Source organism: Pseudomonas serbica (assembly GCF_028823535.1).
Classification (GTDB): domain Bacteria; phylum Pseudomonadota; class Gammaproteobacteria; order Pseudomonadales; family Pseudomonadaceae; genus Aquipseudomonas; species Aquipseudomonas serbica.
Genome location: NZ_JAQIYM010000026.1, coordinates 1 through 43698 on the forward strand (window position 1 = coordinate 1; position 43698 = coordinate 43698).

37 protein-coding genes, 4 tRNA genes, 1 pseudogene and 1 riboswitch are annotated in these 43698 nt (G+C 59.0%); of the genes and pseudogenes, 28 read left to right on the forward strand and 14 right to left on the reverse strand.

Annotated elements, in window-relative coordinates:
- The 8 genes from NQL71_RS36915 to arcD (NQL71_RS28725) all read right to left on the reverse strand — a co-directional run.
- Positions 1–120, reverse strand: a 120-nt coding sequence (locus tag NQL71_RS36915) for a hypothetical protein (protein ID WP_425520694.1), incomplete at its 3' end; no start/stop codon positions are given.
- A 10-nt stretch (positions 121–130) separates the two neighbouring features.
- On the reverse strand, positions 131–514 hold the full coding sequence (gene gcvH, locus NQL71_RS28695; protein ID WP_274643724.1) for a glycine cleavage system protein GcvH: 384 nt from the start codon (positions 512–514) through the stop codon (positions 131–133).
- Between the two features lie 441 nt (positions 515–955).
- A complete protein-coding gene (gene gcsR / locus NQL71_RS28700; RefSeq protein WP_274643725.1) occupies positions 956–2464 on the reverse strand; it encodes a transcriptional regulator GcsR in 1509 nt (502 codons plus the stop codon).
- A 140-nt stretch (positions 2465–2604) separates the two neighbouring features.
- Positions 2605–2967 carry a DUF5064 family protein gene (locus tag NQL71_RS28705; RefSeq protein ID WP_046819592.1) on the reverse strand — a complete coding sequence of 121 codons (363 nt, stop codon included), beginning with the start codon at positions 2965–2967 and terminating at the stop codon, positions 2605–2607.
- Positions 2968–2979: 12 nt separating this feature from the next.
- Positions 2980–3909, reverse strand: a complete 930-nt coding sequence (gene arcC, locus NQL71_RS28710) for a carbamate kinase (RefSeq protein ID WP_046819593.1) — start codon at positions 3907–3909, stop codon at positions 2980–2982.
- 190 nt (positions 3910–4099) lie between these two features.
- Positions 4100–5110: an ornithine carbamoyltransferase gene (locus NQL71_RS28715; RefSeq protein WP_046819594.1), complete on the reverse strand. Its 1011-nt coding sequence runs from the start codon at positions 5108–5110 to the stop codon at positions 4100–4102.
- A 68-nt stretch (positions 5111–5178) separates the two neighbouring features.
- On the reverse strand, positions 5179–6435 hold the full coding sequence (arcA, locus tag NQL71_RS28720) for an arginine deiminase (RefSeq protein WP_046819595.1): 1257 nt from the start codon (positions 6433–6435) through the stop codon (positions 5179–5181).
- A gap of 33 nt (positions 6436–6468) precedes the next feature.
- Positions 6469–7896, reverse strand: a complete 1428-nt coding sequence (gene arcD, locus NQL71_RS28725; RefSeq protein ID WP_077185293.1) for an arginine-ornithine antiporter — start codon at positions 7894–7896, stop codon at positions 6469–6471.
- Between the two features lie 439 nt (positions 7897–8335).
- Here arcD (NQL71_RS28725) and arcD (NQL71_RS28730) point away from each other — a divergent pair, with 439 nt between their 5' ends.
- From arcD (NQL71_RS28730) to NQL71_RS28750, 5 genes are all read left to right on the forward strand, one after another.
- Entirely contained in the window at positions 8336–9763 is a 1428-nt protein-coding gene (arcD, locus tag NQL71_RS28730; protein ID WP_046819597.1) for an arginine-ornithine antiporter, read from the forward strand.
- On the forward strand, positions 9760–10623 hold the full coding sequence (locus NQL71_RS28735; RefSeq protein ID WP_274643726.1) for a DNA-3-methyladenine glycosylase family protein: 864 nt from the start codon (positions 9760–9762) through the stop codon (positions 10621–10623). The genes arcD (NQL71_RS28730) and NQL71_RS28735 overlap by 4 nt, the downstream gene beginning before the upstream one ends.
- A gap of 213 nt (positions 10624–10836) precedes the next feature.
- Entirely contained in the window at positions 10837–12249 is a 1413-nt protein-coding gene (locus NQL71_RS28740) for a PAAR domain-containing protein (protein ID WP_274643727.1), read from the forward strand.
- The gene (locus NQL71_RS28745) at positions 12246–12629 is read left to right on the forward strand and encodes a hypothetical protein (protein WP_274643728.1); all 384 of its coding nucleotides are present in this window, start codon (positions 12246–12248) and stop codon (positions 12627–12629) included. Before NQL71_RS28740 ends, NQL71_RS28745 begins: the two co-directional genes overlap by 4 nt.
- 191 nt (positions 12630–12820) lie before the next feature.
- Complete coding sequence (locus NQL71_RS28750; RefSeq protein ID WP_274643729.1) at positions 12821–13042, forward strand: hypothetical protein; 222 nt, start codon at positions 12821–12823, stop codon at positions 13040–13042.
- A gap of 271 nt (positions 13043–13313) precedes the next feature.
- Here the strand turns inward: NQL71_RS28750 and NQL71_RS28755 are convergent.
- The 4 genes and pseudogenes from NQL71_RS28755 to NQL71_RS28770 form a co-directional block, all read right to left on the reverse strand.
- Positions 13314–13520 (reverse strand): annotated as a pseudogene (locus NQL71_RS28755) (HNH endonuclease); the annotation flags it as partial.
- A 101-nt stretch (positions 13521–13621) separates the two neighbouring features.
- On the reverse strand, positions 13622–14161 hold the full coding sequence (locus tag NQL71_RS28760) for a BRO-N domain-containing protein (protein WP_046819604.1): 540 nt from the start codon (positions 14159–14161) through the stop codon (positions 13622–13624).
- Between the two features lie 354 nt (positions 14162–14515).
- Complete coding sequence (locus tag NQL71_RS28765) at positions 14516–15763, reverse strand: ribonucleotide-diphosphate reductase subunit beta (protein WP_007978181.1); 1248 nt, start codon at positions 15761–15763, stop codon at positions 14516–14518.
- A 540-nt stretch (positions 15764–16303) separates the two neighbouring features.
- Entirely contained in the window at positions 16304–16567 is a 264-nt protein-coding gene (locus NQL71_RS28770; protein WP_046819605.1) for a DUF2790 domain-containing protein, read from the reverse strand.
- Between the two features lie 477 nt (positions 16568–17044).
- On the opposite strand from NQL71_RS28770, the gene acs reads away from it, so the two are divergent.
- From acs to astE, 14 genes are all read left to right on the forward strand, one after another.
- Positions 17045–19000 carry an acetate--CoA ligase gene (acs, locus tag NQL71_RS28775; RefSeq protein ID WP_046819606.1) on the forward strand — a complete coding sequence of 652 codons (1956 nt, stop codon included), beginning with the start codon at positions 17045–17047 and terminating at the stop codon, positions 18998–19000.
- Between the two features lie 691 nt (positions 19001–19691).
- Positions 19692–20468 carry an L-arginine-binding protein AotJ gene (aotJ, locus tag NQL71_RS28780; protein WP_046819607.1) on the forward strand — a complete coding sequence of 259 codons (777 nt, stop codon included), beginning with the start codon at positions 19692–19694 and terminating at the stop codon, positions 20466–20468.
- An 83-nt stretch (positions 20469–20551) separates the two neighbouring features.
- Entirely contained in the window at positions 20552–21241 is a 690-nt protein-coding gene (locus NQL71_RS28785; RefSeq protein WP_047532379.1) for an ABC transporter permease, read from the forward strand.
- A complete protein-coding gene (locus tag NQL71_RS28790; protein ID WP_248687859.1) occupies positions 21238–21936 on the forward strand; it encodes an ABC transporter permease in 699 nt (232 codons plus the stop codon). Before NQL71_RS28785 ends, NQL71_RS28790 begins: the two co-directional genes overlap by 4 nt.
- A 1-nt stretch (position 21937) precedes the next feature.
- Positions 21938–23050, forward strand: coding sequence for a M14 family metallopeptidase (locus tag NQL71_RS28795; RefSeq protein ID WP_046819610.1), 1113 nt, complete (start codon positions 21938–21940; stop codon positions 23048–23050).
- 27 nt (positions 23051–23077) lie between these two features.
- Positions 23078–23842 (forward strand): ABC transporter ATP-binding protein, encoded by a 765-nt coding sequence (locus tag NQL71_RS28800; RefSeq protein ID WP_046819611.1) that lies wholly within the window; start codon positions 23078–23080, stop codon positions 23840–23842.
- A 241-nt stretch (positions 23843–24083) separates the two neighbouring features.
- Positions 24084–25064, forward strand: coding sequence for a transcriptional regulator ArgR (gene argR, locus NQL71_RS28805; protein WP_046819612.1), 981 nt, complete (start codon positions 24084–24086; stop codon positions 25062–25064).
- Positions 25065–25366: 302 nt separating this feature from the next.
- A complete protein-coding gene (locus NQL71_RS28810; protein WP_046819613.1) occupies positions 25367–26587 on the forward strand; it encodes an aspartate aminotransferase family protein in 1221 nt (406 codons plus the stop codon).
- A gap of 182 nt (positions 26588–26769) precedes the next feature.
- Positions 26770–27789: an arginine/ornithine succinyltransferase subunit alpha gene (aruF, locus tag NQL71_RS28815; protein ID WP_046819614.1), complete on the forward strand. Its 1020-nt coding sequence runs from the start codon at positions 26770–26772 to the stop codon at positions 27787–27789.
- Between the two features lie 73 nt (positions 27790–27862).
- Entirely contained in the window at positions 27863–28888 is a 1026-nt protein-coding gene (gene aruG / locus NQL71_RS28820) for an arginine N-succinyltransferase (RefSeq protein ID WP_046819615.1), read from the forward strand.
- Positions 28885–30354: a succinylglutamate-semialdehyde dehydrogenase gene (astD, locus tag NQL71_RS28825; protein ID WP_162837846.1), complete on the forward strand. Its 1470-nt coding sequence runs from the start codon at positions 28885–28887 to the stop codon at positions 30352–30354. The genes aruG and astD overlap by 4 nt, the downstream gene beginning before the upstream one ends.
- 139 nt (positions 30355–30493) lie before the next feature.
- On the forward strand, positions 30494–31840 hold the full coding sequence (gene astB / locus NQL71_RS28830) for an N-succinylarginine dihydrolase (RefSeq protein WP_046819617.1): 1347 nt from the start codon (positions 30494–30496) through the stop codon (positions 31838–31840).
- A gap of 25 nt (positions 31841–31865) precedes the next feature.
- Entirely contained in the window at positions 31866–32156 is a 291-nt protein-coding gene (locus tag NQL71_RS28835) for a hypothetical protein (protein ID WP_045057447.1), read from the forward strand.
- Between the two features lie 11 nt (positions 32157–32167).
- Entirely contained in the window at positions 32168–33178 is a 1011-nt protein-coding gene (astE, locus tag NQL71_RS28840) for a succinylglutamate desuccinylase (RefSeq protein WP_046819618.1), read from the forward strand.
- 110 nt (positions 33179–33288) lie between these two features.
- On the opposite strand, the gene NQL71_RS28845 is transcribed toward astE, so the two are convergent.
- Positions 33289–33801, reverse strand: a complete 513-nt coding sequence (locus NQL71_RS28845) for a 6,7-dimethyl-8-ribityllumazine synthase (RefSeq protein ID WP_274643730.1) — start codon at positions 33799–33801, stop codon at positions 33289–33291.
- Between the two features lie 113 nt (positions 33802–33914).
- Positions 33915–34087: riboswitch (FMN riboswitch) on the reverse strand.
- Between the two features lie 174 nt (positions 34088–34261).
- Between NQL71_RS28845 and ltaE the strand changes: the two genes are divergently transcribed.
- The 8 genes from ltaE to mgtE all read left to right on the forward strand — a co-directional run bounded on the left by ltaE (position 34262) and on the right by mgtE (position 42081).
- Entirely contained in the window at positions 34262–35266 is a 1005-nt protein-coding gene (ltaE, locus tag NQL71_RS28850) for a low-specificity L-threonine aldolase (RefSeq protein WP_274643731.1), read from the forward strand.
- A gap of 146 nt (positions 35267–35412) precedes the next feature.
- Positions 35413–38034: an alanine--tRNA ligase gene (gene alaS, locus NQL71_RS28855; protein WP_274643732.1), complete on the forward strand. Its 2622-nt coding sequence runs from the start codon at positions 35413–35415 to the stop codon at positions 38032–38034.
- Between the two features lie 91 nt (positions 38035–38125).
- Positions 38126–39367 (forward strand): aspartate kinase, encoded by a 1242-nt coding sequence (locus NQL71_RS28860; protein ID WP_046819622.1) that lies wholly within the window; start codon positions 38126–38128, stop codon positions 39365–39367.
- Positions 39368–39555: 188 nt separating this feature from the next.
- The gene (csrA, locus tag NQL71_RS28865) at positions 39556–39744 is read left to right on the forward strand and encodes a carbon storage regulator CsrA (RefSeq protein ID WP_002554426.1); all 189 of its coding nucleotides are present in this window, start codon (positions 39556–39558) and stop codon (positions 39742–39744) included.
- A gap of 62 nt (positions 39745–39806) precedes the next feature.
- Positions 39807–39897, forward strand: a tRNA-Ser gene (locus tag NQL71_RS28870).
- Between the two features lie 107 nt (positions 39898–40004).
- Positions 40005–40081 (forward strand) — tRNA-Arg (locus tag NQL71_RS28875).
- Positions 40082–40153: 72 nt separating this feature from the next.
- Positions 40154–40230: transfer RNA gene (locus tag NQL71_RS28880), tRNA-Arg, on the forward strand.
- A 408-nt stretch (positions 40231–40638) separates the two neighbouring features.
- Complete coding sequence (gene mgtE, locus NQL71_RS28885; protein WP_046819623.1) at positions 40639–42081, forward strand: magnesium transporter; 1443 nt, start codon at positions 40639–40641, stop codon at positions 42079–42081.
- A gap of 102 nt (positions 42082–42183) precedes the next feature.
- Here mgtE and NQL71_RS28890 read toward each other — a convergent pair whose 3' ends face one another.
- Positions 42184–42510 (reverse strand): Arc family DNA-binding protein, encoded by a 327-nt coding sequence (locus NQL71_RS28890; RefSeq protein WP_003178899.1) that lies wholly within the window; start codon positions 42508–42510, stop codon positions 42184–42186.
- A 576-nt stretch (positions 42511–43086) separates the two neighbouring features.
- On the opposite strand from NQL71_RS28890, the gene NQL71_RS28895 reads away from it, so the two are divergent.
- A tRNA-Arg gene (locus NQL71_RS28895) sits at positions 43087–43163 on the forward strand.
- The last annotated feature ends 535 nt before the right edge of the window (positions 43164–43698 follow it).

Here is a 43698-nt window from a genome sequence, read left to right on the forward strand (position 1 = left end):
GGCGCTCAGATCCTGGAGGGAGTCGAAACCGAGGGTGTTGAGCATGGCCTGCTCGTCACCGGCGCGGGGGCCGATGTGGCGGGCGATGAATTCGTTGGCGGTGCTGAGATTAATCGTCATGGCGGGTTCCTCAGGCTTCGGCTTGGGCTTTGATCAGGCGGTCGTAGGCGTCCTGATCCAACAGTTGGCCGACAGCGGCAGCGTCAGTGGGCTTGAAGCGGAAGAACCAGCCTTCGCCCAGCGGATCTTCGTTGACCAGTTCAGGGCTGCTGTCCAGCGCCGGGTTCACTTCCAGCACTTCGCCGTCGAGTGGCATGTACACGCCGCTGGCGGCTTTTACCGATTCCACGGTGGCGGCTTCAGCGCCTTTGTCGTAGGACTGCAGCTCCGGCAGTTGTACGAAAACCACGTCGCCCAGGGCGTTCTGCGCGAAAGCGGTGATGCCGACTGTGACGCTGCCGTCAGCTTCGGTGCGCAGCCATTCGTGATCTTCAGTAAAACGCAACTCGCTCATGGAAACTCCTAAGGGGGCCAGACTCGTCTGGTGGACGCGATTGAATGCTTGGGCAATGCCCTGGTTTATGCAGGGTTACTAAGCAAGAACGCGGCCAATGTTGTTTTATTGTTTTAAATCAACAAGTTGCGATAATTCATGGCGCAACTGAATTTGCAGGCTGTAGCGATATCGCTACAGAGGCGGCAGAAGAAAAAAGCTGAAGTGGATCAAAGCCTTGCGCTGGGCCGTTAGAAGAGGGGTGTAGCGATATCGTTCCGCTGTAGCGCTTTCAGTACAGGTGGAGGTCGTTTTTGGAGTGAAATTTCCGGGCCGGACTCAAACCTGTGGGAGCGGGCTTGCTCGCGAAGGCGGCAGACCAGTCAATTCATCTGTGAATGACACACTGCCTTCGTCGGAACGCCGCCCGGACCAAGCCCGCTCCCACATTTGACCGAGCGGTCAGGGCTTATTAGGAATGCCGTACTTGCGCAGTCGATGGGCGATGGCGGTGTGAGAGGTTTGCAGGCGGTTGGCCAGTTGACGGGTCGAGGGGTAGCTGACGTAGAGCTTTTCCAGCAGGGTTTTCTCGAACTCATCCATGGCCTGCTCCAGGCTGTCGACCTCCTGGTCGCTCTGGCGCGCCACCGAGGTACCGGCGATGTCGAGGTCGCCGATGTCTACCAGGCTGCTTTCGCAAATGGCTGCCGCACGGAAGATCACGTTTTGCAGTTGCCGCACGTTGCCCGGCCAGCGGTTACCCAGCAACGCCGGATAAGTGCCCGGCGCCAGGCGGCAGACCGGGCGCTGGATCTGTGCGCAGGCCTGCTGCATGAAGTAGCGGGCCAGCAGCAGAATGTCCTGGCCCCGTTCACGCAGGGGCGGGACTTCGACATTGAGCACGTTGAGGCGGTAGAACAGGTCTTCGCGGAACAAGCCTTCGCTGACCATTTTTTCCAGGTCGCGGTGGGTGGCGCTGAGGATTCGCACATTGACCTTGACCTCACGATCGCCGCCGACCCGACGGAAGCTGCCATCGTTGAGGAAGCGCAGCAACTTGGCCTGCAAGTAGGGTGACATTTCGCCGATCTCATCGAGAAACACCGTACCCTGGTTGGCCAGTTCCATCAGCCCCGGCTTGCCGCCCCGTTGCGCGCCGGTGAAGGCACCAGGGGCGTAGCCGAACAGTTCGCTTTCGGCGAGGTTCTCCGGCAATGCCGCGCAATTCAAGGCCAAAAATGGTGAGCTGTGCCGTGCACTGATGGCGTGGCAAGCCCGCGCCACCAGTTCCTTGCCGGTGCCGGTTTCGCCCTGGATCAACAGGGGCGCATCGAGTGCCGCCACCCGTTGCGCGCGGACCTTGAGCGTGCGAATCACGGGTGATTCACCGAGCAGCGCATCAAATCCTTCGGCGTGATCGTGGTGCAGGGCCGACAGGCGTTCACCGATGCGGTTGGGTTGATACAGGGTGAGCAGGGCGCCAGCATCGGTGATCGGCGTGGCGTCCAGCAACAACGTCTGGCCGTTGACGGTAATTTCCCGCAGCGGCAGGCGAAAACCCTGTTCGAGCAAGGCATCGAGCAGCGCCGGGTCGGCAAACAGGTCGGCGACACTTTCACCGGCCGGTTCGCGACCATACAGGGCGATCAATGCCGGGTTGGCCAGCAGTATCTTGCCGGCGCTGTCCAGCGCCAGCACCGGGTCGGTCATCGCCGCGAGCAGCGCATCGAGCTGCAGGTGCCGGCGCTGGCCGGGAAGAATATCGACCACGGTCATCGCCTGCACGCCACGCACGCTCAGCAGCGCATCGCGCAGTTCCTCGAGCACTTGCGGACTCAGGGTTGGCGCATCGATGTAGACGTTGGGCGGGACCATTTCCACCGCATCCAGGTTGAGGTTGCGTCCACCGAGCAGGGCCAGGACTTCCTGGGTGATGCCGACTCGATCGATGAAGCTGACGTGGATACGCATGGGGCGGTTTTGGGTTCTGGCGTGCGGAGGGTGGCAAGTATGCCTTGGAGCAGGGGGTAAGGTGAAATCCAACGCAGGACTTCAGGTCAACGGTCATCCCTTGTGGGAGCGAGCAAGCCCGCTCCCACAAAATCAGTGGGTTATTCGAAGTGCTCGGGATTCACCGCGTCGCCGGACTTCATATTCAACTGCTGCCGGATGTCTTCGAACATCAAGTCGTAATGCTTGTGCACCGAGCCGATCTGGCTGTGGGTTTTCGGGATTCCGTACTTCTCGGCAATTCTCGTCACATCCCTGGCAAAGTTGTAGGCCTCTTCCTTGGGCAGGAAGAAGGGCTCTGACATGTCCTTGCCCTGAATGCTGCCATGCATGGTGAACTGGATGCCTTTTTCACCTTTGTCATTCTTGCTGACTTCATAGTCGAGGTGCACGTTGTAGCTGACATCGTCCGGTGTCAGCGCATGACGCTCAATGTGCAAGTGACCTGGCTCAAACTGTGCCATGGGCGTCTCTCCTTACAAGTAGGTAATGCCAGGTGTCGCCGTGCTGATGCGCGTGCCGGCCGTGCCCTGGACGATCGCTTCGATATCCGCGAGTGAGCCGATCACCGCGACCTTTCCAGTATGGCGCGCGAATTCGCAGGCTGCCTGCACTTTCGGTCCCATGGAGCCGGCGGCAAAGCCGAGCTTTTCCATTTCGTCCGGGTGCGCCTGGGAGATGCTCTTCTGGGTCGGTTTGCCGAAGTCGATGAACGCAGCGCTGACGTCGGTGGCGATCACCAGCAGGTCAGCTTCAAGCTGTTCGGCCAGCAGCGCCGAGCACAGGTCCTTGTCGATCACCGCTTCGACGCCTTCAAGCTTGCCGGGTGCGGTGTACATGGTGGGGATGCCGCCACCGCCGGCACAGATCACGATGCTGCCTTTTTCCAGCAGCCACTTGATCGGGCGGATTTCGAAGATGCGCTTGGGTTTGGGGCTGGCGACCACGCGGCGATATTTGTCGCCATCGGGGGCAATCGCCCAGCCTTTTTCAGCGGCGAGTTTTTCGGCTTCGGCCTTGGAGTAGACCGGGCCGATGGGTTTGGTCGGGTTCTGGAAGGCCGGGTCGTTGGCATCGACTTCGACCTGGGTCAGGAGGGTGGCGAAGGGCACTTCGAAGTCCAGCAGATTGCCCAACTCCTGTTCGATAATGTAGCCGATCATGCCTTCGGTTTCGGCGCCGAGCACGTCCAGCGGGTAAGGTGACACCGAGGTGTAGGCCGCCGCTTGCAGCGACAGCAGGCCGACTTGCGGGCCATTGCCATGGGCGATGACCAGTTGGTTGCCGGCATGAATCTTGGCGATCTGCTCGGTGGCGATCCGGATATTGGCGCGCTGGTTGTCCGCGGTCATGGGTTCACCCCGGCGGAGCAGGGCGTTACCGCCCAGAGCAACGACGATACGCATGGTGCATGTCCTTCTAAACAAAGAGTTTGCAAGCAACGCGGTCTCCCGGTTGGAATCGGGCCAGTGTGGGAGCGGGCTTGCTCGCGAATGCGGTTTATCAGGAAACAATGATGTCGACTGACACACCGCTTTCGCGAGCAAGCCCGCTCCCACATTGACCCTGTTCCTTCAGTGGGAGCCGGGTCGGTCTTTAGAGGTCAGCCAAGGTCGACACCAGAATCGCCTTGATCGTGTGCATGCGATTCTCCGCTTGCTCGAAGGCGATGCAGGCCGGCGACTCGAACACGTCATCGGTCACTTCAATGCCGTTCTTCAAGTTTGGGTACTGCTCGGCAATCTGCTTGCCGACCTTGGTGTCGCTGTTGTGGAACGCCGGCAGGCAGTGCATGAACTTGGTGCGCGGGTTGCCGGTGGCTTTCATCAGTTCGGCGTTCACCTGGTACGGCAGCAGTTGCTGGATGCGCTCGGCCCAGGCTTCGACCGGTTCGCCCATGGAGACCCAGACGTCGGTGTGGATGAAGTCCACGCCCTTGACCGCCGCTTTCGGGTCTTCGGTGAGGGTGATGCGCGCACCGCTTTCTTCGCCGTACTTCTTGCAGCGGGCCACCAGGTCGTCCAGCGGCCACAGGGCTTTCGGCGCGCAGATGCGCACGTCCATCCCGAGTTTGGCGCCGATCAGCAGCAGCGAATTACCCATGTTGTTACGCGCATCCCCAAGGTAGGCGTAGCTGATTTCGTGGATCGGTTTGTCGGCGTTTTCACGCATGGTCAGCACGTCGGCGATCATTTGCGTCGGGTGATATTCATCGGTCAGGCCGTTGAACACCGGTACGCCGGCAAACTTGGCCAGCTCCTCGACGATTTCCTGCTTGAAGCCACGGTACTCGATGGCGTCGTACATGCGCCCCAGCACCCGGGCGGTGTCCTTCATGCTTTCCTTGTGGCCGATCTGCGAGGAGTTCGGGTCGATGTAGGTAACGTTGGCACCCTGGTCATAGGCCGCGACTTCGAACGCACAGCGGGTGCGGGTCGAGGTTTTTTCGAAGATCAGCGCGATGTTGTTGCCCTTGAGGTGTTGCTGTTCGGTGCCGGTGTATTTGGCGCGCTTGAGATCGCGTGACAGGTCGAGCAGGTAGCGCAATTCGCGAGGGGTGTGGTGTTCCAGGCTCAGCAGATTGCGGTTATGGATATTGAACGCCATTTTGGATCTCCTAAGGTGTCGGGTATCCCGTTGGCCCGCACGGGTTCGCGCGGGCCAACGCTGATGGGTTAGTAGTCGATCGGATCGCGGATGATCGGGCAGGTCATGCAGTGGCCGCCGCCGCGACCGCGACCGAGTTCGCCGGCGCTGATAGTGATGACCTCCACCCCGGCCTTGCGCAGCAGGGTGTTGGTGTAGGTATTGCGGTCGTAGCCGATGACCACGCCGGGCTCTACGGCGACCACGTTGTTGCCGTCGTCCCATTGCTCGCGTTCGGCGGCGAAGCTGTTACCGCCGGTTTCGACGACGCGCAGGGCCTTGAGGTTGAGGGCCTGGGCCACGGTGTCGAGGAAGTTGGTTTCTTCGCGGCGGATGTCGATGCCACCGGGTTTGCTTTCATCGGGGCGCAGGGTGAAGGCGACGATCTGGTTCACCACTTCCGGGAAGATGGTCACCACATCGCGGTCGCAGAAACTGAACACGGTGTCCAGGTGCATCGCCGCTCGGGATTTCGGCAGGCCGGCGACGATGACTTTCTCCACGGCTTTGTTCTTGAACAGGCTGACTGCCAGTTGGCCGATGGCCTGGCGCGAGGAGCGTTCGCCCATGCCAATCAACACCACGCCGTTGCCAATCGGCATCACGTCGCCGCCTTCAAGGGTTGAGCTGCCGTGGTCCTTGTCCGGGTCGCCGTACCAGATTTCGAATTCGGCGTTGGTGAACTGCGGGTGGAACTTGTAGATGGCGGTGGTCAGCAGGGTTTCCTGGCGACGCGCCGGCCAGTACATCGGGTTGAGCGTGACGCCACCATAGATCCAGCAGGTGGTGTCGCGGGTGAACTGAGTGTTGGGCAGTGGCGGCAGGATGAAGCTGGAATGGCCGAGGAATTCTCGGAACATCTGGATGGTCTTGCCGCCGAAACTGTCCGGCAGGTCATCGGCAGAGACACCGCCAATCAAGAACTCGGCGATGTGTCGCGGCTCCAGGCTGCGCAGCCACGAACTGGTTTCATTGATCAGGCCCAGGCCCACCGAATCGGCGGTGATCTTGCGTTCGAGAATCCAGTCCAGGGCTTCGGGGATGGCGACGATGTCGGTCAACAGGTTGTGCATTTCCAGCACATCGACACCGCGTTCGCGCATTTTGGTGACGAAATCGAAATGGTCGCGCTTGGCCTGGGCCACCCACAACACATCATCGAACAGCAATTCGTCGCAGTTGTTCGGGGTCAGCCGCTGATGGGCCAGGCCGGGGGAGCAAACCATGACTTTGCGTAGTTTGCCGGCTTCGGAATGGACGCCGTACTTAACTTTTTCCGTGGTCATTTCAGTGAACCTCCAGAGGGCAAGACAGTCGTGTTACAGGGTCAGGAAGCCGTCGTAGAGACCGTAGGCCGCCACCAGGGCGCCGACGATCACCAGGGCGAAAATCAGCTTCTCGACGTTGGTGAAAACCGGTTTCTTGAGTTCCAGCTTGGCCTTGGCGAACAGGATCACGCCGGGCGCGTAGAGCAGGGCCGAGAGCAGCAGGTATTTGACGCCCCCGGCGTACAGCAGCCAGACCGCGTAGATCAGCGCCACCGCGCCAATGATCAGATCCTTCTGGCGCTCGCTCGCCGCGCCTTCGTAGGTTTCGCCGCGCACGGCCAACAACAGGGCGTACGCCGCCGACCACAGGTACGGCACCAGGATCATCGAGGTGGCGAGATAGATCAGCGACAGGTAGGTGCTGGCCGAGAAGAGTGTAATGATCAGGAATATCTGCACCATGGCATTGGTCAGCCACAGGGCGTTGACCGGTACCTGGTTGGCGTTTTCCTTGCGCAGGAACGCCGGCATGGTGTGGTCCTTGGCGGCGGCGAACATGATCTCCGCGCACAGCAGCACCCAGGACAGCAGCGCACCGAGCAACGAGATGATCAGGCCGACGCTGATCAGCACCGCCCCCCACTTGCCCACCACGTGTTCCAGCACGGCGGCCATCGAAGGGTTCTGCAGCTTGGCCAGTTCCGGCTGGGTCAGGATGCCCAGCGACAGCACGTTCACCAGCACCAGAATCAGCAGCACGGTGATAAAGCCGATCACCGTGGCCTTACCCACATCGCTGCGTTTTTCCGCACGTGCCGAGAAAATGCTCGCGCCTTCGATGCCGATGAACACCCACACGGTGACCAGCATCATGTTGCGCACCTGGTTCATCACGCTGCCCAGGTCCGGGTTCTTCAGGCCCCAGATGTCGGCGGTGAAGATCTCCAGCTTGAAGGCGAAAATCGCGATCAGCACAAACAGGATCAACGGTACGATCTTGGCGACCGTGGTCACCAGGTTGATGAACGCCGCTTCCTTGATCCCCCGCAGCACGAGCATATGCACGGCCCACAGCAACACGGACGCGCCGACCACGGCGGCGACGGTGTTGCCCTCGCCAAACACCGGGAAGAAGTAGCCCAGGGTGCTGAACAACAGCACGAAGTAGCCAACGTTGCCCAGCCAGGCACTGATCCAGTAACCCCAGGCTGACGAGAAACCCATGTAGTCGCCGAAACCGGCCTTGGCGTAGGCGTACACCCCGCCGTCCAGGTCAGGTTTGCGGTTGGCCAGCGTCTGGAACACAAAGGCGAGGGTGAGCATGCCGACAGCGGTAATCGCCCAGCCAATCAGGATGGCGCCGACGTCAGCACTGGCCGCCATGTTCTGTGGCAAGGAAAAGATACCGCCACCAATCATCGAACCGACGACCAACGCAACCAGTGCGCCAAGTTTCAGTTTTCCGGGGGCTTCAGACATTGCATGACTCCATTGCAGGAGAAGTGAGACAACAGACTAAGTGCGTCGACCTTGCAGTCAGATGACTTAGATCAGAGAAAGTCTTCATTCCATTTTTAATAACTGAATAATTGACTTGCACATGGCTACTGCCGGCAATGCGCGTTTCAGACGCCTCGTTGAGATTGTTGGAAATTTTTCGCATTCCTTGCGATTTATGAAGCTAGTTCGTTTTTACCAATCCGCAAATTTTCCTCAAGTCTTGTCAGAATGGAAATGGCTTATAAGCTAACTTGTATAAAGCGAATGATTATATGCATTGCATTTCGTTACATTTCGCAACAAAGGGCGTTGGTTGGCGCTATCGAATAAACGTCATTACGCTTCATTCATTAAAGTAATGCAGGTTTTTGTGACGATCTCGCGGCGACTGCCGCCCCTGGGAACGGAGACGCAGCCAATGTCGCAATCCACGCAAAAGCTTCGCCTGAGCGCATTGATCGCGTTGGTGGTGGGGTCGATGATTGGCGGAGGAATCTTTTCCCTGCCGCAGAACATGGCGGCCAAGGCCGACGCCGGTGCGATATTGATTGGCTGGGGAATTACTGCCATCGGCATGCTGACCCTGGCCTTCGTGTTCCAGACCCTGGCCAATCGCAAGCCGGAACTGGACTCAGGAGTGTACGCCTACGCCAAGGCCGGTTTTGGCGACTACATGGGCTTCTCATCCGCCTGGGGCTACTGGATCAGCGCCTGGCTCGGTAACGTCGGGTACTTCGTATTGCTGTTCAGCACCCTGGGGTTTTTCTTCCCGGTGTTCGGCGAAGGCAACACCCCGATCGCCATCGCCTGTGCCTCGGTGCTGCTGTGGACGGTGCATTTCGTGGTGCTGCGCGGGATCAAGGAGGCAGCCTTTATTAACCTGCTGACGACGGTGGCGAAGATTGTGCCGCTGATCATGTTCATCGTCATCGCCGCCGTGGCTTTTCAAGCTGACGTCTTTACCCGTGACATCTGGGGGCGCAGCAACCCGAGTTTCGGCAGCGTGATGGACCAGGTGCGCAACATGATGCTGGTCACGGTGTTCGTGTTCATCGGCATTGAGGGCGCCAGCGTCTATTCCGCGCGGGCCGAGAAACGTGCCGACGTGGGCCGGGCCACGGTCATCGGATTTCTCGGGGTGCTGGCGTTGCTGGTGCTGGTCAACGTGCTGTCGCTGGGCATCCTGAGCCAGCCGGAACTGGCCACCTTGCAGAACCCGTCGCTGGCCGCGGTGCTCGAGCACATCGTCGGCCCCTGGGGCGCATTGCTGATCAGCGTCGGCCTGGGGATTTCACTGCTGGGAGCCTTGCTGTCCTGGGCGCTGCTGTGCGCCGAAATCCTCTTTGCCACCGCCAAGGACAAGACCATGCCGGCGTTCCTGACCAAGGAGAACGCCAACCACGTGCCGGTCAATGCGCTGTGGATGACCAATGTGATGATCCAGCTGTTTTTGCTGATCACGCTGTTCTCCGCCGGCACCTACACCAGCCTGATCTACCTCGCTTCATCGATGATCCTGGTGCCCTACCTGTGGTCGGCGGCTTATGCCGTGTTGTTGAGCGGACGCGGTGAAACCTACGAGCACGCCTCCGCCGAGCGGACCAAAGACCTGCTGATCGGCGGCGTCGCCCTGTGCTACGCGGTGTGGCTGCTGTATGCCGGTGGCTTGAAATACCTGCTGCTCTCCGCCTTGCTCTATGCGCCGGGCGTGATCCTGTTCGCCAAGGCCAGGCGCGAACAGGGCAAGCCAGTGTTCACCACCCTCGAGAAGGGCATCTTTACCTGCGTCATCAGCGGAGCCGGCTTGGCCGCGTATGCGCTGTACAGCGGGGTGCTGCGGCTGTGAAGCGGCTACTGGCATTCCAGCCGCCCTACGACTGGCCGGCGATGCTGGGGTTTCTGTCGGCACGGGCGATTACCGGAATCGAAGCAGTGGTCGACGGCGTTTACTCGCGCAGCATCGGCTTGAACGGACTTCACGGCACACTCTCCATCAAGCCTGCGACCGCAGACTCACTGGAACTGACCCTCGACTTCCCCGATGCGAACGCAGTACCCGAGATCGTCGCCAGATTGCGGCGGATGTTTGACCTGGACGCCGACCTGGTGACCATGCAACGTCACCTGGCGGCCGATCCCTTGCTGGCACGCCTGATCGCACAGCGTCCGGGACTGCGCGTACCAGGGACGTGGGACGGTCTGGAACTGGCGATCCGCGCCGTGTTGGGGCAGCAGATCAGCGTAGGCGCGGCCATCAAACTGGCCGGCAAACTGGTGGCGCAATACGGCGCGCCACTGACCTCGCCGCACGACGGTTTGACCCACGTGTTTCCTGAGGCGGCGGTGTTGGCGGCGGCGGACCTTGCGACCTTGGGCATGCCGAAAAGCCGGGGCCGTACGCTGTCGGGTGTGGCTCAGGCCTTGCTCGATGATCCTCTATTGTTTGAGCCTGGTCGGCAGGGCGGAGTGAAGCGGTTGCTGGGATTGTATGGGGTTGGTGACTGGACGGCGCAGTACATTGCCCTGCGGCAATTACGGGAGATGGATGGGTTGCCGAATGGGGATGTGGGACTGATCAATGCGTTGGCGGCATTGGAGGGTGGGGCGGTGACGGCTCGGGAGTTGTTGGCGCGGGCTGAGGGGTGGCGGCCGTATCGGGGGTATGCGGCGCAGTTGTTGTGGACTTCGTTGAGTCGAGCGGATTGAGTGAGCTGGTTGAACAGATCATTTTCGCCTATCTCCATTTTCGTCGGCTTTTTCTGCATGGCTTGTGGGATCTTTCCTGATTTTCTAGACCATCTTGAGTTTCCTCTTTGTCCACGTACTTTGCGTTAAGCCACTCATCCTGAGTCGGCTTATCGATCGTGAACAGTGGTGCGCTTTCCATAAATGGGGCGCCAGCAGAGAGGGAGATCAGCAATGGCCAAAGGACATTTCATTCGCCTGGGTGACGAGACCACTTGCGGCGGCAAGGTTTTGGAAGCCGATACACGCGTCATGATGTTTGGTATCGCCCATGCGCGTGAAGGCGACCGCGTTTCCTGCGGGAAAAACGATGAAACCTACACCATCGTGGGAGGCGTCTCTTACATCAACAGTCATGGCAGGATCGTGGCGGGCTCGCTGGACAGCTACAGCACCTGCCCTTGCAGAGCCAGGTTGATCCCGTCGGTTTTTACTGCCACTTATGAGTCGCGTAGCAGTGCTGCGCCCCAGACCACAAGGGCCGTGGCCCAACCCACCACACCTCTCGCCAGCAATCCGGCAGCGCCACGGCCAGCCGGTTTCGCGTCTGCGTCGAGCACTTCCAAGCCAGTGCCCCTGGGCACTACAGCAGCCCAGGAACCGGGCTTCTACATCGTGCCGAAAAGCACCACCCGTGAGCAGATTGAAGCCTCCTTGTTCACCGTGCGTGACCCGGCGGTGATGGGCAAATTCAAGTTGCTCAATCCTAACCTGCGCGACGTCAAAGCCGGCTCGATGGTCGTGCTGAGCGACCCCCAAAATTACCAATGCACCCGTGAAGAAGCCCTGCTCATGGATGTGGCAGCCAAGACCAACCAGATCATTGAAACGCTTAGCCCTGAAGAAGCGGATTTCATGGTGCAACACCGTGATGTCATCCAGACCTTCCTGACCTATGGCTCGAACGCTATCGGCATTGGCGCGAGCGTTTTCAAGAACAACCTGGATAACGTAGGCAATGCCTTGAGTGATATCGAAGCGTTGCAACGGAATACGCTTCAAAGAGATGGGCACCTGCGCTCGCCAGCGTTCTTTGCAGAGCGCCAGCGTCTGCTCGCACAGCTGAACAGCCATATGACGGCGCTGACCCGCAAGGGCATTGGATTCCCTGACCATATCAACTTGAAAAAAATGTTGGGTATCTCCAGCCAAAGCCTGGTCCACCACTGGACCAATGCCAGTCCCGGGGGGCAAATACCGGGTCATGCGACCCATCTTGAAGGTGTGGCGAAGGCTTCTAAATACGTCAAATACGGCGGTTGGGTCGGGACGGTCGTCGGCGGAGGAGCATCTGCCATGAAGGTGCAGGATGTGTGTAAGGCGGGAAATACCGAGGCTTGCGAGCGAATCAGGTTTACTGAAACAGGGGCCTTTGCCGGGGGGATCGGCGGTGGTGTAGCCGCAGGCGCGATATTGTCGGCCCCCGTTGTCGGTGCACTCTGCATTGGGTTGGGGGTGCCTACAGGCGGGCTAGGTACTTTGGCATGCAGTATCGTCGTGGTTGCCGTCGGTTCTTATGCCGGTGGCGTATATGGCGGAAAGGGCGGTGAGATAGTCGGGGAGGTTATATACGAGTATGCGAGATGACGACGGCCGAATTAATTGTAGGTGGTTTGTGTGGGGTGGTCCTTCTTGGTATCTATGTTTGGATTGGGATTGCACTATACCTTGGATACACAAAGGGTGAAGAGTTATCGGAGTATTTCAAAAACAGCTCGTCGCTGATTACTGTCGATACGCACAAACATACAGGCCCTTTTGGGAAGTTGCAGTTGGTCGGTGGCATTGCCAGTGTTGTCACGTTCCCTCGATTTTTTGTAAAGCGTGGTCTGGCCTGTGCTGAAGATATAGAAAAATTTCCTCTTCAATTTAGGCGGAAATTAATTATTTTGCAATGGAGTGTAATAGGGTTGCTTGCAGCTTTGGTGTTTCTGGTTTCATTATGGGAGTCAGGAGTGCTCAAGTGATGTGACGGTGGATTTTGGTTGTGTGTGGTCGGTAGCTGGCTGGCTTAAGGCTAGCCAGTTCCGATAACTAAACTGCAAGCTCAGAAACTTAGGTATGTTGATTTGTAGTGGCAAGTGGATGCTTGGCTGTAGGGTTTGCCCTCGGCAAGACGGGTAAAAAAATTCGGCGAAATAATCTACGAGACCCTGAAATGAGCGTGAGTGTCGCGCACAAGATATTTCTGTGTATCAGCATTATTGGTTTTGGCGGTCTTTTCATTTTCCTTGGCGTTGCGTTGCATTTGGCCTACACCAGAATGGATGTGATGCTGGATCACTTGAAAAACTGCCCATCTATTATGGTTAGGGCTCCATTTAAGAATGGGGGGCTTGGGGAAGGTTATTTATTCTGGCTGCAATCATGGGCGTTGTGACTATGCCTGATATTTACCTTCGTGATGGTGGGGCCAATGCTAATGACCTGGAAAGCTTTCCTCGAGGCCTCAGGCGCAAACTAATTGTTTTGCATTGGAGTGGGGTATTTTTTATTGTTGTATTACTTTGGCTTTTTGCAGTAAACGCACTGGGCTTCGTTTAGCGATGTTTGGAATAAAGTTCTAGGATGGATTTAAGCTCAATGCAGAAAAGAGAGTAGAGAAGGGCGGGTTATTTTGTTGAAAATAAATCTGTCCCCTCTGTCCTGTTCATCAGAACCGTAGAGATGTTCTGCATCCGGAATTCGACGGAGCCTTTGGTGCGGGTGGGTAAGGCTGTTTCGCGTAGAGCCAGATTCACTTTAGTCTTCACGAATTTTTGCCCGCTTAGCTCTAGCGCGAGCATCTTCAGATAGGCATCTACCGCGGCCTTGATCTCAGAAACGCTCCAGTCGCCGTCTTTTATCTTTTCGCTCATACAATCGCCGAGAGTTGAAAACCCTCGGACGATACTGAGTGGCCACTACGACTGTCTACGAAATTTCCTACAAGAAATAGCGACAGATCTTGAAGAGGATCCTACAAGCGCGTCATCGAATGCTTCGACGACCGAAACACCTGCACGACTCTCCGCCACCAAGGCCTAGCGACAGGCGCTCTCCGCTGCGTGTGATCATGCAGTAGGTAAGGCATATCGCGCAGCCGAATCCAACCTTCATCTTGCCAACACAACAGACTTAAGGACATCTCCGGCCAATCCAACAAACTCAACATCGGCCGATCCGAGTTCTTCGGTTGATCAGCATCTCGTAAAGCCGGTACGACCTGATGGGTTAGCCATTCACGCAACAACCGATTTCCGGGTGCGTAGTGATACACCAACAGTGCATACACGCCGGACTCACTGAGCATCAGTTGTTTTTTCGGTTGTCGGTAATACTCAATCCACAACGCGCGATGCTGGTCTTTGTCCAGTTTGTTGAGCATGCGCTCACTCAAGTGAAAACCCATCAATCGACCGACATCGTGGGCACAAAACCATGGTTGGTTTTCAAGGAGGAGGGCGTGGAGTGGGAGGTTATGGCGGTGGAAGACTGTCGAACTGAGAGGATCGGTCATTACCGATCGGTGTGGAGTTTGTGCAGGCATTTCCATTACCTCTACGTTTGAATTTGAAGAGGGCCGGAGCCCAACGTAGAGGACCTAAGAATCCCAACGAAGCTGTTTGCCCACACACGAATGCGCTTACTTGCTGGTAGCAGCATGCGTTCTGTGTGTGAGGTTAGCTTCTACGTTGGGCGTTTCTTAGGCACCTGCAGCAGAGATTAGAATGGCTTTGAATGGTCATCAATGCGGATGCAGCTGGAAATGCTGTAGGGGTTTTCCTGCTGTCAAAAAAAGCCCCGATCAGATCGGGGCTTTTAGATGTTCGATTTAGCGATTCAAATCGCTGAATCGTGGCTTGCCAAGGAATCAATCCCAGCTAAGCGCACCACCGGTTTGGTATTCGATTACGCGAGTCTCAAAGAAATTCTTCTCTTTCTTCAAGTCCATGATCTCGCTCATCCAAGGGAACGGGTTCGTAGTCCCTGGGTACTCTTCCTTCAAACCGATCTGCGACAGGCGACGGTTAGCGATGAACTTGAGGTAGTCCTCCATCATCGCTGCGTTCATGCCCAGCACGCCACGAGGCATGGTGTCACGAGCGTATTCGATCTCAAGCTGAGTACCTTGCAGAATCATCTGCGAAGCTTCTTCCTTCATTTCAGCATCCCACAAATGTGGGTTTTCGATTTTGATCTGGTTGATCACGTCGATGCCGAAGTTCAGGTGCATGGATTCGTCGCGCAGGATGTACTGGAACTGCTCGGCGACGCCGGTCATTTTGTTGCGGCGGCCCATGGAGAGGATCTGGGTGAAGCCGCAGTAGAAGAAGATGCCTTCCAGGACGCAGTAGTAGGCGATCAGGTTGCGCAGCAGCTCTTTGTCGGTTTCGACGGTGCCGGTTTCGAACTTTGGATCGGAGATCGAACGGGTGTACTTCAGGCCCCAAGTGGCTTTTTTCGCGACCGATGGGATCTCGTGGTACATGTTGAAGATCTCGCCTTCATCCATGGCCAGCGATTCGATGCAGTACTGGTAGGCGTGGGTGTGGATCGCCTCTTCAAAGGCCTGGCGCAGGATGTACTGGCGGCATTCCGGGTTGGTGATCAGGCGGTACACGGCCAGCACCAGGTTGTTGGCAACCAGGGAGTCGGCGGTGGAGAAGAAGCCGAGGTTGCGCATCACGATGCGGCGCTCGTCGTCGGTCAGGCCTTCCGGGTTTTTCCAGAGGGCGATGTCGGCGGTCATGTTGACTTCTTGCGGCATCCAGTGGTTCGCGCAGCCGTCCAGGTACTTCTGCCAGGCCCAGTCGTACTTGAAAGGTACGAGTTGGTTGAGGTCGGCACGGCAGTTGATCATGCGCTTTTCATCGACAGCGACACGGGCGGAGGCGCCTTCGAGTTCGGCGAGGCCTTCGGCGACGTCGAGCGAGTCCAGGGCGGCTTTGGCGCGGGCAACGGCGGCAGAGTCAGCGGCGGTCACGGCGCGCGCTTCAAGGGCGGCGGCACCGCCGGCGCTGTCGAGACGGTCCATGTTGGCTTCGGTGGCGTGGCCAGCGTTGGCGCTCTTGACTGCTACTTCCGTGTCTTCTTTGTCGAATTCGTCCCAGCTCAGCATGACGTGTCGTCTCCTGCGTGAGGGCCAGTGTGCCCGTGTGAAAATGATGGGTTGGTTTTTCACACGGCGGTGCTGGCCGCGTTGGATAGCGTTTTTTGCAGCGGTACACGCAGGCAATAAACATAAATTTTGTACGGGGTTCCGAGAGCCACTGATGGGCGCAATCGGCATCGAATGCCGTTGCGGGGCTTCAGACTGGCTTTTCATCCCTGTAAGGGGATATTGCAGGCCCGTTTAAGGCCGCATTATAGGGAAATTTTCACGGTCGTGGTGGGGCGAATCCGCGCATGGAGCGGTAGAAAGGGCGGGTTTTTCGGTCGGAGCGAGGGTTTACAGGGCTTTGGCGGGTGAAGATTTTTTTTCGCGCAAATGGCGGGGAATCGGTTTTGCTCAAAAAGTAAGCAGAAAAGCGCCTTTTTTACTACATCTTGTGTTTGTGGGCGATTTTTGACCAGTTAAGACACAACTGAGCCCGGCGCGAGCCGGGCTGGAATCGACCTCCAGCTAAGCGCTGAAGCGGCCGGATTCGGCGCAGTCAGATCAGCCGCTGGAGCAGCCGTTACCCATGACGCTGTAGCGCAGGATATGGCGCTGGCCTTTGGAGTCGTCATATTCCATTTTCATCGGCACAACTTCACACACATTGGGGACTTCGCTCATGGAAATAACTTTGGCGATGTCCAGGTCCATCGAATAAGTGTAATCCTCGATAGCTGGTTGTTGCTGCGCGACATCAGTCTGGGCCTCGTCTGCCATGGCGGTTGCGCACAGACTGCTGAGGGCCAGAACCAATAAAGCTTTCATCTAGTGTTTACCTTTTTCAAGTCGAGTGGGGTCACGCAACCTTTTTGGGGTTGCGTGTGGATCGGACTACTTGGGTTTGGGTTAACTGCCTTCGTGGGGGCTGTAACTTGGTTAACTCAGTTTGCCGGGTTGGCGGAGCGAATTTTAGGCGTGGGGGTGGCATTCATATAGGCGTGGTTTTGATAAACACCTTTGGCGGATTTTGTAACAATCCCCGGGCACCCTCTGTAGGAGCGAGCTTGCTCCGGGCGGCGTTCCGACGATGATCGTTAACAATAACGCGCTGTGTCTGATGCCCCTTGGTGTTCTCGGGTTTTTCGCGAGCAGGCTCGCTCCCACAGGGGGGTGTGTGGGATGCGTGCGGGTATCAGGACATTTCGTGTGGGCTTGTTACTACCATCGTCGAATGGTTCTATAGGCCCCGCCCGGGCTACAACAGGGTCATACAAAAACAACTATTCCACCGAGGTAAGAAAGATGAGTGCGGCTTCCCTGTATCCCGTTCGTCCCGAGGTTCTGGCCAACACGCTGACTGACGAGGCGACCTACAAGGCCATGTACCAGCAGTCGGTCGTCAACCCGGACGGCTTCTGGCGCGAACAGGCCAAGCGCCTCGACTGGATCAAGCCTTTCACCACGGTGAAACAGACGTCCTTCGACGATCACCACGTCGACATCAAGTGGTTCGCCGACGGCACCCTCAACGTTTCCTACAACTGCCTGGACCGTCATCTGGCCGAGCGCGGCGATCAGGTCGCGATCATCTGGGAGGGCGATGACCCTGCCGAAAGCCGCAACATCACCTACCGCGAACTGCACGAACAGGTCTGCAAGTTCGCCAACGCCCTGCGTGGCCAGGACGTGCACCGCGGCGACGTGGTGACTATCTATATGCCGATGATCCCCGAAGCCGTGGTCGCCATGCTGGCCTGTACCCGGATCGGCGCGATTCACTCGGTGGTGTTCGGCGGTTTCTCGCCGGAGGCCCTGGCCGGTCGCATCATCGACTGCAAGTCGAAAGTGGTAATCACCGCCGACGAAGGCATTCGTGCCGGCAAGAAGATCCCGCTCAAGGCCAACGTCGACGACGCCCTGACCAACCCGGAAACCAGCAGCATCCAGAAAGTCATCGTGTGCCAGCGTACCGGTGGCAACATCAAGTGGAACCAGCACCGGGACATCTGGTACGAAGACCTGATGAAAGTGGCGGGCACTGTTTGCGCGCCTAAAGAGATGGGCGCCGAAGAAGCGCTGTTCATCCTCTACACCTCCGGATCCACCGGTAAGCCCAAGGGCGTGCAGCACACCACCGGCGGTTACCTGTTGTACGCGGCCATGACCCACGAGCGCGTGTTCGACTACCGTCCGGGCGAAGTCTACTGGTGCACCGCCGACGTCGGCTGGGTCACCGGCCACACCTACATCGTCTATGGCCCGCTGGCCAACGGCGCGACCACGCTGCTGTTCGAAGGCGTACCGAACTATCCGGACATCACCCGGGTGGCGAAGATCGTCGACAAGCACAAGGTCAATATCCTCTACACCGCCCCGACCGCCATTCGCGCCATGATGGCTGCGGGTACGGCCGCCGTAGAAGGTGCCGATGGCAGCAGCCTGCGCCTGTTGGGTTCGGTGGGTGAGCCGATCAACCCGGAAGCCTGGGACTGGTACTACAAGAATGTCGGTCAATCCCGTTGCCCGATCGTCGACACCTGGTGGCAGACCGAAACCGGCGCGACCCTGATGAGCCCGCTGCCGGGTGCTCATGGCCTGAAACCGGGTTCCGCGGCGCGTCCGTTCTTCGGCGTAGTGCCGGCACTGGTGGACAACCTGGGCAATATCATCGAAGGCGAGGCCGAGGGTAACCTGGTGATTCTCGATTCGTGGCCAGGCCAGGCGCGTACGCTGTACGGCGATCACGACCGTTTCGTCGACACCTACTTCAAGACCTTCCGTGGCATGTACTTCACCGGTGACGGCGCCCGTCGTGATGCCGATGGTTACTACTGGATCACCGGTCGCGTCGACGACGTGCTCAACGTGTCCGGTCACCGCATGGGCACCGCCGAGATCGAAAGCGCGATGGTCGCCCACCCGAAAGTCGCCGAAGCGGCGGTGGTTGGTGTGCCGCACGACATCAAGGGGCAAGGCATCTATGTCTATGTCACCTTGAAAAATGGTGAGGAGCCGAGCGAGCAGCTGCGCCTGGAGCTGAAAAACTGGGTGCGCAAGGAGATCGGCCCGATTGCTTCACCGGATGTGATCCAGTGGGCGCCGGGGCTGCCGAAGACTCGTTCGGGCAAGATCATGCGCCGGATCCTGCGCAAGATTGCCACGGCTGAGTACGATGGGCTGGGGGATATTTCCACCCTGGCCGACCCGGGTGTGGTGCAGCATTTGATTGATACGCACCGGACCATGAATGTTGCTTAAGTAGCGTTCAGCGTCATTGAAGCCCTGCCAGGTGTTGAGCCTGGTGGGGCTTTTTGTTGGCTGAGGGTTTTGTGTTGGCAGTGCTGGCCTCTTCGCGGGCAAGCCCGCTCCTACAGGGGGCTATGGAGGGGGGCGCGATCTGTGTCACACCATGGAAACCTGTGGGAGCGGGCTTACTCGCGAAGGAGCCAGAACAGGCTCCGCATAAACAACAGCCAATAATTATCGGCTTCCCCTGTAGGATGTTTCCTACTGTTACCTGCGACCTTTCAGGTTACTGAATGTGTAACCGCGCTGCGCCAATTCGGGGCGTTGGGAAACGCCAAGCCCTGTTGGATGCCTCCTCAAAAAATAAGAATCCACGCTGCGCTTGCCGGATTAGAAGGGTTTGCCAATAATAGGCCCGCAACTTGCAATACAGATCGGTTTACCGTCTTTTGCTCTCGCATGATTTTGCAGGGCTGTCAATGTGCTCGAACGGCTTTCTTGGTGCATCTGTAACTAGTTGTCGCATTGAAGAAATATCGGCTCCGGGCCTGTCGTTAGAATGCCGATCACTCGCTCGTCATTGCCTGTGTTGAATTTCAACGCCCGCATCCCAGGACGCAGCAACGCTTTGCGGTTTCACTCATTCGCATATTGGGCTGTCGCTCACTCTGCCGTTTTAGCCCTTTACCGATGGAGTCCCAAGATGAAGAAACTCGTGCTGCTTGGCGCCCTGGCAATGTCCTGCGTGCTGTCCCTGCCAACCTTCGCCGATGAAAAGCCCCTGAAGATCGGTATCGAAGCGGCTTACCCTCCGTTCGCCTCCAAAGCGCCGGACGGCAGCATCGTGGGTTTCGACTACGACATCGGTAACGCCCTGTGCGAAGAGATGAAGGTCAAGTGCGTGTGGGTCGAGCAAGAGTTCGACGGCCTGATCCCGGCGCTGAAAGTGCGCAAGATCGATGCAATCCTGTCGTCCATGTCGATCACTGAAGACCGCAAGAAGTCCGTGGACTTCACCAACAAGTACTACAACACCCCAGCTCGCCTGGTCATGAAGGAAGGCACTCAGGTCAGCGAAGGCCTGACCGAGCTCAAGGGCAAGAACATCGGCGTGCAGCGTGGTTCGATCCACGAGCGTTTCGCCCGCGAAGTCCTGGCGCCACTGGGTGCCGAGATCAAGCCATACGGTTCGCAGAACGAGATTTACCTCGACGTGGCCGCCGGCCGCCTCGACGGCACCGTGGCAGACGCTACGCTGCTCAATGACGGTTTCCTGAAAACCGACGCCGGTAAAGGTTTCGCCTTCGTTGGCCCGGCGTTCACCGACGTCAAATACTTCGGCGACGGCGTGGGTATCGCGGTTCGCAAGGGTGACGCGCTGAAAGACAAGATCAACACCGCGATCACGGCCATCCGCGAGAACGGCAAGTACAAGCAAATCCAGGACAAGTACTTCGCCTTCGATATCTACGGCAAGTAACAGACACGTCCGAAATGGCGCAAGCAACAGGTTTTTCTGAGGTTTGCGCCATTTTTTCATCCCAACTTTCGAGGACCTGAATCATGTTGAAAGGCTACGGGGCTGTCATCCTCGATGGCGCTTGGCTGACGCTTCAGCTCGCCTTGTCGTCCATGGCCCTGGCCATTGTCCTGGGCCTGATCGGCGTGGCGCTGCGTCTGTCGCCGGTGCGCTGGCTGGCCTGGCTGGGCGACCTGTACTCCACGGTAATCCGCGGGATTCCCGACCTGGTGCTGATCCTGCTGATTTTCTACGGTGGTCAGGACCTGCTTAACCGTGTCGCGCCGCTGCTCGGTTTCGACGAATACATTGACCTGAACCCCTTGGCCGCCGGTATCGGCACCCTGGGCTTCATCTTCGGTGCCTACCTGTCGGAAACCTTCCGTGGCGCGTTCATGGCGATTCCCAAGGGGCAGGCTGAAGCCGGCATGGCCTACGGCATGAGCAGTTTCCAGGTGTTCTTCCGGGTGTTGGTGCCGCAGATGATTCGCCTGGCGATTCCGGGTTTCACCAACAACTGGCTGGTGCTGACCAAGGCCACCGCGCTGATTTCGGTGGTGGGACTGCAAGACATGATGTTCAAGGCTAAGCAGGCGGCAGATGCCACCCGCGAGCCTTTCACCTTCTTCCTCGCAGTGGCGGCGATGTACCTGGTGATCACCAGTGTCTCGTTGCTGGCATTGCGTCACCTTGAGAAGCGCTACTCGGTAGGCGTAAGGGCGGCTGATCTATGATCTTCGACTACAACGTCATTTGGGAGGCCTTGCCGCTGTACTTCGGCGGCCTGGTGACCACCCTCAAATTGCTCGCGCTGTCGCTGTTTTTCGGTCTGCTGGCGGCCTTGCCGCTGGGCCTGATGCGCGTCTCGAAGAACGCAGCCGTCAACATGACGGCCTGGCTCTTCACCTACGTGATCCGCGGCACGCCGATGCTGGTGCAGCTGTTTTTGATCTACTACGGGCTGGCGCAATTCGAAGCGGTACGCGAAAGCTTCCTGTGGCCGTGGCTGTCCAGCGCAACCTTCTGTGCCTGCCTGGCGTTTGCCATCAACACCAGCGCCTACACCGCCGAAATCATCGCCGGCAGCCTGCGCGCCACGCCGAACGGCGAGATCGAAGCGGCCAAGGCCATGGGTATGTCGCGCTTCAAGATGTACAAGCGCATCCTGCTGCCGTCGGCCCTGCGCCGCGCACTGCCGCAGTACAGCAACGAAGTGATCATGATGCTGCAGACCACCAGTCTGGCGTCCATCGTGACCCTGATCGATATCACCGGTGCCGCGCGCACGGTCAACGCCCAGTTCTACCTGCCGTTCGAGGCCTACATCACCGCCGGCGTGTTCTACCTGTGCCTGACCTTCATCCTGGTGAAGCTGTTCAAGATGGCCGAGCGCCGCTGGCTGGGCTACCTGGCCCCGCGGAAGCACTGATATGGAACGCATCGATCATGTTTTGCCGTGGAGCCACCTGGGCAGCGAGCGCCAGATCTCGGTGTTCCGCTTCGGCAGCGGTGAGCGCAAGGCCTACATCCAGGCCAGCCTGCACGCCGATGAATTGCCCGGCATGCGCACCGCCTGGGCGCTGAAAACGCGCCTGGCCGAGCTCGAAGCCCAAGGCTTGCTCAACGGCGTGATCGAACTGGTGCCGGTGGCCAATCCACTGGGCCTCGGTCAGTTGCTGCAGGGCAATCATCAAGGGCGTTTCGAGGCCGGCAGCGGTAAGAATTTCAACCGCGATTTCGTCGAGCTGAGCGCGCCGGTGGCCGCAGGACTCGATGGCCATCTGGGCGATGACCCGCACGCCAATATCCGCTTGATCCGCCAGGCCATGAGCGATCATCTGGCCGCGCTGCCACCGGCCAGCAGCCAGTTGCAGGGCATGCAGCGCATCCTGCTCAGCCATGCCTGCACTGCCGACGTGGTGCTGGACCTGCATTGCGATGCCGAAGCGGCGCTGCACATGTATGCCTTGCCGCAACATTGGCCACAGTGGCGTTCGCTGGCTGCGCACTTGAATGTTCGAGTTGGCTTGCTGGCGGAAGACTCCGGCGGCAGTTCCTTCGACGAAGCCTGTTCGTTGCCGTGGTTGCGCTTGTCGCGTCAGTTCCCGGACGCGCAGATTCCGCTGGCGTGCCTGGCGACGACCCTTGAACTGGGTGGTCAGGCTGATACCGGTCGCCCTGAGACTGAGGCTTACGCCGAAGGCATCCTGGCGTTCCTCGCCGAGCAGGGATTGATCAGCGGAGACTGGCCGCAACCTGCCCAGCCAGCGTGCGAAGGCCTGCCGTTCGAAGGCACCGAATTGCTGTTCGCGCCGCACCCCGGTGTGGTGAGTTTCCTGCGTAAACCTGGTGAATGGGTTGAGGCGGGCGACGAGATTTTCGAAGTGATCGATCCGCTGGCGGATCGGGTCAGCACGGTGTGTGCTGGTACGTCCGGGGTGCTGTTTGCCATTGAGCGGCTGCGTTACGCCCAACCCGGTTTCTGGCTGGCCAAGGTGGCGGGGCGCGAAGCGCTGCGTCACGGGCGCTTGCTCAACGACTGACTGACTGTTTTTGTGAGAACCGACCGCATGTACAAGCTTGAAGTCCAAGACCTGCATAAACGCTATGGCAGTCACGAAGTGCTCAAGGGCGTGTCCCTGAAAGCGGCGGCTGGCGATGTGATCAGCATCATCGGCTCCAGTGGCTCCGGCAAAAGTACCTTCCTGCGCTGCATCAACCTGTTGGAGCAGCCGCACGCGGGCAGGATCCTGCTCAACAACGAAGAGCTGAAACTGGTGGCAGGCAAGGACGGCGCCATGAAGGCCGCCGATCCGAAACAACTGCAACGCATGCGTTCGCGCCTGTCGATGGTGTTCCAGCATTTCAACCTGTGGTCGCACATGACCGCGCTGGAAAACATCATGGAGGCGCCGGTGCATGTACTGGGCGTGTCCAAGGCCGAGGCCCGCGAGAAAGCCGAGCACTACCTGAACAAGGTGGGCGTGGCGCATCGCAAGGATGCCTACCCGGGCCACATGTCCGGCGGCGAACAGCAGCGCGTGGCGATTGCCCGTGCGCTGGCGATGGAACCTGAAGTGATGCTGTTCGACGAACCGACCTCGGCTCTGGATCCGGAACTGGTTGGCGACGTGCTCAAAGTCATGCAGGCCCTGGCCCAGGAAGGCCGGACCATGGTCGTGGTGACCCACGAAATGGGCTTCGCCCGTGAAGTGTCGAACCAGTTGGTGTTCCTGCACAAAGGTGTGGTCGAAGAAAGCGGCAACCCGCGTGAAGTGCTGGTCAATCCACAGTCCGAACGCTTGCAGCAATTCCTGTCCGGCAGCTTGAAATAATCAGGACTGCCGTTGTGCACCGGGATCGTGCATGCTTCGCAACCTGAAGGCTGGCTCCGATCCCTGTAGGAGCCGGCTCGCCGGCGAAGGCGTCCTCAAGGGGGATGCATGACTCTGGACCGCCATCGCTGGCAAGCCAGCTCCTACAGTTGATCTGTGTAGGCTTTGAGATTTGCGTTCATTTACGGGCTAGCATTGGCCCATGCCTTCATCACTGTTCTTCGCTTCGGATTGCTCGCCCATGACTGCCCATCGAATTGGTTTCCTGATTTGGCCCAGCACTAAAGCACTGACGCTTGCGCTGGCTGAGGAGGCCTTGCGCGTTGCCCAGCGTGTGCATCCGGACGTGGTCTATGAACTGTCCTTCCTGCAAGCCGAACCGGCGACCGAAAGCGCCTGGCAATTGCCGGGTGAAGCCTGGGCCGGCAAGCTGGAAAACTTCCAGAAACTGTTCCTGCTCGCCGACGAGCCGCCGACCAGCCTCGCGCCGGCGCTGAGCAGTGCGCTCAAGCAACTGGTGCGTGCCGGCTGCGTGATCGGCGGCTTGTCGGCCGGTGTTTATCCGCTGGCGCAACTGGGTTTGCTCGACGGTTACCGCGCCGCGGTGCACTGGCGCTGGCAGGATGATTTCGCCGAACGCTTTCCGAAAGTCATCGCCACCAGTCATCTGTTCGATTGGGACCGCGATCGCCTGACCGCGTGTGGCGGTATGTCGGTGCTCGACCTGCTGCTGGCGGTGCTGGCCCGCGATCACGGTGCCGAGCTGGCTGGCGCGGTGTCGGAAGAACTGGTGGTCGAGCGGATTCGCGAGGGCGGCGAGCGCCAGCGTATTCCGTTGCAGAACCGCCTCGGCTCCAGCCATCCCAAGCTCACCCAGGCAGTGTTGCTGATGGAAGCCAACATCGAAGAGCCGCTGACCACCGACGAAATCGCCCAGCATGTATGCGTGTCCCGTCGGCAGCTGGAGCGGATCTTCAAGCAATACCTCAACCGCGTGCCGAGCCAGTACTACCTGGAACTGCGCCTGAACAAGGCCCGGCAGATGCTGATGCAGACCAGCAAGTCGATCATCCAGATCGGCCTGTCCTGCGGTTTCTCCTCCGGCCCGCATTTCTCCAGCGCCTACCGCAATTTCTTCGGCGCCACGCCGCGCGAAGATCGCAACCAGCGGCGCAGCAGCAGCCCGTTCGAATTGTCCTCGGTACCCTCCGAGCGCGGCTAACTCCAGCGCCCGTTCATCCTGCGTCATCCCCTGTAGGAGCCGGCTTGCCGGCGAAGGCGTCCTCAGGGGCGGTGCATGGCGCTGGGCCGCCTTCGCTGGCAAGCCAGCTCCTACAAGCGCTCGCGACAGTTTAAACTGCGCCTTTGCGACCCTATATGTCGCATTGCCGTAAACCCGGGAAAAACCGGGGTTTGCGCTATAAGAAGTTGTCGCTTGGCGGCAAGGCCGGGCTGAAAACTGTCCTTACAATCCTCACCAAGCTCGCCAGTTTCAGGCGAGTGTTTTCTCTTCAGGAGACTCCGATGTCCGTTGAGCACGCTGCGGTACAACGCGCCGATTTCGATCAGGTTATGGTTCCCAACTACGCGCCTGCCGCCTTCATTCCCGTGCGTGGCGCCGGTTCCCGCGTCTGGGATCAGTCCGGTCGCGAGCTGATCGACTTCGCCGGCGGTATTGCCGTCAACGTATTGGGCCACGCACATCCGGCGCTGGTCGGTGCCTTGACCGAGCAGGCCAACAAGCTGTGGCACGTGTCCAACGTGTTCACCAATGAGCCGGCCCTGCGCCTGGCCCACAAACTGGTCGATGCCACCTTTGCCGAGCGTGCGTTCTTCTGCAACTCGGGCGCCGAAGCCAACGAAGCAGCCTTCAAGCTGGCCCGTCGCGTCGGTTTCGACCGCTTCGGCAGCGAGAAGTACGAAATCATCGCCGCGCTCAACAGCTTCCACGGCCGTACCCTGTTCACCGTGAACGTCGGTGGCCAGTCGAAGTACTCCGACGGCTTCGGTCCGAAGATCACCGGTATCACCCACGTGCCGTACAACGATCTGGCCGCGCTGAAAGCCGCCATTTCCGACAAGACCTGCGCGGTGGTCCTGGAGCCGATCCAGGGTGAGAGCGGCGTGATCCCGGCTGAACTGGAATACCTGCAAGGCGCCCGCGAACTCTGCACCGCGCACAACGCGCTGCTGATTTTCGACGAAGTGCAAACCGGCATGGGCCGCACCGGCCATCTGTTCGCCTACCAGCATTACGGCGTGACCCCGGACATCCTGACCAGCGCCAAGAGCCTGGGCGGCGGTTTCCCGATCGCGGCCATGCTGACCACCGAAGACCTGGCCAAGCACCTGGTCGTCGGCACCCACGGCACCACCTACGGCGGCAACCCGCTGGCATGTGCGGTCGCCGAAGCGGTAATCGACGTGATCAACACCCCTGAAGTGCTGGCCGGCGTCAATGCCAAGCACGACAAGTTCAAGGCGCGCCTGGAGCAGATCGGCGAGAAATACGGCCTGTTCACTAAAGTGCGTGGCATGGGCCTGTTGATCGGTTGCGTCCTGAGCGATGCCTGGAAAGGCAAGGCCAAGGACATCTTCAACGCCGCCGAGCGTGAAGGCCTGATGGTGCTGCAAGCCGGCCCGGACGTGGTGCGTTTCGCCCCAAGCCTGGTGGTGGAAGATGCGGACATCGACGAAGGCCTGGACCGTTTCGAACGCGCTGCAGCAAAACTGACGCAAGCCTGATAGACCCTTCGACGCCTGGCTTTTCAGGCGTCGAACCCAATTTTTATGCCGGACAGTCCTGACGCTCCCCCCTGTGTAGGCGCTGGCAAGCCAGCTCCTACAAGGGACGTCGCAGGGCAGCCCAGGTATTTTTTCTCCGTCGACCAATCGGGTCGACCTGTTCTTGATTAAGGAGTGACACCATGCTGGTGATGCGCCCCGCGCAAATGGCTGACCTGGGCGAGGTACAGCGTCTGGCTGCGGACAGCCCGATTGGTGTCACTTCCTTGCCGGATGACGTTGAACGCCTGAGCGACAAGATTGCCGCGAGCGAAGCCTCGTTCGCCGCCGAAGTCAGCTTCAACGGTGAAGAGAGTTATTTTTTCGTGCTCGAAGACACGGCCACCGGCAAGTTGGTGGGCTGTTCGGCGATTGTGGCCTCGGCGGGTTATTCCGAGCCGTTCTACAGTTTCCGTAATGAAACCTTTGTGCACGCCTCCCGCGAGCTGAAGATTCATAACAAGATTCACGTGCTCTCGCAGTGCCACGACCTGACCGGCAACAGCTTGCTGACCAGTTTCTACGTACAGCGCGAGCTGGTGGGCTCGCCTTGGGCCGAGCTCAATTCCCGTGGCCGCTTGCTGTTCGTCGCCAGCCACCCGGAACGCTTCGCCGATTCGGTGGTGACCGAGATCGTCGGTTACAGCGATGAAAATGGCGACTCGCCGTTCTGGGATGCCATCGGTCGCAACTTCTTCGACCTTAACTACGCCGAGGCCGAACGCCTGTGTGGCCTGAAGAGCCGGACCTTCCTCGCCGAACTGATGCCGCACTACCCGATCTACGTGCCGCTGCTGCCGGACTCCGCCCAGGAAGCCATGGGCCAGGTGCACCCTCGGGCACAGATCACCTTCGACATCCTGATGCGCGAAGGCTTCGAAACCGATCACTACATCGACATCTTCGACGGCGGTCCGACCTTGCATGCCCGTGTCTCGGGGATCCGTTCGATCGCCCAGAGCCGCGTGGTGCCAGTGAAGATCGGCGAGCCGGTCAAAGGCGTCGGTCGTCAGTACCTGGTGGCCAATGCCCAGTTGCAGGACTACCGCGCGGTCATGCTCGAGCTTGACTACGCGCCGGGCAAGCCGGTGACCCTGGACCTGGAAACGGCCGAAGCCCTGGGCGTCGGTGAAGGTGCCAGCGTGCGCCTGGTGGCGGTTTAACACCTGCTTAAAAGAATGCTTAGAAAGCAGCGAGTTTCACGGGTGGCGCAAGCGGCCCGTTTGAGGAGATAGCATGATCGTTCGTCCCGTACGCAGCAGCGATTTACCCGCTCTGATCGACCTGGCCCGCAGCACCGGCACCGGCCTGACCACCTTGCCGGCCAACGAAGAGCGTCTGGCCCACCGGGTTGGCTGGGCCGAGAAGACCTTTCGCGGCGAAGCCGGACGGGGCGATGCGGATTACCTGTTCGTGCTCGAAGACGACAACGGCCGCGTGGTGGGTATTTCCGCCATCGCCGGCGCCGTCGGCCTGCGTGAGCCCTGGTACAACTTCCGTGTCGGTCTGACGGTCAGCGCTTCGCAGGAGCTGAACATCTATCGGGAAATCCCGACCCTCTTCCTGGCCAACGACCTGACCGGCAATTCCGAGTTGTGCTCGTTGTTCCTGCACGCCGATTACCGCAGTGGCCTCAACGGTCGCATGCTGTCCAAGGCGCGGATGCTGTTCATCGCCGAATTCCCGCAACTGTTCGGCAACAAGATCATTGCCGAGATGCGCGGTGTGTCCGACGAAGCCGGGCGGTCGCCATTCTGGGAAAGCCTGGGACGGCACTTCTTCAAGATGGAATTCAGCCAGGCGGACTACCTGACCGGCGTAGGCAACAAAGCCTTTATTGCCGAGTTGATGCCGAAGTTTCCGCTGTACACCTGCTTCCTGTCGCCGGATGCGCGCAACGTGATCGGCCAGGTGCACCCGGACACCGAGCCTGCGTTGTCGATGCTCAAGAGCGAAGGCTTCAGTTACCAGGGCTACGTCGACATCTTCGACGCCGGCCCGGCCATCGAATGCGAAACCAGCAAGATCCGCGCCGTGCGTGATAGCCAGGCACTGGTGCTGGCCATCGGCACGCCGGGTGACGACGCCACGCCGTTCATCATTCATAACCGCAAGCGCGAAGACTGCCGCATCACTGCCGCTCCGGCACGTCTTGCCGCCGGCACGCTGGTGGTCGATCCGCTGACCGCCAAACGTCTTCAACTCAACGCTGGCGATCAAGTGCGCGCCGTGGCGTTGTCCGCTGCTCGGGAGTCGAAATAATGAAGTCGCTATACATTGCAGGTGAATGGCTGGCCGGTCAGGGCGAAGTCTTCGAGTCGCTGAACCCGGTGAGCCAGCAGGTGCTGTGGTCCGGAAACGGTGCCACCGCCGATCAGGTCGAGTCGGCCGTGCAGGCTGCGCGCCAGGCGTTCCCGGGCTGGGCCCGGCGCACCCTGGAAGAGCGTATCGCGGTGCTGGAAGCCTTTGCCGCAGCCCTGAAAAGTCATGCAGACGAACTGGCCCATGCCATCGGCGAGGAAACCGGCAAGCCCCTGTGGGAATCGGCCACCGAAGTCACCAGCATGGTCAACAAGATTGCGATTTCGGTACAGAGCTACCGCGAGCGCACGGGCGAGAAAAGCGGCCCGCTGGGCGATGCCACTGCGGTGCTGCGCCACAAGCCCCATGGCGTGGTAGCGGTGTTCGGCCCTTACAATTTCCCGGGGCACTTGCCCAACGGGCATATCGTGCCGGCACTGCTGGCCGGTAACAGCGTGCTGTTCAAACCGAGCGAACTGACGCCGAAAGTTGCCGAGCTGACGGTCAAGTGCTGGATCGAAGCCGGGTTGCCAGCGGGCGTGCTGAACCTGCTGCAGGGCGCTCGCGAAACCGGTATCGCCCTGGCGGCGAACCCGGGCATAGACGGCCTGTTCTTCACCGGTTCCAGCCGCACGGGCAATCACCTGCACCAGCAATTTGCCGGTCGCCCGGACAAGATCCTGGCGCTGGAGATGGGCGGTAACAACCCGCTGGTGGTGGATCAGGTCGCCGATCTCGATGCCGCGGTGTACACCATCATCCAGTCGGCATTCATCTCTGCCGGCCAGCGCTGCACGTGTGCCCGTCGCTTGCTGGTGCCGCAAGGCGCCTGGGGCGACACATTGCTGGCGCGCCTGGTGGCGGTCAGTGCATCGATTGAAGTCGGTGCGTTCGATCAGCAACCGGCCCCCTTCATGGGCTCGGTGATTTCCCTCGGCGCGGCGAAAGCGTTGATGGATGCCCAGGAGCATCTGTTGGCCAACGGTGCGGTGGCGTTGCTGGAAATGACCCAGCCCCAGGCCCAGGCCGCCTTGCTGACCCCAGGCATTCTCGACGTCACGGCGGTCGCTGATCGTCCGGACGAAGAGCTGTTCGGCCCGCTGCTGCAAGTGATCCGCTACGCTGATTTTGAGGCGGCGATCGCTGAAGCCAACGACACCGAGTACGGCCTGGCCGCTGGCCTGCTGTCGGATTCCGAAGCGCGCTACCAGCAGTTCTGGTTGGAAAGCCGCGCCGGCATCGTCAACTGGAACAAGCAACTGACCGGCGCCGCGAGCAGCGCACCGTTCGGTGGCGTCGGTGCCTCGGGTAACCATCGCGCCAGTGCCTACTACGCGGCGGATTACTGCGCGTACCCGGTGGCGTCGCTGGAAACACCGAGCCTGACTTTGCCAGCGGCCCTGACGCCAGGCGTGAAAATGGCGTGATGCCCATTCGCGAGCAAGCCCGCTCCCACATTGGAACGCATTTCCCTGTGGGAGCGAGCCTGCTCGCGAAGGCCACGCCTCGGTCTTACTGAATTGTTACTTGAAGTCTATAACAACAGATTCTCGTGGAGCCTCGCCGATGAAATCCTATGAAGTCAATTTTGACGGTCTAGTGGGGCCGACCCATAACTACGGCGGCCTGTCCTACGGCAACGTCGCGTCCCAGAGCAACAGCCAGCAGTCTTCGAATCCGAAGGAAGCGGCGCTGCAAGGCCTGGCGAAAATGAAAGCGTTGATGGACATGGGCTTTCAGCAAGGCGTTCTAGCCCCGCAGGAGCGCCCGGACGTGGCTGCCTTGCGCCGCCTGGGTTTCAGTGGCACCGACGCGCAAGTGATCGAACGTGCCGCCAAGGAAGCCATGCCATTGCTCGTCGCCAGTTGCTCGGCATCGAGCATGTGGGTAGCCAACGCCGCCACCGTCAGCCCCAGTGCTGATACCGCGGATGGCCGCGTGCACTTCACCGCCGCGAACCTCAACTGCAAGTATCACCGCAGCATCGAGCATCCGACCACCAGCCGCGTGCTGGGCGCCATGTTCGCCGACCAGAAGCACTTCGCCCACCACGCCGCATTGCCGGCCGTGGCGCAGTTCGGTGACGAAGGCGCGGCCAACCACACCCGTTTCTGCCGTGAGTACGGCGAAGCCGGCGTCGAATTCTTTGTGTTCGGCCGCAGTGCCTTCGACACCCGCTACCCGGCTCCGCAGAAGTACCCGGCGCGCCAGACCCTCGAAGCATCCCAGGCGGTTGCTCGCCTGCACGGCCTGAGCGATGACGGCGTGGTCTACGGCCAGCAAAACCCGTCGGTGATCGACCAGGGCGTGTTCCACAATGACGTGATCGCCGTGGGCAATGGCGAAGTGCTGTTCTATCACGAGGACGCTTTCCTCGAGACCGACAAGATGCTCGCCGAATTGCAGGGCAAACTCGCCAAGGTCGGTGGGAAATTTCAGTCGGTGTGCGTTCCGCGTTCCGCGGTCACCGTCGAAGACGCGGTTCGCTCCTACCTGTTCAATAGCCAGCTGCTGTCGCGTCCTGACGGCTCCATGCTGTTGATCGTGCCGGAAGAATGCCGTGGCAACGAGCGCGTATGGCAATACCTGCAGGGTTTGACCAGCTCCGGCGGCCTGATCCGCGAAGTGAAAGTCTTCGATCTCAAGCAGAGCATGCAGAATGGCGGTGGCCCTGCTTGCCTGAGGTTGCGTGTCGCACTCAACGAAACCGAACTGGCGGCGGTCAACCCAGGGGTTATCATGACGGCACCGTTGTACGGCACTCTGACCGAATGGGTCGAGAAGCACTACCGCGACCGCATGACCGAAAACGATCTGGCGGACCCGCAATTGCTGCTTGAGTGCCGGACGGCACTGGATGAACTGACGCAAATCCTTAAACTGGGCGCGGTTTATCCATTCCAGATCAATTGAAAGTCTCAAACGAGAGCGTAAAGACATGAGCGATACCCTGCAGCTGATCCTTGAAGACACCGACGGCACGCAACTGGAAACGTCCTGCACCCGCGTCGCGGTCATGTGGCAAGGCAAAGAGCTGTGGATCCAGCAGGATGGCCGTGGCCAGTTGCTGATCGGCGTGGACGTCGAAGAAGGTGACGCCGAATACGCCAACCTGCTGTTGCGCCCATTGGCGACTAATCTGGTAAGTCTGCAACTGGAGATGGAACCGGCTGACCTGGGCGACGACGAGGAACACGTTCACGGCCCGGATTGCAATCACGACCATTAAGGAAACCGCCTATGCTCGCCCTCGGCAAACTGCTTGAACTGACCCTCGCCGGCCGCGAACCGGCGGAGAAGACTCAACTGACTGTCGAAGGCGTGCGCATGCGCTGGTTGAGCGAAGGTGCGCTGGAAGTCCGGCCACCTGAAGCGCGCGACAACGGCCTGGACCTGCTGCTGTCAGCGGGGATCCATGGCAACGAAACAGCGCCGATCGAGTTGCTCGATCGCCTGTTGCACGACATCGCCCGCGGCGACCTGAAGCCGCGCGCCCGTATTCTGTTCCTGTTCGGCAACCCCGACGCGATTCGCAAAGGCGAGCGTTTTGTCGAGCAGGACGTCAATCGGCTGTTCAACGGCCGTCACGAACAAAGCAGTGGCTGCGAAGCCCTGCGCGCCTGTGAACTGGAACGCCTGGCGGCCAGTTTCTTCAGCCTGCCGGATCGCCAGCGACTGCACTACGACCTGCACACGGCGATTCGTGGTTCGAAAATCGAACAGTTCGCCTTGTACCCCTGGAAGGAAGATCGCCAGCATTCGCGGCAGGAACTGGCCCGTCTGCGCGCCGCCGGCATGGAAGCGGTGCTGTTGCAGAACAAGCCGTCCATCGTCTTCAGTTCCTATACCTACGACAAGCTCGGCGCCGAGGCCTTCACCCTCGAACTGGGCAAGGCGCGGCCGTTCGGGCAGAACGACGGGGTGAACGTCTCCCGCCTGGAAACCCGTCTCAAGCAGATCATCGAAGGCACCGAGCCCGAGTTGGCTGAAGAGGCACTGGACGGTTTGCAGCTGTTCAGCGTGGCACGGGAAATCATCAAGCACAGCGACAGCTTCCGCCTGAACCTGCCAGTGGACATCGAGAACTTTTCAGAGCTGGAAGTGGGTTACCTGCTGGCGGAAGACATCGCCAATACCCGCTGGATCATCGAGGAGGAGGGCGCCCGGATCATCTTCCCGAACCCCAAGGTGAAGAATGGTCTGCGGGCCGGCATCCTGATCGTGCCGACCACCGACGAAAACCTCGCCTGACACTACCCCCTTTGTAGGAGCCGGCTTGCCGGCGAAAGCGGTGTAACAGGCACATTCATGTGGATGTGCCGCCGTCTTCGCTGGCAAGCCAGGCTCCTACAGGTCCTGCGTTAAACCGCGATGGCACGCGGCTCGGTGCGACGCAGTGCACGAATCTTGTGCAGCGTATCCGCACACGTCTTCGCCGCTTCCTGGCCTTTGTGCACGAAGTGATCAAAGAAGAACTTATGATGCAGTTCTTCGCCGGCATGGAAGTGGTGCGGGGTCAGGGACACCGAGAACACCGGCACTTCTGTTTCCAGCTGAACCTGCATCAGGCCGCTGACCACCGACTGGGCAACGAACTCGTGGCGGTAGATGCCGCCGTCCACTACCAGGGCAGCGGCGACAATGCCGGCATAACGGCCGGTCTTGGCCAGCAACTTGGCGTGCAGGGGCATTTCAAAGGCGCCGCCGACTTCGAAGAAGTCGATGTCGGACTCCTGATAACCCTGGGCAATCATTTCGGCGACGAAACCTTTTCGGCTCTGGTCGACAATGTCCTTGTGCCAGCAGGCCTGGATGAACGCTACGCGCTCGCCGTGATGGTGTTTGCTTTTGCTGTCGATTGCGGTGGGTTGCATGTTCTGATTCCTGTTTGTGTGAAAAACAGGGCTTATGAATCGAATGGGATTTAAGGGTACGCAGGCACAAGTGCCCACGGACGGCGCTTTGGTATAGGTGCCAGGTGCGCCAATCCCGTTCTCTCTTCATCCGGACTATGACCGTCGGCCCCGGAATCACACCGGGTCTGCTGACCTTGTCGCCACACACGGCAAAACCCCGTGTCTGTCACCAAGCGCTCGCGGGCTATGCGTGTTGCACGCAATTACCGCCGGTGGGGAGTTGCACCCCGCCCTGAGAACGTTTTGCTACCAGATTGTTTGGCAGCGAAGCGTTTTTATCACATATTTCCTACGCGCGCATCGGACCTTTCGGATGATTGTTATCGAGTTTTCCGTTGTATAAGGGTTGATTATTCAGCGGCTTGACCGCAGTAATCCTTTCCTTACAACGATTTCCCCTGTTTACGAGGCCCGAGTCATGAGTGTGATTGATCTTCGCAGCGACACCGTCACCCAACCCACCCCCGGCATGCTCGAGGCGATGGCTACTGCGGCCACCGGTGACGATGTGTATGGCGAAGATCCGACGGTCAACCGACTGGAAGCCGAGCTGGCAGAACGGCTGGGTTTTGCTGCCGCCCTGTTTGTCCCGACGGGCACCATGAGCAACCTGTTGGCTTTGATGGCCCATTGCGAGCGCGGTGACGAATACATCGTCGGCCAGCAGGCACACACCTATAAGTACGAAGGTGGCGGGGCGGCGGTACTCGGTTCGATCCAGCCACAGCCGCTGGAAGTGCAGGCCGATGGCTCGCTGGACCTTTTACAGGTCGCCGCGGCGATCAAGCCGGACGACTTCCATTTCGCTCGCACCCGTTTGCTGGCGCTGGAAAACACCATGCAGGGCAAGGTCCTGCCCTTGGAATACCTGGCCCGGGCGCGCAGCTTCACCCGTGAGCACGGGTTGCAACTGCACCTGGACGGCGCGCGGCTGTACAACGCGGCGGTGAAGCTGGGCGTCGATGCCCGGGAAATCACCCGGCATTTCGATTCCGTCTCGGTCTGCCTGTCCAAGGGGCTGGGCGCGCCGGTGGGTTCGGTGCTGTGTGGCTCGGTCGAGTTGATTGGCAAGGCCCGGCGCCTGCGCAAGATGGTCGGCGGCGGCATGCGCCAGGCCGGGATTCTCGCGGCCGCAGGCCTGTACGCGCTGGAACATAACGTTCAGCGCCTGGCCGACGATCACGCCAACGCCCAATTGCTCGCCGAAGGCCTGCGTGAAGCAGGTTTTGAGGTCGAACCGGTGCAAACCAACATGGTTTACGTCGCGATGGGCGACAAGGCGGAAGCACTCAAGTCGTTCGCCGCCGGGCGCGGGATCATGCTCAGTGCTGCCGCTCGTCTGCGCATGGTCACGCACATGGACGTCAGTCGCGGGCAAATCGAGCAGGTCGTCGCGACATTCGTCGACTTTTCCCGTAAGTGATAGCGTTAGCGCTCCAATTGAACGTTTCTATCGTATAAACACGCTGTACCCCGCGCGCAGGGCCGATATAATGCGGCCCTTTGCCGTCGTTTCGTCTGTTGACGTTTCGAACAGGCCTTTGGCCGCAGCCTCCGTGGAAGAACCTAATGAAAAGCGCAGAAATCCGTGAAGCCTTCCTTCGCTTCTTCGAAGAGCAAGGCCACACCCGTGTAGCCTCCAGCTCTTTGATTCCGGGCAACGACCCAACCCTGCTGTTCACCAACGCGGGGATGAACCAGTTCAAGGACTGCTTCCTGGGCCAGGAAAAGCGCGCGTACACCCGCGCCGTCAGCAGCCAGAAATGCGTACGCGCCGGCGGCAAGCACAACGACCTGGAAAACGTCGGTTATACCGCCCGTCACCACACCTTCTTCGAAATGCTGGGTAACTTCAGCTTCGGCGATTACTTCAAGCGTGACGCGATCACTTACGCCTGGAACTTCCTGACCTCCGACAAATGGCTGAACCTGCCGAAGGAAAAGCTCTGGGTCACCGTCTACGCGAGCGATGACGAGGCGTACGACATCTGGACGAAGGAAATCGGCGTTCCGGCCGAGCGCATGGTGCGTATTGGCGACAACAAAGGCGCGCCGTACGCGTCCGACAACTTCTGGACCATGGGCGATACCGGCCCGTGCGGTCCTTGCACCGAGATCTTCTACGATCACGGCGCCGACATCTGGGGTGGCCCACCGGGCTCGCCGGAAGAAGACGGCGACCGCTACATCGAAATCTGGAACAACGTGTTCATGCAGTTCAACCGCACCGCCGATGGCGTGTTGCACCCGCTGCCAGCGCCGTCGGTCGACACCGGCATGGGCCTGGAGCGGATCAGTGCCGTGCTGCAGCACGTTCACTCGAACTATGAAATCGACCTGTTCCAGAGCCTGCTGAACGCATCGGCCAAGGCCATCGGTTGCACCAACGACGCCCAGGCTTCCCTGAAAGTCGTGGCTGACCATATTCGTTCCTGCGGTTTCCTGATTGCCGATGGCGTGCTGCCATCCAACGAAGGTCGCGGTTATGTACTGCGCCGGATCATTCGTCGGGCTTGCCGTCACGGCAACAAACTGGGCGCCAAGGGCAGCTTCTTCTACCAGATCGTCGCGGCCCTGGTCGCCGAGATGGGCGAAGCCTTCCCGGAACTGAAATCCCAGCAGGCGCACATCGAGCGCGTGCTCAAAGCCGAAGAAGAGCAATTCGCCAAGACCCTGGAGCAGGGCCTGAAAATCCTCGAGCAGGATCTGGCCGAGCTCAAGGGCGATGTGGTTCCGGGCGATGTCGTGTTCAAGCTCTACGACACCTACGGTTTCCCGATGGACCTGACGGGCGACATCGCGCGCGAGCGCAGTCTGACCATCGACGAAGCCGGTTTCGAGCGCGAGATGGAAGCCCAGCGCGTTCGCGCGCGTTCGGCCAGCTCCTTCGGCATGGACTACAACAGCCTGGTCAAGGTTGAAGTCGATACCGAGTTCACCGGTTACACCGCTCACAGCGGTAGCGCCAAGATTGTTGCGCTCTATAAAGATGGGCAGTCGGTCGACGTGTTGAGCGAAGGCGAAGAGGGCGTGGTCGTTCTCGACCAGACGCCGTTCTATGCAGAATCCGGTGGTCAGATTGGTGATTGCGGCTTCCTCCAGGCTGGCGCTGCACGTTTCGACGTGCGCGACACCACCAAGACCGGCGGCGCGTTCCTGCACCACGGTGTGCTGGATTCGGGCAGCCTGATCGTTGGCTCGCCGGTTCAGGCGCAGGTGGATGCCGACGTACGTCACGCCACTTCGCTGAACCACTCCGCGACTCACTTGCTGCACGCCGCCTTGCGTCAGGTGCTGGGCGATCACGTCCAGCAGAAAGGCTCGTTGGTCGACAGTCAGCGCCTGCGCTTTGACTTCAGCCACTTCGAAGCCATCAAGCCTGAGCAACTGAAGGCACTGGAAGACATCGTCAACGCCGAGATTCGCAAGAACTCCGCCGTTGAAACCGAAGAAACCGACATCGAAACCGCCAAGCAGAAAGGCGCCATGGCGCTGTTCGGCGAGAAATACGGCGACAACGTGCGCGTGCTGAGCATGGGCAATTTCTCCGTTGAGCTGTGTGGCGGTATCCACGCCAACCGCACCGGCGACATCGGCCTGCTGAAAATCATCAGCGAAGGCGGTGTGGCTTCGGGTGTGCGTCGTATCGAGGCGGTCACCGGTGCGCAAGCACTGGCCTACTTGAACGCGGCGGAAGAACAACTCAAGGAAGCGGCCAGCCTGGTCAAGGGCAGCCGCGAAAACCTGATCGACAAGCTGTCGGCTGTGCTGGAGCGCAACCGTCTGCTGGAGAAGCAACTCGAGCAGTTGCAAGCCAAGGCCGCGAGCGCCGCGGGTGACGATCTGTCGGCGCAAGCCCTGGACGTCAAGGGCGTGAAAGTGCTGGCCGTGCGTCTGGACGGGCAGGATGGCAAGGCGCTGCTGGCGCTGGTCGATCAACTGAAAAACAAACTCGGCCGCGCAGTGATCCTGCTCGGCAGTGTCCATGAGGAGAAGGTCGTTCTGGTTGCAGGCGTAACCAAAGACCTGACTGGCCAACTCAAAGCCGGTGATTTGATGAAGCAAGCCGCTGCGGCAGTGGGCGGGAAGGGCGGTGGTCGTCCAGACATGGCGCAAGGCGGCGGTACCGACGCTGGCGCCCTGGATGCGGCACTCGCGCTGACCGTTCCGTTTGTAGAGCAGGGTTTATAAGGCAGTGCCTGCGGCCCGCAGTCTAGTGGCGGGTCGCAACGCTGTTTGAGTGATTATTTGGGCGCCCTTCATGGGCAGAGGCGGCTTTGAAATGGCTTTGATCGTACAGAAATTTGGAGGCACCTCGGTCGGCACCGTCGAGAGAATCGAGCAGGTTGCCGACAAGGTTAAGAAATTCCGCGATGCCGGCGATGACCTGGTGGTTGTGCTGTCTGCAATGAGCGGCGAAACCAACCGTCTGATCGATCTGGCCAAGCAAATCAGTGGCGGCGATCAACCGGTTCCTCGCGAGCTGGATGTGATCGTTTCCACGGGTGAGCAGGTGACGATTGCCCTGTTGGCCATGGCGCTGATCAAGCGCGGTGTGCCGGCAGTGTCCTACACCGGCAACCAGGTACGGATCCTGACGGATAGTGCGCACAATAAAGCGCGTATCCTGCAGATTGACGACCAGAAGATTCGCGGCGACCTGAAGGCCGGTCGTGTGGTGGTTGTCGCCGGTTTCCAGGGTGTCGACGAGCACGGCAACATCACCACTCTTGGTCGTGGCGGCTCCGACACCACCGGCGTGGCCCTTGCAGCAGCCTTGAAGGCCGACGAGTGCCAGATCTACACCGACGTCGATGGCGTCTACACCACTGACCCGCGCGTCGTGTCCGTGGCCCAGCGCCTGGACAAGATCACCTTCGAAGAGATGCTGGAAATGGCCAGCCTCGGTTCCAAGGTGCTGCAGATCCGTGCGGTGGAGTTCGCCGGCAAGTACAACGTTCCGCTGCGCGTATTGCACAGCTTCAAGGAGGGTCCGGGCACCCTCATTACTATTGATGAAGAGGAAACCATGGAACAGCCGATCATTTCCGGTATCGCTTTCAACCGCGATGAAGCCAAGCTGACCATCCGTGGCGTGCCAGACATCCCGGGCGTTGCCTTCAAGATTCTCGGCCCTATCAGCGCCGCGAACATCGAAGTCGACATGATCGTGCAGAACGTTGCGCACGATAACACCACCGACTTCACCTTCACCGTGCACCGCAACGACTACCAGGCGGCGCAAACCGTGCTGGAAAAGACCGCTAGCGAGCTGGGTGCCCGTGAAGTCATCGGTGACACCAAGATCGCCAAGGTCTCGATCGTCGGCGTTGGCATGCGCTCCCACGCAGGCGTTGCCAGCCGCATGTTCGAAGCACTGGCCAAGGAAACCATCAATATCCAGATGATCTCCACGTCGGAAATCAAAGTCTCCGTCGTGATCGAAGAGAAGTATCTGGAACTGGCTGTGCGCGCCTTGCACACGGCTTTCGAACTGGACGCACCGGTCCGCCAGGGCGAGTGATGCGTTTGCCAAGGGGCGCGGTCTGACCGCGCCTTTTGTTTTTTTGCAAGGCGCGACCCCAAGGCTGTTCTTTTGCTCGCGCTGGTCAATACTCAGGCATGTAGGCCGATGACCATTCTGGTTGTAGGTCGAGTGCCTTTTTTTTGCAGACTGTTGTCCCTGAAAATGTAATGCGTGAGGAGAAAGGTATGCTGATTCTGACTCGTCGGTGCGCAGAAAGCCTGATTATTGGTGATGGCGAAATCACCGTGACCGTGCTCGGCGTCAAAGGAAATCAAGTGCGTATCGGTGTCAACGCCCCTAAAGAGGTTGCGGTCCACCGTGAGGAAATTTACCTGCGTATAAAGAAAGAGAAGGACGAAGAACCAAGCCATTAATTTTTATCGTTTTTTATGTTTGCAAACGGGGAAAAGGTTGGTTAAGATACGCCCCGTGTTGCGGAGAGCTGGCCGAGTGGCCGAAGGCGCTCCCCTGCTAAGGGAGTACACCTCAAAAGGGTGTCGGGGGTTCGAATCCCCCGTTCTCCGCCATTATTTGCGTAGTACGTTGTAATCTGGCTTCTTCGGTAAGTTGTTGAAATTACTAGAAAAAGTGCTTGACATAGAGATTAGACGGCCTATAATGCGCGGCAACAAATGCACTCGTAGCTCAGCTGGATAGAGTACTCGGCTACGAACCGAGCGGTCACAGGTTCGAATCCTGTCGAGTGCACCATTTAAGAGTTGTTTGCAGTGATGTGAATGACTTGGCTCCAACCAGTTGTGATCTGGTATAAAAACACAAAATGCACTCGTAGCTCAGCTGGATAGAGTACTCGGCTACGAACCGAGCGGTCACAGGTTCGAATCCTGTCGAGTGCACCATACACCAAAAAGCCCGCGTTTTACGCGGGCTTTTTGCCGTCTGGGTTTTGGCTTTTTCCTTCCTGCATCCTCTCTCGTCGAATTCGATGTTCGTTCGCCATGACAGCTACCGATCAAGGTAAGCGCCCGCATTTTCCATCACCATTGTGTTTTCTTTTCCAGATGAGTCGTCGCACTTTGTAGCGTTAGGTGCGCGCTCAAGATTGTTTCGCAAGCGCTTGTTTCAGCCATGATTTTTTAACGTTTTAAGCCGTCAGTCGGTGTATGATTGCCACCGTCAGCCCCGCCGGGGCTTTTGGATTACTTCCATGGACTTACCCAGTAGTTACTCAATAACCCGATTTTCCAATCATGAATTGACTGATTGATCCTTCCGGCGCGCCCCGCTGCTGGGAGTGGAGTTCGCCTATGTCTGAAGTTGAAGTAAAGAAAACGCAGGAAAGCTTGCAGGACCGCCTGGCTCAAGTTGTTGAGCTGTTGCAGCGTCAGCGAGTGGTTGAAGACCTGACCCATCGCCAGGAAGGTCCGCATCAGGATCGAGTCGAAAACCTGGTTCACCGGCAAAATCTGGTCGAGCTGCAACGCAAGCTCGATGACCTGCACTCCGCCGACGTCGCCTATATTCTTGAAGCCTTGCCGCTGGATGATCGTCTGACGCTGTGGCAATTGGTCAAGGCTGATCGCGACGGCGACATCCTGCTCGAAGTATCCGATTCGGTTCGTGAAACCCTGATCGCCGACATGGACGATCACGAGCTCCTGGCTGCGGCCAAGGACATGGATGCCGACGAGCTTGCCGACCTGGCTTCCGAGCTGCCGCGAGACGTCGTCCACGAGCTGATGGAAACCCTCGACGGCCAGCAGCGCGAGCGAGTGCGCTCGGCGTTGTCCTATGACGAGGACCAGGTCGGCGCGCTGATGGACTTCGAGATGGTCACCATCCGTGAGGATGTCAGCCTCGAAGTAGTCCTGCGTTACCTGCGCCGCCTCAAGGAGCTGCCTGGCCATACCGACAAGCTGTTCGTGGTTGACTACGACGGTGTGCTCAAGGGTGTGCTGCCGATCAAGCGCTTGCTGGTCAATGATCCGGACAAGCAGGTTTCCGAAGTCATGGCCAGCGACCCGGTGAGTTTTCATCCGGATGAAGAAGCCTATGACGCTGCCCAGGCATTCGAGCGTTACGACCTGATTTCGGCGCCCGTGGTGGACAAGAACGGCAAGCTCATCGGCCGTCTGACCATCGATGAGATGGTCGACCTGATTCGTGAGGAGAGCGAAAACGAAGTTCTCAACATGGCAGGTCTGCGTGAAGAAGAGGACATATTTGCGTCAGTCTGGAAGTCCCTGCGTAACCGCTGGGCCTGGCTGGCAGTGAACCTGATCACCGCATTTGTCGCTTCCCGGGTGATCGGTCTGTTCGAAGGCTCCATCGAGAAGCTGGTGGCGCTGGCGGCGTTGATGCCGATCGTCGCAGGCATCGGCGGTAACTCCGGCAACCAGACCATCACCATGATCGTTCGGGCCATGGCGCTGGATCAGGTGAGTACGGGCAATACTTCGCGGCTGATGCGCAAGGAGCTGGCGGTAGCCTTGATCAACGGCGTGATCTGGGGTGGGGTGATCGGCGTTGTCGCCTACCTGTTGTATGGCAGCTGGTCACTCGGTGTCGTGATGACTGCAGCCATGACCCTCAATCTGTTGCTTGCGGCGTTGATGGGGGTCCTGATCCCGATGACCCTGGCGCGACTCGGGCGGGACCCTGCGATGGGGGCCAGTGTGATGATTACCGCCATGACCGACAGTGGTGGCTTCTTTATCTTCCTTGGGCTGGCAACGATTTTCCTGCTCTGAAGCGCTCTGTTTTAAAGCCCGCCCTACGGCGGGCTTTTTTATGACCGAATTTCAGGCAAAAAAAAGCCAGCGATCACGCTGGCTTGAACTTGCGGGGATGAGTCAGGAAGCGTCTGCAGCCATCTCGGCGTCATGGGCGATCAGTGAGACAAGCGCATTCTGCTGACGGTGAGAGAGTTGGCGGAAGCGTTGCAGCAGCTCGCGCTCGTGCAGTGACAACTCCGGGCTGTCCAGGCGCATGCTCAGCTCTTCGCCCAGTGCGCCTTCCTGAATGAGACTCTGCTCCAGGCGCGCAATGATTTCAGAGTTCATGCTGCGGTGATGATTGCGAGCCACTTCGGCAATGCGTTCACGCATTCCGTCTGGCAGACGTACGACGAACTTGTCAGCCGTACGGCTGGAATAAATTGCCTGTTTCAATGGGCGCATATATTTAACCGGTTAGTTCAGGGGAGCGGTTCTCGGGATTGGCCGCAGGATGTCTGATAGGACAAGCGCTCTGGCCAAATGTTCAACCTGAATTGATAGAGGCAGACATCATGCCTCAAAATCGCCAGATCATTGGCGCCAATTCTGTGACAAATATTGAGCTGGATAAAGGCGTTATGCCAGCACCAATTATCAGAAATGCGGACTGGTTTTGAAAAACTGCCGGGTCCGTCTCTCTGGTCGCGTCCTTTACCCTCTGGTCCTTCTGAAAAAAACCTGGGGCATCCCATGCGAATTCGATCACTGATCCTTATCTGTACAGGATAGTGGCAATTGGCCGATTTACTAGTGGCAAGCGTGTAGCGAGACTCGTTTAGGATGGGTGGCAGGCTGATTTCATGTAGCTGTGTCTTGCTGGGAGGGGGAGGGCGGGTTGTCGTCTGCTTGCGCGTCGAAAGTCCGAGCCCTCGCGTGACATCTGCCTACACTTAAAAAGCCCACGGATGACATGACAAAGGCAGGCTCGCCCGTTAACATGCACGCCGTCTCGCTGCGCGTATTTCCGCCGGCATCTGTGTCTCAGTAGCTCAATTGGATAGAGCATCCCCCTCCTAAGGGGAAGGTTGGCAGTTCGAACCTGCCCTGGGACACCATACGGATTCAACCTTCAGCAGTTCATGATTCTCTCGCCTGGCCTTTGTGAGTGCCGGGTGGGTGCAAGCGGATTGCTTGAGGCATGAAAAGCCCTGCTCAGATAGGTATCTGGCGGGGCTTTTTCATAATGGGTGATTGTTTGGAGCTCTCTTCTATATAGAAGGGGCGGTTTTTCCCGCTTCAAATTGCCTTTTTGATAGAAACAGTAAATCAGTGGTTGACGGCAGATTTCAGAAGCCTATAATTCGCCCCACTTCCGGCGCAGTCGAAACGGAAAACTCCTTGGTAAACAACGAGTTACGCAGTTTTCGACAGTGGCTTGCTTCAGTTCATCGAAGCCGGCAGGGAGTTGAAAAAGAGGTGTTGACAGCAGCGTGTAACGCTGTAGAATTCGCCTCCCGCTGATGAGAGATCTGAGGCGCAAGTGGTTGAAGTTATTAAGGATTCCTTGAAAACTTCTGAAAAATATCACTTGACAGCAAATGAGGCTGCTGTAGAATGCGCGCCTCGGTTGAGACGAAAGATCTTAACCAG

Coding starts and splice junctions, on each gene's coding strand:
- NQL71_RS28745 (WP_274643728.1), top strand. CDS start 12,246: ATGACGACGGCCGAATTAATTGTAGGTGGTTTGTGTGGGGTGGTCCTT.
- gcsR (WP_274643725.1), bottom strand. CDS start 2,464: ATGCGTATCCACGTCAGCTTCATCGATCGAGTCGGCATCACCCAGGAA.
- aruG (WP_046819615.1), top strand. CDS start 27,863: ATGATCGTTCGTCCCGTACGCAGCAGCGATTTACCCGCTCTGATCGAC.
- NQL71_RS28890 (WP_003178899.1), bottom strand. CDS start 42,510: ATGCGCCCATTGAAACAGGCAATTTATTCCAGCCGTACGGCTGACAAG.
- NQL71_RS28740 (WP_274643727.1), top strand. CDS start 10,837: ATGGCCAAAGGACATTTCATTCGCCTGGGTGACGAGACCACTTGCGGC.
- NQL71_RS28800 (WP_046819611.1), top strand. CDS start 23,078: ATGTACAAGCTTGAAGTCCAAGACCTGCATAAACGCTATGGCAGTCAC.
- gcvH (WP_274643724.1), bottom strand. CDS start 514: ATGAGCGAGTTGCGTTTTACTGAAGATCACGAATGGCTGCGCACCGAA.
- NQL71_RS28860 (WP_046819622.1), top strand. CDS start 38,126: ATGGCTTTGATCGTACAGAAATTTGGAGGCACCTCGGTCGGCACCGTC.
- mgtE (WP_046819623.1), top strand. CDS start 40,639: ATGTCTGAAGTTGAAGTAAAGAAAACGCAGGAAAGCTTGCAGGACCGC.
- NQL71_RS28770 (WP_046819605.1), bottom strand. CDS start 16,567: ATGAAAGCTTTATTGGTTCTGGCCCTCAGCAGTCTGTGCGCAACCGCC.
- arcA (WP_046819595.1), bottom strand. CDS start 6,435: ATGACCACGGAAAAAGTTAAGTACGGCGTCCATTCCGAAGCCGGCAAA.
- astE (WP_046819618.1), top strand. CDS start 32,168: ATGCTCGCCCTCGGCAAACTGCTTGAACTGACCCTCGCCGGCCGCGAA.
- NQL71_RS28845 (WP_274643730.1), bottom strand. CDS start 33,801: ATGCAACCCACCGCAATCGACAGCAAAAGCAAACACCATCACGGCGAG.
- NQL71_RS28715 (WP_046819594.1), bottom strand. CDS start 5,110: ATGGCGTTCAATATCCATAACCGCAATCTGCTGAGCCTGGAACACCAC.
- alaS (WP_274643732.1), top strand. CDS start 35,413: ATGAAAAGCGCAGAAATCCGTGAAGCCTTCCTTCGCTTCTTCGAAGAG.
- NQL71_RS28760 (WP_046819604.1), bottom strand. CDS start 14,161: ATGACCGATCCTCTCAGTTCGACAGTCTTCCACCGCCATAACCTCCCA.
- acs (WP_046819606.1), top strand. CDS start 17,045: ATGAGTGCGGCTTCCCTGTATCCCGTTCGTCCCGAGGTTCTGGCCAAC.
- NQL71_RS28790 (WP_248687859.1), top strand. CDS start 21,238: ATGATCTTCGACTACAACGTCATTTGGGAGGCCTTGCCGCTGTACTTC.
- NQL71_RS28835 (WP_045057447.1), top strand. CDS start 31,866: ATGAGCGATACCCTGCAGCTGATCCTTGAAGACACCGACGGCACGCAA.
- ltaE (WP_274643731.1), top strand. CDS start 34,262: ATGAGTGTGATTGATCTTCGCAGCGACACCGTCACCCAACCCACCCCC.
- argR (WP_046819612.1), top strand. CDS start 24,084: ATGACTGCCCATCGAATTGGTTTCCTGATTTGGCCCAGCACTAAAGCA.
- NQL71_RS28785 (WP_047532379.1), top strand. CDS start 20,552: ATGTTGAAAGGCTACGGGGCTGTCATCCTCGATGGCGCTTGGCTGACG.
- NQL71_RS28765 (WP_007978181.1), bottom strand. CDS start 15,763: ATGCTGAGCTGGGACGAATTCGACAAAGAAGACACGGAAGTAGCAGTC.
- NQL71_RS28810 (WP_046819613.1), top strand. CDS start 25,367: ATGTCCGTTGAGCACGCTGCGGTACAACGCGCCGATTTCGATCAGGTT.
- arcC (WP_046819593.1), bottom strand. CDS start 3,909: ATGCGTATCGTCGTTGCTCTGGGCGGTAACGCCCTGCTCCGCCGGGGT.
- astB (WP_046819617.1), top strand. CDS start 30,494: ATGAAATCCTATGAAGTCAATTTTGACGGTCTAGTGGGGCCGACCCAT.
- aotJ (WP_046819607.1), top strand. CDS start 19,692: ATGAAGAAACTCGTGCTGCTTGGCGCCCTGGCAATGTCCTGCGTGCTG.
- arcD (WP_046819597.1), top strand. CDS start 8,336: ATGTCGCAATCCACGCAAAAGCTTCGCCTGAGCGCATTGATCGCGTTG.
- NQL71_RS28795 (WP_046819610.1), top strand. CDS start 21,938: ATGGAACGCATCGATCATGTTTTGCCGTGGAGCCACCTGGGCAGCGAG.
- NQL71_RS28705 (WP_046819592.1), bottom strand. CDS start 2,967: ATGGCACAGTTTGAGCCAGGTCACTTGCACATTGAGCGTCATGCGCTG.
- csrA (WP_002554426.1), top strand. CDS start 39,556: ATGCTGATTCTGACTCGTCGGTGCGCAGAAAGCCTGATTATTGGTGAT.
- NQL71_RS28750 (WP_274643729.1), top strand. CDS start 12,821: ATGAGCGTGAGTGTCGCGCACAAGATATTTCTGTGTATCAGCATTATT.
- aruF (WP_046819614.1), top strand. CDS start 26,770: ATGCTGGTGATGCGCCCCGCGCAAATGGCTGACCTGGGCGAGGTACAG.
- arcD (WP_077185293.1), bottom strand. CDS start 7,896: ATGTCTGAAGCCCCCGGAAAACTGAAACTTGGCGCACTGGTTGCGTTG.